We start from the raw sequence: 57,671 nt of genomic DNA on the forward strand, positions 1-57,671 counted from the left end.
ACCTCGACGACGTTGGTGTCGCTGTCGAAATTCATGTCCCACACGTACGATGCGATCTGCGTGCGGCTCAGCACCTCGCCCTGCCGGCGCGCGAGCAGCTGCAGCAGCGAGAATTCGCGCGGCGTGAGGTCGATGCGCGTGGCGCCGCGCTTCACGCGGCGGCGCACCACGTCGATTTCCAGATCGCCGACCGCCAGGTGTTCGGTCTCGCGCGGCGGCCCGCGACGCGCAAGCGTGCGGATGCGGGCAAGCAGCTCGACGAACGCGAACGGCTTCACGAGGTAGTCGTCGGCGCCGAGTTCGAGACCGTGCACGCGGTCCTGCACGTCGTCGCGCGCGGTCAGGAACAGCACCGGCGTCGTATGCGTATCGCGCAGCCGCTTGAGCACGCCCCAGCCGTCGAGCACGGGCAGCATCACGTCGAGCACGATCACGTCGTAACGCTCTTCCTGCGCGAGCGTCAGCCCTTCGCCGCCGTCCTTTGCAAGATCGACGCTGAAGCCCGATTCCTCGAGCCCTTTCTTCAGGTATGCGCCCGTCTTTGGTTCGTCTTCGACTATCAGAATGCGCATGGCTGACTCCGTCGTATTGGTGGGGATATCCGACGATGTTACCGGGAAACAGCGACGAGCAATCGCTCCGCGCGGGCGCGAACGCCGTCGATTACAAAATGGTAATCGAGCGGTCAGCCTGGCATGCGGTCGCGAAGCAGGGCGTGGCTGACCGACTCGTACGCTTTCAAATAGACTTCTTGGTACTTGATACTGCGCCAGACCCGCTCGACGAACACGTTGTCGCGCCAGGCACCTTTACCGTCCATCGACAACCGGACCTGTCGACCCAGCACGGTATCGATGAACGCGCCCGTCGTGAACTGACTGCCCTGATCGGTGTTCACGATGTCCGGCAGCCCGTAGCGGGCAAACGCTTCTTCCAGCGTCTCGACAGCGTGCGAGGCTTCCAGCGTGACGGCTACGCGTCACTGGCTGCCCAGCTCACCGAACGTGGGTTCGAGCGCTTTCAGAAGGATGGCAAGACATCGTCATGGCAATGGAAGCTCAGGATCGACGAGCAGATGGATGTCATCGTCGAGTTTCTGCGTGATGCCGTTGGCCGGACGCACATTGCGGTGTGCGGCCGCCGCGTCGTGTGCGCAGGTCTAGTGCCGGCGCATCCCGCCGAACCCGTGCTCCCCGCCGACAAAGGTCGGACCACGATGAAAGCCGCTGCCCATCGGAACGCCGACGCGGCCACGCATGCCCCCGTCGAAGTGACCGAAGTGACCGAAGTGACCAACGTGACCGAAGTGATCGAAGTGATGACGATGATGGAAACGGTCGATGAAGACGAAACTGACACCCGTGCCGACGAACACCGCCGGCCCCCAGTACCACGGGTCGGCGTACGGATAAGCGGTGTCCGGGTACCACACGATGGTGCCGTCCTGGCTTTGCATCATCTGCCAGGTGCCGTCGCTTTGCCGGCACGCGCGCCCGACGATCTGCTGTTCCGTGCCGTCGATTTCCGCTTGCACGACGACCGCACGACAACGGGCGCCCTCATCCGGCGTGTCGTCGTACGTTTGCGCAAGCACGCACATGGAACAGCCGAGACAAACGACGCCCATCCCGACCCGAAACAAGTTGCACATGATCGGCTCCCGCATGATTGCCCCGACCACTCGATCCTTGGCATCACGAACGACGCGCGGCTTCGTATCGAGTCACCCGATCATTAGACGATGTAGCGTGCCGGATTATTCCAGGGGTCGGGATGCGAATGCGCGACGCAGGGACCATCGGCGATCATGCGCGCGGCGAGCGCCGGACGATGCAGTAGACGCCCGCCGCAACGACACCGAACGCCACATGGGCGACCAGCGTGATCGCGCCGCGCACTGCGGCGAACCACGGGAACACCGCGGTGAACACATGCAGGTTGATGCCGTAGAGAACGCATCCGAATGCGCCGCCCGCAAGCAGCGCGACGCCCGGCGACAGGTTGCGGACCATTCTCGCCAGCACGGCCGCATAGGCAAGCGACAGCGCGGCATGCACCAGCGTCGCCACGCCCATGATCGTCGGATCGAAGCCCGCTGACGCACCGAGCACGGATCGCCCCATCACGAGGGCGGCCGTCAGGCGCGCGTCTCGAAGCAGGTTGTGAAAGGCGTCTTCTCCGGCGATCGGCCAGAGCAGCAGCTCGACGACGGTCGAGCCGAACGCCGCGCCGAACGCTGCCCAGAGAATCGGGACCGCACCGGTCTGCTTCAATTGCCCTCCGCGGCGACGGCGCGCCGTGCGCGCCTTACAACGGGCGTTCGCAATCGGTCCAGTACGCGAACGGATCGCGATGCTTCGGGTAGTGCTCGTCGAGCCATTTCAGCAACGTCGCACGCGCGTTGTCCAGATCGGCCTTCGACGACGACGTCGTCATCTCGTGCACTTCGACGGACTTTTCCCGATCCATCACGTAGCAGTTCCAGTCGGGGCCGTCGAGATCCGGATCGTCGGACGCCTTCGACGACTTGCGCCAGCCGAACCCCTTGCGCGCATCGATGTAATAGCGCGGATGCACTTTCAGATACGACATCTCGCCGCCCTGCAGGCTGCTTTCCGCGCGCAGCACGTCGCGTTCATCGACGATCTGTGTGACTTCCGGAAGCCGGCGCGAGCGCCAGCCGGCCGGCAGCGTCGCCGTCGCCCGCACGGCGTCGTACGGGCCCCACGCGAGGCCCCACGCTTCGGCCATGCGCTTCATGAACGCATCCGCGCCCGGATAGCCGCGCAACTGGATTCTCGTCGACAACGTGACTTCGACGCGGCCGTCGGCGCCGGCGGGGTCGCCTGCCGCTTCGAACGGATTGCCCGGACGCGACGCGCGCTGCTGCGCGTCCGCGGGCGCCATGCCCGAAAACAGCTGGTCGAGCGCCGCACGCGCTTTCGACGACTTGTCTGGTCTATTCATTACTCACTCTCTCCCTCTGCATCCGCACGTCTGCAAAAACTGTCGATTCTCGTTCATCTTCGGATCTCGCGGTTTTCCGCGGTCGCATTGTCGACGATCCCATGGCCGCGGTCGAGCACCGGCGGCGTCGACGCACGTCGTGTCGCCGGTCCCGACGCTCCCGTCGCCTACCCCAGCGCCGCCCGCATCCGCTCCATCAGCGCGAGCACTTCCGGACGATTCTCGCCCTTCGCATGCACGAAGTGATACCTCAGCAGCGACTCGACCTCATGCCGGCTCACGCGCACGAGCGCGCTGCGCTTGAGATACGCATCGGCGAGCGGCATCCGCGCCAGGGCCACGCCGAGCCCGGCTTCGGCCGCCGCGAGCACCAGGTTGTAGTCCTCGAAGCGGCGATCCTGCGCGCGCGGCTTGAACGGAATGCCGAGCGCGTCGAACCAGGTACGCCAGCCCGTCACGTCGGAGTCGTGCAACAGCGGCATCTCGAGCAGCGCGGCGTCGCCGTTTCGACGGCGCCGCGCGGCCAGTTGCGCGGCGAGCCGCGGATGCGCGACCGGATAAAGCGTCTCCGGCATGAACTCGCGCGTCTCGAGCCGACGCCAGTTGCCGCGCCCGTAACGGATCGACAGATCCGCTTCGCCGGCGGCGATATCCACGTTGCGAAGCTCGATGCCGAGCTCGATGCGCAACGCGGGCGCCTCGCTCTCGAGCGCATGCTGGCGCTCGAGCAGCCAGAGCTGCGCGAACGCCGGCACCACGCTCATCCTGACCAGTCGCGGCGTGCGCGGCAAGCGCCACTGATCGGCCGCGCCGTCGATGATCGCGAACGCCTGTTCGATCCGGCCGACGAAGCGCTGACCGTCCGGCGTCAGCCGCACGCCGCGCGCATGACGTTCGAACAATGCCATGCCCAGCCAGTTCTCGACGGCCGCCACGCGCCGGCTGATCGCGCCATGCGTGACACCGGAGGCATCGGCGGCCGCCAGAAACGACCCCTGGCGCGCCACCGTGCAGACGGTCTCCAGACTGGCCAGCGGCGGACGCGGGCCGGGTGCCGACGCGAGGGCCGGCAGCGCGTCCGCCACACGCCGCCGCATGCGCACCGAGCTGTGAGCCATATTCATACCCGCATGTTGATCTGTGCGCTAGCTTAACATCTGACCACGCCGCACCATTGCCGCATGAACACGCTCCCTTCCTCCTCGTCGCGCGGTGCGCGACTGCCGCTCGTCGCGGCCGGCGCGGTGGTGTTCACGATCGTCTCGTGGGCCTCCGCCTTCCCGTTCATCCGCATCGGCCTGCACGGGCTGGCCCCGCTGCAGCTCGCGGCCGCACGCTTCGCGACCGCGGCCGTGCTCGTGATCGCATGGCTCGCGTGGCGGCGGCCTCGACTGCCGGCCACGGGCGACGCGTTGCGCTTCCTCGTCTGCGGCTTGCTCGGCATCGCGCTCTACAACGCGCTGCTCAATACCGGCGAGCAGACCGTGTCGGCCGGCGCCGCGAGCTTCATCGTGAACACGCTGCCGATCTTCACGGCGGTGCTGGCCGCGGTGTTTCTGCGCGAACGCTTCAATCGCTGGGGATGGCTCGGCTCGCTGGTCAGCCTGGCCGGCATCGCCGTGATCGCGCACGGACAGCCGAGCGGTCTCGTCCTCGGCTCCGGGAGCACGCTGATTCTCGGCGCGGCACTGTGTTCGGCCAGCTATTTCGTGTTGCAGCGGCGGCTGATTCCCGTGTACGGCGCGCTGCCCTGCGCCGCCTATACGCTGCTGGCGGGTGCGGTGCTGCTCACGCCATGGCTGCCCGGCGCGCTCGTGTCGCTCGGCGGCGGGGCTTCGCGCGACACGGCGCTTGCCGTCCTGGTGCTTGGCGTCTTTCCCGCCGCGCTGGGCTACGCGACGTGGACCTTCGCGCTCGGCCACTTCGGCGCGGCGCGCGCCGCCAATTTCCTCTATCTGACGCCGGCGGTCGCGACGGCATTGTCGATGGCGCTGACGGGCGAGCGCCCCGGCATCGAGACGGTGTGCGGTGGCCTGCTCGCAATTGCCGGCGTGATACTCGTGGCCTTGCGCGGACGGACATAGGCGCGCGGTTTCGTCGGACGGCAAGACTTGCTCGAAGAACGACGGGGGCGCGGTTCCGCCAAGCCGGGCCCCGTCGGCTGCAAAACTGAATACCCATGCAGTTCGACACCGCGCGCCAATTCATCGACGCGGGTGAACTTGACCGTTAGTTGCATCAATCGGATGGCGGCTTTGCTGCGGCGTGACGATGAAAGTGTGCAGACAAACCGACCGAACAGTTCTCGACTGATTGCGTTGCACTGTCCATGGTCATCGGTGGCGGTCCGGTCGAATAATCGGAGCATTCGACGGTACAAAACAGCCACATCTGCGCGAAAAGCCGCGCAAGCGCATCACATTTGCGCAAGGCCGGGCAATTCGCGCAAGCGGGCGCAAACGGGTTCGGATATATTCATACCAATTGCATGTCGTCAGACGAAATCGCCGGTCTCGACGGCCCGGCGACATGCGAGCCGAGCCCGTCATGGGTCACGGAGACTCGTCCGGCTCGCCGATCGCCTCACGAGGGCGCGCGGCTGACCGGACGGCAATAGAAATATCAATCAACGGAGATGGCAGATGGAACGAAGCATTGTCGGCATGCGCTGCAAACCCCTGATGACCGTCGCACTGGCCGCCGCCGCATTCGCGGCCGCATCGGGCGCGATGGCCGACCAGGTCGTGAAGATCGGCAGCGTCGAACCGACGACGGGCGGCATTTCGCACCTCGGCAAGGACAACGAGAACGGTGCTCGCCTCGCGGTCGAGGAAATCAATGCGAAGGGCCTGACGATCGGCGGCAAGAAGATCACGTTGCAGCTCGACGCGCAGGATGACGCGGCCGACCCGCGCCAGGCCACGCAGGTCGCGCAGAAGCTCGTCGACGACAAGGTCGTCGCCGTCATCGGCCACCTGAACTCGGGCACGTCGATTCCGGCGTCGAAGATCTACAGCGACGCGGGCATCGTGCAGATCTCGCCGTCGGCCACGAACCCCACCTACACGCAGCAGGGCTTCAAGACGACCTATCGCGTGGTCGCGACCGACGCGCAGCAAGGTCCGGCACTCGCGAGCTACGCGCAGTCGAAGGGCGTGAAGAGCGTGGCGGTGATCGACGATTCGACCGCGTACGGCCAGGGCCTCGCGAACGAATTCGAAAAGAAGGCGAAGGCGCTCGGCCTGAAGGTGCTGTCGCACGATGCGACCAACGACAAGGCCGTCGACTTCCGCGCGATTCTGACGAAGGTCAAGGGCGAGAACCCGGACGCGATCATGTACGGCGGCATGGACGCCACCGGCGGCCCGCTCGCGAAGCAGGCGAAGCAGCTCGGCCTGCGCGCGAAGATCCTGTCCGGCGACGGCGTGTGCACCGACTCGCTGGCCGAGCTGGCCGGCCCGGCGGCCGACAACGTGCTGTGCTCGCAGGCCGGCGCGGCGCTCGAGAAGATGCCGGGCGGCGCGGCGTTCCTGGCCAAGTACCAGAAGCGCTTCAACCAGGGCATCAAGTTCGACGCGCCGTTCGCGTACGACGCGGTCTATATCGCGGTCGACGCGATGAAGCGCGCGAACTCGACCGACCCGTCGAAGATCCTCGCGGCGATGCCGTCGACGAAATATGAAGGCGTGATCGGCACGACGACGTTCGACGCGAAGGGCGACCTGACGCACGGGATCATCTCGATCTACGGCTACAAGAGCGGCAAGAAGACCTTCCTCGACCAGGTGAAGATGTAACGCCCCGCGACGCCGGCACGACGGGAACGCCATCCGTCGGCGCCGGCGCCGCGCGGAGCCGATTCAAGTTTTTCGGAGATGAAGCGACATGTGTGCAATGGCGTATGCGGAATTTCAACAGGAGTTGAAGAAAGCGCAGTTGACGGCTCGGGAATTCGCCCGCCTGATCCGTATGAACGAAAGTTCCATCACGAACTATTCGAGCAAGGGCACCGTCCCTTCCCACCTCGCGGTCATCGCGACCCTGATCGGCGCGCTCGCCGCGCACGAGATCGATTTCCGGCACGTCATCGGTAAAACGGGCATCGAGCCGAAACGGCCGCGCGGCGTCGGCGCGTTTCCGGCAGCGCGCAAGCAACGCGCCCGGAAGACCGCGAAAGCCGGCGCCTGAGCCAGGCAGGGCGTCAGTCGCGGCATTGCACGTGCCGCTCGATCCGGCGCGTGCGCTGCCGCATCACGCTCACCACCGCCCGTCACCCCGCCGCACGCACGTGATCGAGCAGCGCCTGCAGCGGATGACGCAGCTGCCGCGCGGACATGCGCTTCACCTGGCTGCGGCACGAATACCCGGTCGCCAGCGCTTCGCCCGCCTCGTCCGGCGCATCGACATGCGCGGCCCACGATTGCGCATAGATCGCCCGCGACGTCTGCAGGTTGCGCGCCTCGTGCCCGTACGTCCCCGACATCCCGCAGCACCCGGCCGCCTGAACCGCCAGGCGCAGCCCGCGACGCGCGAATACCTGCGCCCACTGCTTGCCGCTGTCCGGCGCGTTGGTCTTCTCGGTGCAATGCGGCAGCAGCCGATACGCCGCCGATACGCCGCCCGAACCCGCGCCCGCCGCGACTTCCGGCAGCGCGTGCAGCAGCCACTCCTGCGGCAGCGCGACCTTCGGCACGTCGGCGAGCCCCGTCACCTTCAGGTATTCCTGCCGATATGTGAGCGTCATCGCCGGATCGAGGCCGACGAGCGCGACACCCGAGCGCGCGAGCGCGGCCAGTTGCGTCGCGTTGCGAATCGCCGCCTGCTCGAACGCGCGGAGAAAGCCCTGCACGTGCAGCGCCTTGCCGTTCGGCGTGAGCGGCGCGAGCCACACCTGGAAGCCGATGCGCGCGGCCAGCTCGATCAGCGTCGCCAGTTGCTCGGTGTCGAAATAGCGCGTGAAGGTGTCCTGAACGATCACGACGCTGCGCGCGCGCTGCGCATCGTCCAGCGCGGCGAGCGCCCGCGGATCGGCCGGCCGCACGTTCCACTGCCGGATCACGGCCGCGAGGTCGAAGCGGCTCAGGAGCGGGCTGTCGACCATGCCGACGTGCCGCTCGAGCAGCGTGCGCACCCAGCCGGCACGCATCAGTCCGTTGTACAGCGCGGGCACGCGCGCCATCCACGGCATCGTGAATTCGAGCGAGCCGATCAGGTAGTCGCGCAGCGGCCGCAGGTAGCGCTGGTGATACAGCTCGAGAAAACGCGAGCGGAACTCGGGCACGTTGACCTTGACCGGGCACTGCCCCGCACACGACTTGCACGCAAGGCAGCCGGCCATCGCGTCGTACACCTCGTGCGAGAAGTCGGCTTCGCCGTCGCGCGCGGCGCGGCTGTTGCGCCAGCGCGCAACGAGGCCGCGCAGGAACGGCTGTCGCGCGCGCGCCGCCGCGACGACGTCGATGCCGGCCTGTCCTTGCAGACGCAACCATTCGCGCATCAGCGACGCGCGCCCCTTCGGCGACTGCACGCGTTCGCGCGTCGCCTTCCACGACGGGCACATCGCGTCGTCCGGATCGAAGTTGTAGCACGCGCCGTTGCCATTGCAGTGCATCGCCGTGCCATAGCTCTGCCACACGCTCTCGTCGATCTGCCGGTCGTGGTCGCCGCGCGTCGGCACTTCGTCGATCTTCAGCAGCCGCAGCGTGTTGTCCAGCGGCGTCGCGATCTTGCCCGGGTTGAACTGGTTGTGCGGATCGAACGCGGCCTTCAGTTGCTGCAGCGACGGATACAGCTCGCCGAAGAACGCCGGCGCATATTCGGAGCGCACGCCCTTGCCGTGTTCGCCCCATAACAGGCCACCATGGCGCTGCGTGAGTTCGGCCACCGCGTCCGACACCGGCCGCACCAGCGCGGCTTGCTTCGGGTCCTTCATGTCGAGCGCCGGGCGCACGTGCAGCACGCCCGCGTCGACGTGGCCGAACATCCCGTACTGCAGCCCGTGGCCGTCGAGCAGCGCGCGGAATTCGGCGATGTACGCGGCGAGATTCTCGGGCGGCACCGCGGTGTCCTCGACGAACGGCTGCGGGCGCGCCTCGCCCTGCACGTTGCCGAGCAGGCCGACCGCGCGCTTGCGCATCGCGTACACGCGCTTCACCGCATCGTCGCCGGCCGCGAGCGTGTGGCCCAGCCGCTCGACGCTCGTGTCGGTGCGCAAATGCTCGACGAACGCGCGCACGCGCGCATCGACGTCGTCGGCATCGTCGCCGCTGAATTCGATCAGGTTGATGCCGAGCGTCGGACGCGCGTCGTCCTGCGGAAAATACTCGGCCACGCTGCTCCACACGAAATCCTTCATCGCGAGCATCAGCACCTTCGAGTCGACCGTCTCGATCGACAGCGGCTTGAGCTCGAGCAGCGCACGCGCATCGCGCAACGCGTCCATGAAGCCGGCGTAGCGCACGTTGACGAGCACCGAATACTTCGGGATCGGCAGCACGTTCAGCTTCGCCTCGACGACGAAACCGAGCGAGCCTTCGGCGCCGCACAGCACGCTGTTCAGGTTGAAGCGGCCGTCCGGTTCGCGCAGGTGCGCGAGATCGTAGCCGGTCAGGCAGCGATTGAGCTTCGGAAACTTCGCGTCGATCAGCGCGGCCTTTTCGTCGCTGATGCGGCGCGCGGTGCGATACACCTTGCCGACGCGGTCCTGCCGCGCGCAGCGGCGTTCCAGTTCGTCATCGGCAAGCGCGTCGCTGTGCAGCTGCTCGCCGCCCATCAGCACGAAGTCGAGCGCCAGCACGTGGTCGCGCGTCTTGCCGTACGTGCAACTGCCCTGCCCGCTCGCATCGGTGTTGATCATTCCGCCGACCGTCGCGCGGTTCGACGTCGACAGCTCGGGCGCGAAAAAGAGGCCATGCGGCTTCAGCGCGGCGTTGAGCTGGTCCTTGACGACGCCCGCCTGCACGCGCACCCAGCGCTCGCCGGCGTTGATTTCCAGGATCCGGTTCATGTTGCGCGACAGATCGACGACCACGCCGTCGGTCAGCGACTGCCCGTTGGTGCCCGTGCCGCCACCGCGCGCCGCCACGGCGACGTCGCGGTGCGCGGGTTCGGCGAGCAGGCGCGCGAGCAGCCGCACGTCGTCCGCATGCGCGGGACAGATCACCGCCTGAGGCAGGCGCTGGTAGATCGAGTTGTCGGTCGCCTGTACGGTCCGGTTCGCATGGTCCGCGCGGATTTCACCGGCGAATCCGGCCGCCTGGAGGGCGGCGAGAAAGTCGCGATAACGGCCCTCGGGCGGGCTGACGGGACGGGGCAACGAAGCGATCGACATGGGATGAAAGCGCAGTGTGGATGGAGCGGCGCGTGGCTTCGCTCGGAAACATGAGTTTTGAGCAAGATTCCCCGCAACGCGGAAATCCAGTATCTTGCGAATCATCGCGAGAAACAAACGAATTCTCCCCCGGCAAAACTTGCATAAAACTCATGAATTACCGCCGCCTGACCCCGTCCATGTCGTTGCTGCTCGTGTTCGAGGCCGCCGCGCGCCACGAAAGCTACACGCGCGCGGCCGACGAGCTGTCGCTGAGCCAGAGCGCGATCAGCCGGCAAGTCCAGACGCTCGAGGATCAGCTCGGCGTGCCGCTGTTCCGGCGTGAGGGCCGCTCGGTGAAGCTGACGGAAGTCGGACGGCGCTACTTCGTCGAGCTGAGCGGCGCGCTCGGGCGCATCCGCGGTGCGACGCTGCAGGCGATGTCGCATCAGGCCGGCGCCGGCACGCTGCGGCTCGCGACCTTGCCGACCTTCGGCTCCAAATGGCTGCTGCCGCATCTGCACGATTTCTACGCCGCGCATCCGGGCGTGACCGTGCACCTGCATTCGCGGATCGGCGGCATCGACTTCCACACCGACGACCTCGACGCGGCCATCACCGTCGGCGCGGGCGACTGGCCCGGCTTGCACGCGCACCGGCTGTACAACGAGTTCCTGATCGCGATCGCGAGCCCCGATGCGGCGGCCGGGCGCCGCAAGGCCGGCCCGCGTGCGCCGGCGTGGGCGGTGGGGCAGACGCTGTTGGGCGTGACGAGCAATCAGCACGCGTGGGCCGAATGGTTCTCGCATTTCGGGCTCGATCATCGCGAGATGCGGATCGGCCCCAGTTTCGAGCTGACGTCGCACCTGATCCAGGCCGTGCGGGCCGGGATGGGGATCGGCCTCGTGCCGAAGGTGCTGGTGGAGGACGAGCTGAGCCGCAACGAACTGGTGTCGATCGGCGACGCGATCACCAGCCAGCGCAGCTACTACCTCGTGTATCCGCCGGAAAACGACACGCTGCCGTCGCTGGTGGCGTTTCGGGAATGGCTGCTGAAATCGTGCTGACGCGCGAGCGGACGGACAGCGCGATCACGCGCGCCATTCATTGAGAATCTGTTCGGCGAGGTAATCGCACGGCGGGCGCGCCGACTGCGCGCTGCGCGCCAGCACGACGTCGAGCGCGTCGAGCGGCGGCAGCCCTTCGTTCGGCGACAGTTGAACCAGATGCGCGGGAATGCTGCAGCGCGCGAGCGGCGCGACCGCGAGACCGGCCTCGACCATGCTGAGCAAGCCGAGGAAGCTCGGGCTCTCGTACGACATCCGGAACGGAATCTTCTGCCGGTTCAGCGCCTTGATCGCGTGATCGCGCGCCATGCTGCCGCCGTGCGTGAAGAACGCGACCGGCAGCGGCCGCTCTTCCCACACGTTCCGTTTTGCCGAGCCCGTCCATACGATCGGCTCGCGCCGCACCAGTTCGCCGGTCACGCCCTTGATGCGCGTGAGACAGGCAAGGTCGACGGTGTTGTCCTTCAGCATCGGCACGAGCGCGCTGCTCGGCTGGCCGATCACGCGCACTTCGACGCGCGGATGCATCGCGGCGAACTTGCCGAGCACCTGGGGCAGCAGCGACGAGATGTAATCGTCCGGCACGCCGATCGTCACGCGCCCGCGGATCTCCGGGCGCACGACCGACGCCCACGCCTCGTCGCGCATCGCCAGCATCCGGCGGCCGTATTCCGCGAGCATGCGGCCGTCGTCGGTGGCCGTGACGTTGCGCGTGTCGCGAATGAACAGCGGCTTGCCGAGCGCATCCTCCAGCGCCTTGATCTGCATGCTCACCGCCGACGGCGACCGGTGCACCGCTTGCGCGCCCTGCGCGAACGAGCCGGATTCCGTCACCGCCACCACCATTGCCAGCACATCGAGATCGAGCTTTTTCATGGTATTCAGAAAATCTGATCAATCGATTCAGTTTATCCCGTTTTACTGGCCGCCTCCATCGCCGGACAATGAATGCCATCGACATTCATCGCGGGAAGCAGCAACCATGCATACCTCCGGTTCGCTCTACGGATTCCTGGTCATCGGCGGCATGCTCGCGATCACGCCGGGGCCGAACATGGTCTACGTGATGTCGCGCTCGATCGCGCAGGGGCGCACCGCCGGGCTGATTTCGTTGGCGGGCGTGATGGTGGGCTATCTGTTCTACATGTTCGGCGCCGCGTTCGGGATCACGACGCTGTTCCTGAGCGTGCCGTACGCGGGCACCGTGCTCGGCGTCGTGGGCGCCGCGTATCTGCTCTACCTCGCGTGGCAGGCGGTCCGGCCGGGCGGCCGGTCGCCGTTCGAGGTGAAGACATTGCCGAACGAGCAGCCGCTGCGGCTGCTCGCGATGGGCGCGACGACCAGCGTGCTGAATCCGAAGCTCGCGATGCTGTTCGTGTCGCTGCTGCCGCAGTTCATCGATTACCGGCAAGGCAGCGTGTTCGGCCAGTCGCTCTTTCTCGGTTCGTTGCTGATCGCGGCGTTCGCGTCGGCGAACGGGCTGGTCGCGATCTGCTCGAGCGGCATCGCGAAGTTCCTGCATGGGCGTCCGGCGCTGCTGCTCGCGCAGCGATGGGCGATGGGCGCGGTGCTCGGCGGCCTCGGCGTGCAGATGCTCGTCGAGGCGTCGAGAATGGCGGGTGCGGCGTGACGCGGGCGGCAGGACGCGGATCGGATGAATTCACGCCCGGCCCGCGCCGTTCGTCGTGACGCGGCGATCGTCGACGGCCGGCGGCACGCGGCGCCGGCCGTGACGTTCACGCGATCGCCACGTCCTGCACACCGGCGCGCATCACGCGGCAACCGCCTGCTGCTGCGCTTCGAGCTCGCGCACGAGCGGCAGCACGCGCTTGCCGAAATACTCGACTTCCTCGATGAAATGCAGGAACCCGGCGAGCACGAGATCGACGCCGATCGCCTTCAGCGCGACGATCCGCTCGGCGATCTGTTGCGGCGTGCCGATCAGGTTCGTGCGGAAACCGTCGTTGTACTGCACGAGATCCTCGAACGTGGATTTCGCCCAGTTGCCCTCGCCTTCCGGTGACGCCTTGCCGGCCTCCTTCACCGCATCGCCGAACGCATGCACGGCCTCGACGTGTGCGTGCCGGACGATGTCGTCGAGCACGGCCCGCGCCTCTTCCTCGGTGTCGCGCGCGATCACGAACGCGTTGACGCCGATCCGCACGCGATGGTCGTTCGCGGCGGCCTTCGCGCGGATGTCGTCGATCTGCGCCTTCAGGTTCTCCGGCGTATTGCCGTTCGTGAAGTACCAGTCCGACACGCTCGCCGCGTTGTCGCGCGCCGCGCGCGAACTTCCGCCCTGGAAGATCTCCGGGTGCGGTTTCTGAACAGGCTTCGGGCTCAGCGTGTAATCGTTGAAGCGGTAGAAGTCGCCCTTGAACGTGAAATTGTCCTGCGTCCAGATGCCCTTCAGAGCCTGGATGAATTCCTTCGAGCGCCGATAGCGTTCGTCGTGCTCGAGCCACGGCTCGCCGATCGATGTGAATTCGCCCTTGAACCAGCCGCTGACGACGTTGATCGCGATGCGTCCGTTGGAAATGTGGTCGATCGTCGCGAGCTGCTTCGCGACCACCGCCGGATGCCACGGCCCCGGCAGGATCGCGGCGAGCACCTTCAGTTTCGTCGTCGCATGCAGCAGCGCCTGGCTGAACGAGACCGACTCGTGCTGGTATTCGGCGCCATAGCCGGCCGTGAAGCGGATCTGGCTCAGCGCGTAGTCGAAGCCGGCCGCCTCGGCCGTGCGCGCGAGCTTCTGGTTGTACTCGAGGCTCCAGTCGGTACGCTGCTCGATCGTGCTGACGACGAGGCCGCCGCTGACGTTCGGCACCCAGTATGCGAATTTGACGCCGTCGGCCGTTGGTTCGTGAATGCTCATGAGAGGTCCTGATCGAAGGAAAAAAACGAAAGACGGGCTACGCGGCGGCGACAAGCGCGCGCGAATGCAGGTCGGGTTCGCAAGGAGCGTGCCATTGTCGACGGATGCACGTTCGCGCAGATCATCTGCACCACGAAGTTTCATTCGATCGCCCATCGGGCATGGCTTTAGCGACCAAATAACCAGCCATGGAAAGCGTTTCGCCAGCCGCATCGCATCGATATTCCATAGCGAGATGAACCGATGGAAACAGCGTTGCTGATGCGCTGCTGCTCGATCAGCAGTTTCGCGCCCGCCATTCGGCGGATCGCCGCGACCGGACGCCATTGCATCGAACGCGATGACGTCGAATCCGCTGTCGCGACAGCGCGCTTCCGCGCCGTTGCATCCTGCGCAGCAATCCGGCTTTCGTTATCAGAAATCGATGTTTCCCGTGCGGCGCAAAACACTGAACACTCTGCTGATCAGGCAGCAACCGGACCGCGGCGCCAGTCGACGCTGGTTCGAACCGTTCGATCGACTCACGCCTTCATCGCCATGACTTCCCTGTTTGCCACGCCGCGTCCGGTCAACCTTCGTGTCGTCACCGCGCAGCCGGACGAATCGCGCGGCGCGCCCGTTCTCGAGCGCTCCACGCACCATGCGCGAGCCCGCACCCGCGCGCCCGTGCTCGTCGATCCGCGTTCGCTCGCGCTGCTCGAACGCGTGCGGCTCGTCGCGCCGAGCGACGCGAACGTGCTGATCGTCGGCGAGACCGGCACCGGCAAGGAGTTGATCGCGCGCCACGTGCACGACGTCAGCCATCGCGGCGGCGGCCCGTTCGTCGCCGTGAACTGCGGCGCGCTCTCCGACACGCTCGTCGACAGCGAACTGTTCGGTCACGAGAAAGGCGCATTCACGGGCGCGGTCGGCGCGAAGCCCGGCTGGTTCGAAGCCGCGAACGGCGGCACGCTGTTTCTCGACGAGATCGGCGACCTGCCGCTGTCGATGCAGGTCAAGCTGCTGCGCGTGCTGCAGGAGCGCGAGGTCGTGCGGCTCGGCTCGCGCACGGGCGTTCCGATCGACGTGCGCGTGGTGGCCGCGACCAACGTCGACCTGCAGCAGGCGGTGGCGGACGGACGGTTTCGCGCCGACCTGTTCTACCGGCTCAACGTCGTGCGGCTCGACGTGCCGACGTTGCGCGAACGGCCGGGCGACATCCTGCCGCTCGCGCGCCACTTCCTCGACGAATACCGCAGCCGCGTCGGCCACGGGCCGCGCAGCATCGACCCGCGCGCGGCGCGCCGCCTCGAAGCGCATTCGTGGCCCGGCAATATCCGCGAACTGGAGAACGTGATCCATCACGCGCTACTGGTGAGCCGCCACGATGCGCTGCAGGACACCGACCTGAACCTGTCGACGTCATGCGTGCGGGCCGTGGTTGCCGGCGCGCGGGAAGCGGCGGGCCGCGTGCCCGGTCAGGAAGCGCTCGAACTGGCACTGTGCGCGCTGTTCGACGAGCCGCACGAGAACCTGTTCGAACGCATCGAGGACACCGTGATGCGGGTCGCGTTCGACTTCAGTCACCGCAACCAGGTGCAGGCTGCTCGACTGCTCGGCATCAGCCGCAATGTGCTGCGTGCGCGGCTGATTCGTGCGAAGGCGATCGCGGCGCTCAAGTGAGCGCGATCGCGCGGCAGCACGCGGCGCCGCGCGTCGGCGATGCGGGGGCCCGATGCTTCGGCTTGTGGCAATTCATCGACGGCATGGACCGGCAAAGCCGATGCGCTGCTCGCCGTGCGGTACGCCACTATTTCCCGACGCCGCCCGTCACGCCGCCGAGCAACGACGTAACGGGCGCGAGCGGATTCGCCGAGGAACCGGCTCCGCCCGCCACGCCACCGAGCGTGCCGGTGACCGTCGACACGAGATTCGTCACCGGCGCCAGCGGGCTTGCCGCACCGGCACCGGTCGTGCCGCCGAGCGCACCGGTCAGCGATCCGAGCGGCGTCGAGCCGAGCCCCGACAGCACGCCGCCGAGCGGGCCGGACGCGCTCGAACCGTTCGACGGACCGTTCTGCACGGTGGTGATGGACGCGCCCGCGAGACTCACGATCAGGCCGGGAATCGGCGCGACGCCGTTCGGGCCGTTGTAGTTCACGAGTCCACCCGCGTTCGTGACGGTATTGCCGAGCGCGCCGACGAGCGCGCCCACCGCGCCGACGGCCGGCTGCGACGAAACGGATCCCATCCGCGAGCCCGTCGTCGCCAGCGCGCTGCCGACTTGTCCGAGCAGACCGGCCACCGGCTGCCCGAGGCCCGTGGTCGCGCCAATCTGCTGCGTCGCCTGGCCGGCCGTGATGACGAGCGGCGTGACGGCCGAGCTGAGCGGCTGCGTGACCTGTTGCACGGCGCCCGACGCCAGCGTCGCGCCGACCGTGTTGCCTGCCGTGCCGAGTCCGCCGGCCACGGTGTCGAGCACCGCGCCGACGGGTGTCGTCACCGGCGCGAGCGGCGCCAGCGGCCCCGAGCCGAGCGCGCGGACGGTCTGCGCGAGGCCCGCGACCGGATTCGCCGTCGCGCCGACGACATCGCCAAGGCCCGCGACCGTCGTGCCGACCGGGTTCGAGGTCGAACCGATCTTGCCGAGCCCGTTGCTGAGCGCATCGGTCGCGGCGCGCGAAATCGTGCTGACGCTCGAGATCGTGTCGCCTGCGCTGCGCGTCACGGTATTCCCGAGTACCGGCAACGATATCGCGCTGACGGTCGAGCCGACGCCGATCGCAAGCGCGCCGGCGGTGCTCACGACGCCACGGGTGCCGGGGGCGCCGCTGGTGCCCCAGCCCCCGTCCGAGGTGTTGCTGCCCGGCGTATTGCCGCCGACGGTTGCGCCGCTGGTGCTCGCGTTCGCGCTCGACGGTGCGGCGACGTCGTTGCCGCCACAGGCGGCCAGCATGCCGGCGGCGGCAAGCAACGCCGCGGACGTGACAATGCGGGTTCGATACATGGTGGTCTCCTCGCGGTCCGGGCGATGGAAATGTTCGGTTGAGGACCGGGGGAGAAACAGCATTTTCCATGCCATTGGCGCCAGGCGAACGGGCCTGCCCGCCGCCACGCCAGCCTCCGCGCGCCCGTGCGGGTGCTGCCCGCAATCATGCTCGGTACGTTTCGGGCCCCATGAGCGGCTCTGTTTTCGTTACATTCGTGCTACGAATGCTTCGATGTTACGTAACGCCGGCCGCGCGGCGCGCCACCTTCGGGGTGCGCCGTCTACCATCCAAAGTTCGAAGCCCCACGGCACCGCATGCGTGCGGCCGGGCTTCGTCCCACCGTCAGGAACCCGTTGCCATGAAAAAGCTCGTGAACCACCCGTCCGATGTCGTGCGCGAAATGCTCGAAGGCATCGCGCGGCAGTCGCCGCATGTCGCGATCCTCGGTGACGAGCAGGTGCTCGTGCGCCAGCCGCTGCCCGAGCCGTCGCACCGCCCCGTCGCGATCCTCTCCGGCGGCGGCAGCGGCCACGAGCCCGCGCACGGCGGCTATGTCGGCGAAGGGATGCTGAGCGCGGCCGTCTGCGGCGAGGTGTTCACGTCGCCGCCGACCGACGCCGTGCTCGCCGCGATCCGCGCGTGCGCCGGCCCGAACGGCGCGCTGCTCGTCGTGAAGAACTACACCGGCGACCGCCTCAATTTCGGGCTGGCCGCCGAACTTGCGCGCGCCGAAGGCATTCCCGTGGAGACCGTGATCGTCGCCGACGACGTGTCGCTGCGCGGCCGCGTCGAACGCGGGCAACGACGCGGGATCGCGGGCACCGTGCTGATCCACAAGCTGGCCGGCGCGGCCGCCGCGCGCGGGCTGCCGCTCGCCCGCGTCGCGGCAATCGCGCGCGACGCGGCCGCCGAACTCGGCACGATGGGCGTCGCGCTCGACGGCTGCACGATCCCGGGCGCCGACAAGTCGGGGTTCAGCCTCGCCGATCACGAGATCGAGCTCGGCCTCGGCATCCACGGCGAGAAAGGCGTCGAACGCACCGCGCCGCTGCCGGCCGACGCGCTGGTCGAGACGCTGCTGTCGAGCATCGTCGCCGACCTCGTGCTCGATCGCGGCGAACGCGTCGCACTGTTCGTCAACGGTCTCGGCGCGACGCCGGACATGGAACTGGCGATCGTGCTGCGCGCCGCGTACGACAACCTCAGCCGGCGCGGCATCGCCGTCGCGCGGGCATGGGCCGGCACGTTCCTGTCGGCGCTGAACATGCCCGGTTGCTCGATCTCGCTGCTGCGGCTGAACGACGAACGCGCCGCCCTGCTCGACGCGCCGACGCAGGCGCGCGCCTGGCCCGGCGGCGGCGCGGTCAACGCGCAGATCCGGGTGGCCGCGGCAGCCGCGCCCGACCAGCCGCTGCCGCCGCTCGATGCGGCCGGCCATGCGTGGGCAGCACGGCTGCAGCCGGCGCTGCACGCGGTCGCGCAAGCGTTGATCGACAACGAAGCGACGCTGACGGAGCTCGACACGGCCGCCGGCGACGGCGATCTCGGCGCGAGCATGTATCGCGCCGCGCAGGCGATCCTCGCGTTGCCGGAAGCCGCATACGGCACGCCGGCCGGCATGCTCGCGGCGCTGGGCACCGCGTTGCGTCGAGCGATCGCGGGCAGCTCGGGACCGTTTTATGCGACCGCGCTGCTGCGCGCGTCGCGGCGCCTCGCCGATGCCTCGGATATCGCCGCACCGTCGGCGCGCGACTGGGCTGCGGCATTGCGCAGCGCGGTGGATGCGATCTCCGAACTGGGCGGCGCACGTGCCGGCGACCGGACGATGCTCGATGCGCTGGTGCCGGCCGCCGATGCGTTCGATCGCGCGCTCGATCATGATCGCGACCCCGCCGGCGCATGGGCGCAAGCCGTCGAGGCGGCGGAACACGGCGCGCAGCGAACGGCCGGCATGACGCCGCGCGCGGGGCGTGCGAGCTATCTCGGCGAACGCGCGATCGGCACGCCGGATGGCGGCGCGGTGGCGGTCGCATACTGGCTGCGCGCGTTGCTGCCGCACGTGCGGTAAGCAGCGACCACGGCACGGGAAAACCCCGATCCCCACATCGTCCTATGACATCGGGCATCGCTAATTGGCGGGATTACTTTGATCCTCGTCGGCGCCCGCCCGGGCGCACGCTGATAGCGAGGACCCCTCATGCGATACGTGCCATCGTGGACTTCCGTTTCCGCCGCCACGTCCGTTCCGGACGAGACGGCTTCCCGCGGCGACGAGCCCCACTGCCTGCCGCGGGTCGCGATCGCGGCCGCCGCCCTCGGCAATGCGACCGAATGGTTCGATTACGGCATTTACGCGTACGGACTCGCCTACATCTCCGCCGCGCTGTTTCCCGGCAACACGGCCAGCGCGACGCTGTTCGCACTCGGCACCTTCGCGATCTCGTTCCTGATCCGCCCGCTCGGCGGCCTGTTCTGGGGCCCGCTCGGCGACCGCCTCGGCCGCAAGCGCGTGCTCGCGCTGACCGTCCTCACGATGTCGGGCGCGACCCTGCTCGTCGGCGTGCTGCCGACGTACGCGAGCGCCGGCTGGCTCGCGCCGGCCGCGCTGATCGTGCTGCGCATGGTGCAGGGCTTTTCAACCGGCGGCGAATACGGCGGCGCGGCGACCTTCATCGCCGAATACGCGCCGGATTCGCGACGCGGCCTGTGCGGCAGCTTCCTCGAATTCGCGACGCTCGCCGGGTTCTCGCTCGGCGCGCTGCTGATGCTCGGCTTCGCACTGCTGCTCGGCGACACCGCGATGCATGCGTGGGGCTGGCGCCTGCCGTTCCTCGTCGCGGCGCCGCTCGGGCTGATCGGCTTCTATCTGCGTTCGCGCCTCGAGGAAACGCCGGTGTTCCGCGAACTCGAGGAGCAGGCGCATCGGCGCGAGCAGAACACCGCCGCGACCGCGCTGCCGATCGGCCAGCTGCTGGTCCGTTTTGCGCGGCCACTGCTGCTGCTCGGCGGGCTCGTCGTCGCACTGAACGTCGTCAACTACGTGCTGCTCGCGTACATGCCGACCTACATGCACAAGGAGCTCGGCGTCAGCGAGAACATGTCGTTGCTGATTCCGCTGATCGGCATGCTCGCGATGATGGTGCTGCTGCCGTTCGCCGGCTGGCTGTCGGATCGCGTCGGCCGCAAGGCGATGTGGTGGATCTCGCTGGTCGGGCTGTTCGTCGCGGCCGTGCCGATGTTCACGTTGATGACGCACGGCGTGCTCGGCGCATTCGTCGGCTTCGCTGTGCTGGGCCTGCTGTACGTGCCGCAGCTCGCGACCATCTCCGCGATGTTCCCGGCGATGTTCCCGACCCACGTGCGGTATGCGGGCATGGCGATCGCGTACAACGTGTCGACGTCGTTGTTCGGCGGCACCGCGCCGATCGTCAACGACTGGCTGATCGGCAAGACCGGCAATGCGCTGATTCCCGCGTATTACATGATGGCGGCCTGTGCGATCGGGCTGGTGGCGCTGTCGGGCGTGATCGAGACGCGCGGATGCTCGCTGCGCGGCGAGACGGTGCCCGGGCGACAGCCGGGTTGATACCGGATGCGGCGCGCACGCCGCTCCCATAAACGGCATCCCTTGCATCGCCCGCGGTCCGACGACGGACGGCGGGCGATGTGCATTTCGGCGCCATGAACCCGCCGGCGGATTGTTGTCGCGAGGACAACACGATGTTCGCAGGCGCGGTGCTTCAGGCGTTCGCCGGGCCTCCCTACAATCGCCGACATGCTCGATCGGCATGCGCGCGACACGAAAAGCGCGTCATGCACGATCGCGCGCGAACCGCGCTGCGCGGCGCGGAAGACCCCACTCGATGAAGAGGACGATTGAACATGAACGGATCAATCCACAACGTGCGACCGGTAACGACCCCGCTGGGCAAGGAAGCGGCTGGTGAACTCGTTCCATCCCGCTACGCGGTGCGCATCGGCGATGTCGACGTCGTGCTGATCAGCGACGGCGTTCTGCCGCTGCCGACTTCCACGATGTCCACCAATGTGAGCGAGGCGGACCGCAACGAATGGTTCGACGGACGGTTCCTGCAACGCGACATGTTCGACTGGGCGCTGAATATCGCGCTGGTGCGCAGCGCCGATCGCCTGATCCTGATCGACTCGGGCGTGGGCGACGGCTTCGAATACTTCACGCGCGCGGGACGGTCGGTGATGCGTCTCGAGTCCGCGGGCATCGATCTCGCCGCGATCACCGACATCGTGATCACCCACATGCATATGGATCACGTCGGCGGCCTGAACGTCGACGGCGTCAAGGCCCGGCTGAGCCCCGACGTGCGCATTCACGTGTCGGCCGCGGAATTGGCGTTCTGGAAGAATCCGGACTTCAGCAAGACGGTGATGCCGGAAACCGTCCCGCCCGCGCTACGCAAGGCCGCGGCGCGATTCGTGGAGCTGTATCGCGAGCACATCGTACCGTTCGACCACACCGTGGAAGTTGCGGCCGGCGTATCGGCGCGCGTGACCGGCGGCCATACGCCGGGACACTGCGTGGTCGATATCGCATCGAACGGCGAACGACTGACGTTCGTGGGCGACGCGATCTTCGAAGTGAACTTCGACCATCCTGACTGGCAAAACGGCTTTGAGCACGATCCGCAAGCGGCTACCGACGTCCGGATCGCACTGTTCAACGACGCCGCCGAAACCGGCGCGATGCTGGCCGCGGCGCATGTCGCGTTTCCGTCGATCGGCCACATTGCGAGAGACGGCGACGGCTTCCGTTTCGTCCCTGTCGTGTGGGACTACTGAGTGACTCGGGGCACGCAGCGGGCTGCCGTGCAAACCGGATTGACGATGGTCGAGCGATCGCCGCCGTTCTTGCGGCGATGGTGATGCGTCGTGAAGCAAAAACGCCGCCGCACCTCCGTGCGACGGCGTCACTTCGCGCGCTCGCGCGCGCATTGGACCCGCAGGAAACTCAGGCGACGATCGAAACATTGCGCTCAGCGACCTCGTCCACCGCTTCCTTCACGATACCGACGATCTCGTCGGCTTCGGCGCGCGTCATCACGAGCGGCGGTGCGAAGCCGAGAATGTCGCCGTGCGGCATCGCGCGCGCGATCACGCCACGCTGCAGCGCCGCGGCCGATACCTGCGCGCCGATCTTCAGCGCCGGATCGAACGGCGTACGTGCATCCTTGTCGGCCATGAACTCGAGCGCAGCCAGCATCCCGACGCTGCGGACCTCGCCGACGAGCGGATGCGCGCCGAACGCGTCACGCAGCTTCGCGCCGAAATACGCACCCACTTCGGCAGCGTTGCCGACCAGGTTCTCGCGTTCGAGGATCGCGAGGTTCGCGAGTGCGGTGGCCGCGCACACCGGGTGGCCCGAATACGTCCAGCCGTGCCCCATCGGCCCGTGCGCCTGCGAGCCGCGCGCGATCACGTCCCACACCTTCTCGCCGACGATCACGCCCGACAGCGGCGCATACGCACTCGTCAGCCCCTTCGCGACCGTGATCAGATCGGGCGCGATCCCGAAGTGCTGCGCGCCCATCTTCGAGCCCAGGCGCCCGAACCCGCAGACGACTTCGTCCGAGATCAGCAGGATGTCGTGCTTGCGCAGCACGGCCTGGATCGCGGGCCAGTAGCCGGCCGGCGGCTCGATGATGCCGCCCGTGCCCATCACCGGCTCCGCGATGAACGCGGCGATCGTGTCGGCGCCTTCGCGCGCGATCAGCTTCTCGAGTTCGTCGACGCAGTACGCGACGAACTGCGCTTCGCTCATGCCGGCCGGCGCCTTGCGATACCAGTGCGGACACACCGTATGCTTCACGCGGTCGATCGGCAGGTCGAAATGCTGGTGGAAACTCGGCAGGCCCGTGAGGCTGCCCGTCACGATGCCGGAGCCGTGATAGCCGCGCTCGCGCGAGATGATCTTCTTCTTGTTCGGGCGGCCGAGCACGTTGTTGTAGTACCAGACGATCTTGACCTGCGTCTCGTTCGCGTCGGAACCCGACATCCCGTAGTAAACCTTCTTCATCCCGGCCGGCGCCCAATCGATGATGCGCGACGACAGCTCGATGATCGCATCCGACGAGTGGCCGACATACGTGTGGTAGTACGCGAGCTGCTTCGCCTGCGCGTACATCGCGTCGGCGACTTCGGTGCGGCCGTAGCCGATGTTCACGCAGTAGAGGCCGGCGAACGCGTCGATATAGCGCTTGCCCTGGTGATCCTCGATGTGAATGCCTTGCGCGCCGCGCACGATCTTGCCGGGCAGCGCGCCGGTCTCGTGGTCGTATGCGTGCGTCGACGGGTGCATGAAATGGGCGCGGTCCTCGCGCAGCAGTGCGTCGATCGATTGTTTCATGATGGGCTCCTTTGAATGGGTCAGGCCGTCGCCGCGACGGGCAGGCCGAGATTGCCGAGGCAGAAATACTTGGTTTCGGTGAACGGTTCGAACCCTTCGGCGCCGCCTTCGCGCCCGAGGCCCGACGCCTTCATCCCGCCGAACGGGATCGGCGCGCCGGTGAATTTCACGCCGTTGACCGACACCATCGCGAAGTCGAGCCGCCGCACGAGCTGGAAGATCGTGTCGATGCGCGTCGCGCACACGTAGGCGGCGAGGCCGTATTCGGTGTCGTTGGCCTTGTCGACCACTTCGTCGAGCGTGTCGAACGCACACACCGCCGAGATCGGCGCGAAGTTCTCCTCGTCGTACACGCGCATGCCGGGTGCGGCATCCGCGATCACGGTCGGTTCGTAGAACCAGCCGCCGAGCGCGTGCGGCCGCCCGCCCGTGACGATGCGCGCGCCGCGTGCACGTGCGTCGTCGACGCGTGCCGCCGTCGCGTCGAATGCTGTCTGGTGCATCAGCGGACCGACGTCGACGTCCGGCTCGAACGCCGGGCCGGTTTTCAGTTCGCGCACCGCGTTCGCGTAGCGGTTGACGAATGCTTCATAGAGCGGGCGCGCGACGAAGATCCGGTTCGCCGCGCAACAGTCCTGGCCGGAGGTCTGGAACTTTGCGCCGACGGCAATCCGCACCGCCTGCTCGAGGTCCGCGTCCTCGGTCACGATGAACGGCGCGTTGCCGCCCAGTTCGAGCGCGACCTTGCGAATGCCGGCCTTGGCGGCAGTCTCGGTGACGAGCCGCCCGACGCGCGTCGATCCGGTGAAGCTCACCGCGCGCACGCGCGCATCGCCGACGAGCGTTTCCATCGCCATCTGCGGCTCCCCGAGCACGACGTTGAACACCCCGGCCGGGAAACCGGCCTCGTCGGCGAGCTGCGCGAGCGCGAGCGCCGAAAACGGCGTTTCATGCGCGGGCTTCACCACCACCGCGCAGCCGGCCGCGATCGCGGCGGCGGCCTTGCGCGTGATCATCGCGGCGGGGAAATTCCACGGCGTGATCAGCGCCGCGACGCCGACGGGCTCCATCAGCGTGCCGAGATGCGCGCCGTCGATGTGCGTCGGGATCGTGCGGCCCGCAACGCGCTTCGCCTCGTTTGCGAACCACTCGACGAAGCTCGCCGCATAACGGATCTCGCCGCGCGATTCGGCGAGCGGCTTCCCCTGTTCGAGCGACAGCAACGCGGCGAGATCGTCGAGATGCCGCAGGATCAGCGCATGCCAGCGCAGCAGCGCCACGCTGCGCACGGCTTGCGGCGTCCAGCGCCACGTGTCGAACGCACGCTGCGCGGCGTCGACGGCCGCGACGATCTGTGCGCGCTCGAGCATCGGCACATGGCCGATCACGGCCTGATCGGCAGGGTTCACGACGGCGACCGTCGCGGCACTGTCGCTGTGGATCCAGCGACCGTCGACATAGCACGTCGACTTGAACAGAACGGGGTGTCCGGGCAGCATGCTGCGTCTCCTCGTTTGGGTGGGCACGAGCTTCATTCTGTCGTGCCGCCGGCTGCGGAAATTTCGGTTTCGGCGCTCACGCCTTGCGGTTTTTTCCGTATTGGCCCGCGTTCGCGCGAAGTTTCAGTGCCAGTCCGGCGCGCCGCCCGATTCGCACTTCACGACCTTCGTCACGACGTACGTGAAGTAGCGCTCGATGCCGAGGTCGTCCATCAGCAGACCATCGATGAAGCGCTGGTAGTGGTCGATGTCGCGCGCGACCACGTGCAGCACGTAGTCGACGCCGCCGCCCGTCGCATAGCACTGCGCGACTTCGGGCGCCGCGCTCACCCGGTCCTCGAAGCGCCGCATGTCGGGCGCGGTATGACGCGACAGCGTCACCTCGACGACGATGCGGCTGCCGGAGAACGTGCCGATCCAGTCGACGTCCGCGCGATAGCCGCGGATCACGCCGCTTTCCTCGAGCTTGCGCACGCGCTCCCACGCGGGCGAGATCGACAGGTTCACGGCCTCCGCGAGCTTCGACTTCGTGATGCGCCCGTCGCGCTCGAGGATGCGCAGGATCGCCAGGTCGTATCGGTCGAGCTTGATCACGTCGTGCGCATCCTCATGCGGCCACCGGAATGTTGCGCTCGACGATGTCGGCGACCACCGCGATCGTGTCGCCGGCCTGCACGATGCCCGGGAAGTGCCGGGCCGCGAGCAGGCCGCGCCGCCGCGCGACGTATTCGACCGGCGCGACGCCCGTGCGGTCGATGTCGTGCACGCGCGCGAGCACGTCGCCCGCGTCGACCTCGCTGCCGAGATCGCGGCACATCTCGAGCAGCCCGCGATGCTCGCTGGTCGTGAAGCACGAGCCGTCCGGCATGTCGAGCAGCGTGGTCGTGCGCGGCGCGGCGCGCGTGCGGCCGCGCTCGCCGTCGACGTTCGCGAGCACGCCCGCATGCGCGAGAAAGCCGCGCACGCCGCGCTCGGCGATCGCGACGCTCGCGGCCGTCGACGATCCGCCGCCGCCGAGCTCGGTCGACACGAACACCTTGCCGGCCGCCTCGGCCGCGGTGTCGAAAAGCCCGACGCTGTCGAGCTCCAGCATGCGCATCGAGTACGGCGCGCCGAACGCGCGCATCGCGCGTTCGCAGCGTGCTTCCTGGTCGCGGTCATCCAGCACGTGGATCGCCGCGAACGGCACGAAATCGAGCGTGCGGCCGCCTGCATGGATATCGAGCACGTGCGTCGCGAGCGGCAGCAGATGCCGCTGGAAGTAGTCGGCGATCTTCTCGGTGACGGTGCCGTCCGGACGCCCCGGAAAACTGCGGTTGAGGTTGCCCGCATCGATCGGCGACGTGCGGCAGCCGGCGCGAAACGCCGGGTAGTTCATGAACGGCACGACGATTACGCGGCCGGTCAAGTCGGCCGCCTTCAGCGAGCCGGCGAGTTTCGACAGCGCAACCGGCCCTTCGTATTCGTCGCCGTGATTGCCGCCGGTCAGCAACACCGTCGGCCCGTCGCCGCGCTTCACGACCGTCACCGGAATCATGATCGCGCCCCACGCGGAATCGTCGCGCGAGTAAGGCAGCTTCAGAAAGCCATGCTGTTCGCCGTCCGCGTCGAAATCGACGGTCGGCGTGATCGGAGAAGCACGCATCGCCCTACTCCTTCACGAACAGCTTGCGCGGCACGTTGCAGAACGTCTCCACGCCGGTCTCGGTGATCAGGATGCTTTCGGTGATCTCCAGCCCCCAGTCGTCGAGCCACAGTCCCGGCATGAAATGGAACGTCATGCCGGGTTCGAGCACCGTGCGATCGCCCGGGCGCAGGCTCATCGTGCGCTCGCCCCAGTCCGGCGGATAGCTCGCGCCGATCGGGTAGCCGCAGCGGCTGTCCTTCCCGATGCCGGCACGGCGCAGGACCGCGAAGAACGCATTCGCGATGTCTTCGCATACGTTGCCGGGCTTCGCGGCGGCGAGCCCCGCCTCGATCCCCTCGACCACCGCGCGCTCGCCTTCGACGAAGTGCGCGGGCGGCTTGCCGAGATAGACGGTGCGCGACAGCGGGCAGTGATAGCGGCGGTAGCAGCCCGCGATCTCGAAGAACGTGCCCGCGCCGCGCGCGAATGTCGTGTCGTCCCAGGTGAGATGCGGCGCGGCCGCGTCGGCGCCGGTCGGCAGCAACGGCACGATCGCGGGATAGTCGCCGCCGAAGCCGTCCGCGCCGCCGATCCCGGTCGCATAGATCTGCGCGACGAGATCGCTCTTCTTCATGCCGGGCTCGATCGTGTCGACGATATGCGCATGCATGCGCTCGACGATCCGCGCGGCGACACGCATGTACTCGATCTCGCGCGGCGACTTCACCGCGCGCTGCCAGTTCACGAGCGCCGTCGCATCGACCCAGCGCGCGGCCGGCAGATGCTTCTGCAGCGACGCGTACGCCGCCGCGCTGAAGTAGTAGTTGTCGAGTTCGACGCCGATGCGCAACGTGCTCCAGCCGCGCGCGGCAATCACCTCGGTCGACAGGTAGTCCATCGGGTGACGGGCCGTCGACTGCACGTAATGATCAGGATAGCCGACGATGTTGTCGTGCGCCATGAACACGGTGCGCTTCGCGCCGTTCGCGTCCTGGCCGCGGCCGTACCAGACGGGCTCGCCGTCCATCGGCAGCAGCACGCACTGGTGCACGTAGAACGACCAGCCGTCATAGCCGGTGAGCCAGGCCATGTTGGTCGGGTCGGTGACGATCAGCAGGTCGATGCCGGCCCGCTGCATCGCCGCACGCGTCTTCGCGATGCGCGCGGCATACTCGCTGCGCTCGAACGCAAGGCGCGGCGCGGCTTCGTGGGTTTCGATGACTGCGGACATCTGTCTCCTCTCAAGTCGTGAGGTCGTTGTGAAAAATCGTGCCCACCTCGGCCGCGCGGGCGCGCTGCAGCGCGAGCACGGCAATGGCGGTGTCCTGCGCGCCGGTGCCGGTCAGGTCGCAGATCGTGATGTCGTCGCGATGAGTGCGGCCCTCGCGCTGCCCGGCAATCACTTCGCCGAGTTCGGGAAACACCGCGTCGGCCGCGACCGCACCGGCGGCGATCGCGTGCGCGAGTTCGCCGGCCACGCGGGTCTGCTGCAACCGGTCGCAGAAGTAGCGCGCCGCGCCGAACACCGACGGCGCGAGTTCGGTCTTGTAGTCGGCGTCCGAGCCCATCGCCGTCACGTGCAACCCCGGATGCAGATCCTCGGCGTGCACGAGCGGCTCGCGGCTGGGGGTGGTCGTCACCGCGACGTCCGCGTCGGCGAGCGCTGCATGCACCGAGCGCGCGACAACCGCGTCGATCCCGTGCGCGGCACGCACGTCGGCCGCGAAGCGCGTGGCACGCTCGGCGTCGCGCGCCCAGACCGTCACGTGCGCGATGTCGCGCACGAGCATCAGTGCGTCGAGCTGCAGCCGCGCCTGTTCGCCCGCACCGATGATCGCCGCGCGCCGTGCATCGGCGCGCGCGAGCCGGCGCGCGGCCACCGCGCCGGCCGCCGCGGTGCGCACGGCGGTCAGGTAGCCGTTGTCGAGCAGCACAGCCTCGGTCAGGCCGGTGCGCGCGGACAGCACGAGCATCAGCCCGTTCAGGCTCGGCAGCCCGAGCGACGGGTTGTTGAAGAAGCCGGGACTGACCTTGATCGCGAAGCTGTCGAAGCGCGGCAGGTACGCGGTCTTCACATCGACCTCACCGTGCCGCGCCGGCAGCGCGAGATTGAGGATCGGCGGCATCGCGACCGCATCGGTCGCGAGCGACGCGAATGCGGCCTCGACCTGGTCGATCGCGGCGAGATCGAGCGGGACCAGTGCGCGCAGTTGCGCCTGTCCGAGCAGCGTGACGGGATGGGCCATGTCAGTTCTCCGAAACGAGCCGGCGATGCACGGCCATGTCGATGTTCGCGCCGCTGACGATCACGACGATCGGGCCGCTGCGATCTCTGTGCGCGATCCGTTCGTCCAGCACGGCGGCGATGCCGACCGCACCCGCGCCTTCCACGACCAGACGCTCTTCGCGATACGCATGCGCGACGCCGCGGGCAATCGCCGGCTCGTCGAGCAGCACGACGTCGTCGGCCAGCGCGCGCGTCATGTCGAACGTGTAGCGGTTGTCCAGGCCGATGCCGCCGCCGAGCGAATCGGCAAGCGTCGGCTGTTCATCGATGTCGACTGGTCGTCCGGCCGCGAGGCTCGCGTGCATCGCTGCGCCGCGCGCCATCGACACGCCGATCACCTCGATCGCGGGGCGGATCGCCTTCGCGGCAAACGCGACGCCGCTGAACAATCCGCCACCGGACAGCGGCACGACGAGCGTGCACGTATCGGGCAGCGCTTCGAGAATCTCGACGCCGATCGTCGCCTGCCCGGCGATGATGCGCGGATCGTCGAACGGCGGCACGTACGTGTAGCCTTCGTCGCGCACGAGGCGCCGCGCCGCGGCCTGCGCATCGTCCTGGCTGTCGCCGGCGATCACGACCCGCGCGCCGAGCGCGGCGACCGCGTCGACCTTGTTCGCCGGCACGAGCGACGACATGCAGACGGCGGCCTCGATGCCGAACGTGCGCGCCGCATGCGCGACCGCACGGCCGTGATTGCCGGTCGACGCGGTGACGACGCGCGTCACGCGCCGTGCCGCGAGTTCGGCGAGCGCGTTGGTCGCGCCGCGCAGCTTGAAGCTGCCGGTCGGCTGCAGCGTTTCGAGTTTGAGGTGGACGGATGCGCCGACCCGCGCGGACAACGCGGCGGACGCGACGAGCGGCGTGACGCACGCATGCCCGGCGATGCGTCGGCGCGCGCGGTAGACGTCGGACAGCGACAGGAAGGACATGGATCGCACGCCTCATCATTGATGTAGTGCGATCCAGTCTAATGTTCCAAATGGCGCTTTCGAATGTCCTGATACATTGTGCGTCGCTGGCACGACGCCCGCTTCGCTTCAGTGAAAATCGTGCACGTGCGGATACTGCTCGAACACGCCCGCGATCGTCGCGAGCGCGGCGTTGCATGCGGCATCCGTCGTCTCCGCACCGATGCACACGCGCACCGCGTTCGGCCGCTCGGTGCCGCCGACGAGGAACGGATCGGGCGACGTCACGGCGATCTTGCGGGTGCGCAATTCGCGCACGAGCCGGTCGGCCTGCCAGTAGTCGGGCACGCGCAACCACGCGGACAGCGCATTCGGATGCGCACCCAGCACATAGGGGCCGAGCGTGGCCTTCACCATGTCCTGGCGCACCGCGAGCCGCTGCCGCTGCAGTTCTACGAGCCGTCGCGCAGTGCCGTCCGCGATCCAGCGCGTCGCGATCTCCGCGATCGGTGACGTCGCCATCCAGCTGCTCACGCGCAGCACGCTCTCGACGCGCAGCGCGAGACGCCTCGGCATCGCGAGATAGCCGGTGCGCAGCCCGGTCAGCACCGATTTCGTCATGCTCGTGCAGTAGAAGCCGAGGTCCGGAATCAGGCTCGCGATCGGCGTGGCCGTCTTCGCGGGCAGCGGGCCGTAGACGTCGTCCTCGATTACGTACACGCCGTAGCGCGACGCGATGCGCGCGATCGACTTGCGGCGCGAATCGGACATCATCGATACCGTCGGGTTATTGAGGGTCGGCGTGCAGACGAGCGCACTGATTCGCTCGCCGTCGCACATTTCCTCGAAATGTTCGGGACGGATCCCGTGTTCATCCATCTCGAGCCCCTTCAGCGTAAACCCGAGCACGTTCGCGGAGCCGATCACGCCGTGGTCGGTCAGGCTCTCGCACAGCACGGTGTCGCCCGGCCCAACGATCGACGCGAGCGCGAGAAAGATGCCGTGCGCGGCGCCGTTCGTGATCAGCAGCGATTCGGGATGAATCGGCAGATTCAGCGACGCGAGCCATGCGGCACCGGCCTCGCGATGCGCATCGAGGCCCGCGATCGGCCGGAACGAGCGGATCCACGGCTGGTCGTCGGCATCGGCCAGCGCCGCACAGACGGCCCGCCACGCGGCGTCGTGCTCCGGCGTGTGCACGATGCGCGCGATCGAGAAGTCGACCAGTTCGCGCTCGGCCGTATCGAGGATGTAGTTCGACATCGATTCGGTCACGCGCGCGGCCACGAAGCTGCCGCGCCCGACTTCGCAGCGGATCAGGCCCTGTCTTTCGAGTTCCTTGTAGGCATTGGTGACGGTCTGCACGCTGACGCCGAGACTCGACGCCACGTCGCGCTGCGGCGCGAGCCGCGCGCCCGGTGCAAGGGCGCCGCTTTCGATGTCGGCGGCGATCGCCTTCACGAGCCGCTTGTATTTCGACTCGATGCCGTGCACCGCGCCGATCGCGTCGTGCCAGCGCGCCGATACCTCGGTCCGTCCCATCTCGATGTCTCCGTCGTTGCTTCCGCATGGTCGCTCAGAAAGACACCCGGAGATTATTGTCCTAGTGCAATCGCGTGCGGAGCCAGGACAGTACGATGCGCATCGCGCGATCCCGGTCGGTCGGCACGGCCGGTACGCGATCATCCGAGTCACATCTTTCTTACAACGCCCCTACAACCCACGCTTGACCGCCGAGCCGCCGCGTGCGATCGCCGCGTTCGATCCGGATTGCACGCGGCACGTAAGGATCCGCCGCTCGCTTGCGATTTGACAGCTTGACCGGCGTCGGATCGACCGCCTAAATTGCTCGTTACAGGTCGACGTCCCGGGCGTGCGGCATGACATGCGGGTGACAAAAACGATAGTTTGCTATCGAATGTTTTTGCCCCTATCATCTCGCCCATGACCAATCTGCACGACCTCCGCCTCGCCGTCAGCAGCCTGCTGGTGCTCACCGCGCGCAAATGGCGCCGCACGAGCGACACCGTGCTGACCGCGTACAACGTGTCCGAAGCCTGCGCGACGCCGTTGCTGATTGCCGGTCGCCTCGGCGAAGGCGTGCGCCAAGGCACGCTCGCCGAACACGTCGGCATCGAGGGGCCGTCGCTCGTGCGCCTGCTCGACCAGCTGTGCGCGACCGGCCTCGCTCGCCGCGACGAGGATCCGCACGACCGCCGCGCGAAGACGATCTCGCTGACGGCTGCCGGCCGCGCGGTCACTGCCAAGATGGAGGAAGATCTGCGCGTGCTGCGCGCCCAGGTGCTCAAGGGCGTCACCCGTGCCGATCTCGAAGCGACGCTGCGCGTGCTGAACGCGTTCAACGCGGCTGACGTGCCGCATCCGGCGACGCGTCCGTCTCACCCCGCCGATTCCGCGCCATGACCTATCCGAGCCTTCGCGACTGGCTGTTCTCGGGCAAGACGTTCGCCGCGTCGATGCTGGCGTTGTATCTCGGCCTGTATTTCCAGCTGCCGCGCCCTTACTGGGCAATGGCGAGCGTCTACATCGTGTCGAACCCGTTCGTCGGCGCGACGCGCTCGAAGGCGCTGTATCGCGCGCTCGGCACCGCGCTCGGCGCGGCCGCCGCGATCCTGTTCGTGCCGCCGTTCGTCGAGACGCCGTTCCTGTTCAGCATCATCGTCGCGACGTGGTGCGGCACACTGCTCTACCTCGCGATCTCCGACCGCACCGCGCGCAGCTACGTGTTCATGCTCGCCGGCTACACGATGCCGCTGGTCGCGCTGCCGACGGTGACCGATCCGTCGACGATCTTCGACGTCGCGATCGCGCGGACCGAGGAAATCGTGCTCGGCATCGTGTGCGCGAGCGTGGTCGGCAGCGCCGTGTTCCCGAACCGGCTCGCGCCGACGCTGATCGAGCGCACCGACGCATGGTTCAAGGACGCGGCGTTCTACGGTCGCGAGACGCTGTCGGGGCACATCGCGGGCAAGGCGCTGTCGGCGTGCCGACAACGCCTCGCCGCGACCATTACCGGCCTGGAATTCCTGCTGAGCCAGTTGAGCTACGACCATGCGCACCCGCGCGTGCTCGCCCGTGCGCAGGCGCTCGCGGGCCGCATGCAGCTGTTCCTGCCGCTGATGTCGTCGCTCGCCGATCCGCTGATCGCGCTGATGCGCGACCTGCACGTGCGGCCACCGGCACTCGACGCGCTGCTCGCCGACGCGGCAAAGTGGTTCGATGCACCGCTGCCGGCCGTGAAGACCGGCACCGACGGCGACGTGGCCCACGATCCGGTCGCGGACAATCTGCGCGAGCGCATTGCGTCGCTGCAGCCGTCCGACAGTGCCCTCGCGAGCTGGGACGGCGCGTTGCTGTCGAACGCGCTGTGGCGGCTGCATCAGGTCATCGACATCTGGCAGGACTGCCGCTCGCTGCGCGCATTGATCGCGAACGAGTCGGGCGTCTGGCAGCCGCGTTTCCGGCACTGGCGGCTCGGCGGCACCGAACGCTTCTTCGATCGCGGGATGATGCTGTTCTCGACGCTCACCGTCGTGCTCGCGATCGTGGTCGCATGCTCGCTGTGGATCTCGTCAGGCTGGCACGACGGTGCCGCGGCCGTCACGCTCGTGGCCGTGTCGTGCAGCTTCTTCGCCGCGCTCGACGAACCGGCACCGCTGGTGTTCAAGTTCTTCCTGTCGACGGCCGCGAGCGTCGTGTTCGCCGGCCTGTACCTGTTCGTCGTGCTGCCGCACGTGCACGACTTCCCGATGCTCGTCCTGATGTTCGCGGGGCCGTTCATCCTGATCGGCACGCTGTTGCCGCGCCCGCAGTTCAACATGGTGACGATGCTCGTCGCGGTGAACACCGCCACCTTCATCAGCATCCAGAGCGCGTACGACGCCGATTTCTTCGTGTTCCTGAACAGCAACCTCGCGGGCGTCGCCGGGCTGCTGTTCGCGTACGTCTGGACGCGCGCGACGCGTCCGTTCGGCGCGGAACTCGCGGTGCGGCGCCTGCTGCGTTCGGGCTGGGAGGACGTCGCACGCTCCGCATCGACGCAGCCGCTCGACGACCAGCGCAACCACGCATCGCGCATGCTCGATCGCGTCACGCAACTGCTGCCGCGCCTCGGCGCGTCGGACGACCACCGCCATCCGTCGATCGAGAGCTTCCGCGACCTGCGCATCGCGCTGAACGCGCTCGACCTGCGCCGCTCGCGCCGCAAGCTGACGGGCGACGTGCCCGACGCGATCGACCGCGTGCTGGCCGGCGTCACCGATCACTACACGCGCTGCGCGGCCGCGAATGCGCGACAGCCTGCACCGCCCGCGCTGCTCGCATCGATCGACGACGCGCTGCAGCGCGTGGCCGGCCGCAACCTGCCCGGCACGGCCGCCGCATCGGCGGGCGACGGCACGACGCACGCCGCTCCCGCAGCGCCGGCCACGCCCGCGACACACCGCCGGCTGCGCGACACGCTGCACGCGCTCGTCGGCCTGCGCCTGTCGCTGTACCCGGCCGCGTCCGCGCAGCCGCCGCATGCCGCACCGGACGGAGCGCGCGCATGATCCCGCTTTCCAACCTGTCTTTCCGACCGCGACCATGATCGGCGAAATCGACATCTTCGGCGTATTCGTGCCGGCTCCGCTCGTGCTGATGCTGATCGCCTACCTGATCAACATCGTCGTGCGCGCGCTGCTCGAACGCGTCGGCTTTTACCGCCTCGTCTGGCACCGTTCGATCTTCGACCTCGGCATCTACGTGTTCGTGCTTGCCGCGGTCGTCATCGTGTCTCACCATCTCGTGGCTAGCTAACCGTGAAAAAAACCTGGCTCTCGGCAGGGCAGATCCTGCTCACCCTGATCGTCGTCGTCGTGGCCGCCCTCGTACTGTGGCGGATCATCAACTACTACATGTTCTCGCCGTGGACACGCGACGGCCATGTGCGCGCCGACGTGATCCAGGTCGCGCCTGACGTGTCGGGGCTCATCACCGCGGTGCACGTCGCCGACAACCAGGAGGTGAAGCGCGGCCAAGTGCTGTTCGTGATCGACCAGGCCCGCTACACGCTCGCGGAGCGGCTGGCCGAAGCGACGCTCGCGCAGCGTCGCGCGACGCTTGCTCAGGCGAAGCGCGAATATGCGCGCAACCTGCAGCTCGGCAACCTGGTCGCCAGCGAGCAGGTCGAGGAAAGCCGCACGCGCGTCGAACAGGGCGAAGCTGCCGCCGCGGATGCGCAGGTGTCGCTCGACACCGCGAAGCTCAATCTGCAGCGCACGACGATCGTGAGCCCCGTCGACGGCTACCTGAACGATCGCGCGCCGCGCGTCGGCGAATACGTGCCTGCCGGCCGCGCGGTGCTATCGGTGGTTGACCGCAATTCGTTCCGCGTCGACGGCTACTTCGAGGAAACCAAGCTGCGCGGCATCGGTATCGGCCAGCCGGTCGACATCGTCGTGATGGGCGAGCCGCATCCGCTGCGCGGCCACGTACAGAGCATCGTCGCCGCGATCGAGGATCGCGACCGCACGCAGGGCGCGAACCTGCTGCCGAACGTGAACCCCGCATTCAGCTGGGTGCGGCTCGCGCAGCGCGTGCCGGTGCGCGTCGTGCTCGACGAGGTGCCCGACGACTTCCGAATGATCGCCGGCCGCACCGCGACCGTCGCGGTGCGAACCGACACGCGCCGCGACGACAATGCGAAGCCGGCCGCCGGCGCGTCCGCGGCATCCGCGCCCGCGGCCGTCAGCGCGGCGGGAGCATCGCAATGAAGCGGCACGGCCTGCGCCTCGCGGCGGCACTCGCGCCGCTCGCGCTCGCACTCGGCGCGTGCAAATCCGTCGGCCCCGACTACAAGCTGCCGCAGCAGGCATACGTGAATGCGCCGCTCGCGAACCACGCGCTCGACGACGCGAACGACACGCTCGTGTCGCGCGACGCAGTGCCCGGCAACTGGTGGCAGCTGTACGACGATCCCGTGCTCGACGAACTCGTGCGCAGTGCGCTGAAATCGAACACCGACCTGCGCGTCGCCGCGGCCAACCTCGCGCGTTCGCGCGCGGCGCTGGAAGTCGCGAACGAACAAGGCGGCTTCTCCGGCAGCGCGGAAGCAGCCGTGCAGCGCGCGCAGGAATCGGCCGAACAATATCTGCTCGAAAACAAGTTGCCCGTCGTGAACGAAGGCGCGGTCGGCATCAGCGTGTCATACGAACTCGATCTGTTCGGCAAGCTGCGTCGCGGCGTCGAAGCCGCGCGCGCGGACAGCGAAGCCGTGCAAGCGGCCGCCGACCTCGCGCGCATCACCGTCGTCGCGGACGTCGTGCGTGCCTACGTCGAATCGTGCTCCGCCGGCGACGAACTCGCGATCGCGAAGCAGTCGCTCGCGCTGCAGCAGCAGCGCGTGAAGCTGTCGCAGCGCCTGCGCGATGCGGGACGCGGCAATCAGACCGACGTCACGCGCGGCGTCACGCAGGTACGCACGCTCGCGGCCGACATCCCGCGCTTCGAAGGCCGCCGCAAGATCGCGCAATACCAGCTCGCCGCGCTGCTCGCGCGTTCGCCCGCCGATCTGCCGAAGGCGGTCGCCGAATGCGAGCGCCTGCCGAAGCTGCGCCAGCCGATTCCGATCGGCGACGGCGCAGCGCTGCTGCGCCGCCGTCCCGACGTTCGCGAAGCCGAGCGTCAGCTCGCCGCCTCGACCGCACGGATCGGCGTCGCGACCGCCGCGCTGTATCCGTCGATCAGCATCGGCGCGTCCGCCGGTTCGGTCGGCGTCGCCGCCGATCTGTTCTCGTCCACCACGAATCGCTGGTCGTTCGGACCGCTGATCAGTTGGTCGTTCCCGGTCAACGGCCAGCGCGCGCGCGTGCGCGAAGCCGAGGCGGCGACCGGCGGCGCGCTCGCGCACTTCGACGGCGTCGTACTGAACGCGCTGCGCGAGACGCAGTCGAGCCTTGCGACCTATGCAGCCGACGTGCAGCGCACCGACGCGCTGCGCACGGCCTACGAATCGGCGCGCAGTTCCGCTGACGAAACGCATCGGCTGTATACGGCCGGCCGCGAGTCGTTCATTTCGGACCTCGATGCGACGCGCACGCTGACGAGCGTGCGTGCGCAGGTCGCCACGGCCGAAGGTCAGGTGGCCGCAGACCAGGTGAAGTTGTTCCTCGCGCTCGGCGGCGGCTGGAAAGGCGATGTAACGGCCGCTGCGGCGCAGCAGACGTCGACGGCGGGCACGCCAGCTGCTGCGTCGGCGGCTGCGAAGTAAGCGCGCGCGGGGCGGCGTGCACGACATGCCTGCCGCCGCGCAGCATCGTGCGCCGTTTCGCATGTCCGGTATGTCGATGCCCACGTCGCGCTTGACTTGCATTGCCGGTAAACTCGTCCGCGATTTCCGCCGTTCGCTCGCCGCCCGCCGGGCGGCCCCTTTCCTGGAGAGTCATCATGCGCACCAGCGCCCGTAATCAATTCGCCGGCCAGATCAGCGCCGTCAAGCCCGGTGCCGTCAACGACGAAATCACGCTGCGTACCCAGGACGGCCTCGACATCGTCGCCGTGATCACGCACGGCAGCGTCGCATCGCTCGGTCTCGCGGCCGGCGCGAAGGCCTTCGCGCTCGTCAAGGCATCGTCGGTGATCGTGATGGTCGACGTCGACGGCAGCAAGGTGTCGGCGCGCAACTGTGTCGCGGGCACCGTGTCGTCGATCGCGACGGGCGCGGTCAATTCGGAAGTCGTGATCAAGGCCGCAGGCGGCACCGAGATCGTCGCGATCGTCACCAACGACAGCGTCGATCGTCTTGGCCTTGCGAGCGGCAAAGCCGCGTCCGCGCTGTTCAAGGCGTCGAGCGTGATCGTCGGGGTCGAGTGATCCTCCGGTGATTGCAATGACGTCCGCGCTCGAGCATGCGCATCGACGCATATTGCAAGCGCTGCTGTCCGGCGCGGCCGATACCTATTCTCCGGATGCACGTTTGTTCGGTGAACTCATTGCGGCACGCGCATGCCGCAACGAGGTCGCGCTGCTCGGCCTGTCTCCCGCCCGGTTGAACGGCCTGCTTGCCCGCCAGTTTCCACGCCTGAGTTCCGCCGATGCGGCGGCGCTCGCGCCGGCAGCCACCGTCGCACCGCTGCCGGCCGCGCACGCGCAATTCGTCGAGACGCTACATGCGCTGTTGATGCGGGATGCGCATCCCGTCGCGCACGACGATGCCGACTGCGTCGCTGCAATCATCGCGCATGCGTGCCTGCGCCCCGATCACCTGTGGCGCGATCTTGGCCTTGATGGACGCGACGCGGTAACCGCGATGCTCGATCGCTATTTCCCCGCGCTTGCCGCACGCAATGTCGCGCAGCTGCGCTGGAAGAAATTCCTCGCGCAGGAAGTGGCCGCATCGCTCGGCCGGCCGCCCGGGTCCGCGCCAGGATGCCCGGGCTGCGAGGATTTCGGATTCTGCTTCCCCCCGGGACGATAATCGCGACGGCGGCCTGCGCAGCTTGTCGGTGCGCATCGTTTGACCGATGATGCGCGACATCCCGTCCGCGCATTTTCCCGCGCGATCGTTCGACCGCAACGCTCACTGGAGAACCAGCCTTGACCGACTTTGCGAGTCCCAATCTGCCGTCGCGCGATTTCGAAGCCACGTCGCTGTTCTACGCGAAGCTCGGGTTCGTCGAAACCTGGCGCGACGACGGCTGGATGATCCTGAGACGCGGCGACCTGCTGCTCGAATTCTTTCCGCATCCCGGTCTCGACCCGGCCACGAGCTGGTTCAGCTGCTGTTTCCGGCTCGGCGACGTCGGTGTGTTTTTCGACGATGTGCTCGCCGCCGGCATTCCGGAACGGACGAGCGGCTGGCCACGCGCGCATCGGCCGAAGCGCGAGGCATGGGGCGGCACCGTCGGCGCGCTGATCGACCCGGACGGGTCGTTGATCCGGTTGATTCAGACGGAAGACTGAGTCGCAATCGAACGACGTCGACGCGACCCCGCGGGCGCCCGATAACGTCCCCATAAACAGCTACTTTTCGATGCGCATTGCACGCGCGCGTCGTTGTCCGTTGCCGCGCAATCAGTGCCGATGGCGGTGGTGAATGTCCGGGAAATGCGCGTGACTGTGCGTGATCGGCAAGTGCACGTGCGGATGCGTGTGCGGTTCATCACCGTCATACGGAAAATCGTGCGTGTGCTGATGATGTTCGTCGTGCCGATGCCGGTGCGTATGCTCGAGTCGTTCATGCGCGTGCTCGTGTTCGTGCCGTTCGCGCACGTGCAGCCAGATGCCGAACGCCATCAACGCGGCCGCGATCCAGAACGTGACGGACGGCAGCGCCGGCCAGATCAGCAACGACAGCACGACACCGAACAGCGGCGCCACCGAAAAATACGCGCCCGTGCGCGCACTGCCGAGATGGCGCAGCGCCACGACGAACAACACGAGACTGATCCCGTAGCCGCCGAGGCCTGTCAGCATCGCGGCGGCCGCGGCCGGAATGGCGGGCAGTGCCGCGCCGGTCGCGAGCGCGATACCGATGTTCACGGGCCCGGCGACCAGGCCCTTCGCACACGCGATGACCATCGCATCGTTCGCGGCAACCTTGCGGGTCAGATTGTTGTCGATCGCCCAGCACAGGCATGCGCCGGCAATGAGCAACGCGCCGATCGGCATGCCCGCGCGCCCCGGGCTCCACGACAGCAGCGTGCCGCCGGCGACGATCGCGACCATGCCGAGAAACACCTGAAGATCCACGTTCTCGCGAAACACGACCCACGCGATGATCGCCGTCAGCACGCCTTCGAGATTGAGCAGCAGCGCACTCGTCGCAGCCGGTGTGCTCGACAGTCCGAGCATCAGCAGCGCCGGCCCCGCGACGCCGCCGGCCGCGATCGCGCCGGCGAGCCACGGCAGGTCCGAGCGTTGCAGCGGCGCGGCGTTCTCGGCCGGCGCGCGGCGGCGGCGCAACCTGCGCAACAGGATTCCGACGCCGAGGCCGATTCCGCTGCCGAGATAGAACAGGCCGGCGACCATGAACGGCGACATCGCGCCGATCAGTGCCTTGGCGAGCGGCGTCGCGGCGCCGAACAGCGCGGCAGCCGTGAGCGCGACGAGAATCGCGGAATGTCTCGGGTTCATGATGCGGTCTTTGTGTAGCGCGTTGTGCGTATGAAATCGGCAAGCTTCGTGTGACGCGGTGACGCGTACGCCTTGCCGGTGCCTTTCAATTTTGGGGAATGTCGGGCGAATTGCGCCGGCTTTCAGGTAGCTGTCGCGTCATGCGCGACCGACAACGCGCCGGCCCGACGATTCGTGCCGGGGAGATTATCGCGTTTGTGTGACTGGTCGCCAACTGACGGGTGGGCGGCCGTGCGGTGCGTCCGGACATCGCCCTGCGGCCTTTCGAATATGGCCGTACTTCGCGTTTGTGCTGCGGCCCACGTACGACAAGTTCGTGTGGGAGCGCATCCGGGATTTCATCTTCAATCCGATTACATTAGGAAAACGAATTATCGTGACGAAACGTGAGCGAGTGGACGTGGGTCACGATTGGCAGTTCGATGAGGATTGGGTGAGGCTGACTGGCTGTGCCGCCAGCGGGAGCAGTCCCGACCTGCCCCGGAGGACAGGTCGGTCTGTCATGTGTGCGCTGCATGCGTGGTGCAGGCAGGCCGTCACCGCGCGGTCGCGCGGCGACACATCGCGTGTTACTCGCTCGCGGCCGTTTGCTGCTCGGGCTGCGGTGCTGCGTCGGCCGGTGCTTCCGCGGTCGCCGGCTGCGGCGCGGCGGCGGCCTGCGCTTCCACCTTCGGCTGCTGCGGTGCGCCCTTCGCTGCTTGCGCGCCGCCCTTGTTGCCCGGACGGCGCGACTTCAGCCGGCGCGCACGCGCCGCGTCGTCGTGCGTCACGCGCCCCGCTTCGTTACCTTGCAGATCGACCCGCACCGCGTCTTCGACGAGACACGACCAGTAACGATTGCCGCGGCACCACGTGGACATCGCCTCGCGCAGCTCGGCCTCGCTCAGGCCGACGGCTTGCGCCTCGCGAGCGAGGTCGTCCCAGATACCGACCTTCAGCGGCACCTTCGGAGCCGGATTCTTCGGGAACGCGCGCGGGAAGCGGCGCTGCAGTTTGCCGATCGCGACGATGACCGGATCGACCGGCGTCGACGGCTTCGCCGAAGCGGGCTTCGCGCCGGACGACGCTTTGGCCCCGGCACCCGATTTGGCCCCACGAGCGGGCCGGTCGCCGGACTTCGGCTTCGCGCCTGCGTCCGGTTGCGTAGCCGGTCGCTTCGCGTTGCGCTCCTGCTTGGCCTTTGCTGCGAGCTGCGCCCGCAATTCGGCAAGTTGTTCAAAACCCATAAATTCAATCCACCAGGAATATAAGGTGTGGTTCGTGCAGCCATTCCGCACATCGGCGTTCGCCGCATCGCCTGCGGCTCGTCTGCCACCGACGCGGATCATTGCGGGGCCGCATCGCCACCACCACTGTTTCAGGCACCCGGCCACGATGCCGGACAAAGGCAGGAGTGGAAGTATACCGGTACGCGCGGCAGTCGGTTGACTCAACGGTTCGCATTTGATGGATCCGATGGCAAGGCAATGCGTCCGCGCGGTCGTGTTGCGCATTATGGCGGCGTTTTCGCGGTGGATCGACACTCGCGTTACGTAGTGTCGTTACGGGTCTTTCTGCTTCAGTGCGCCAGTCATGCGATGCACCGGTTATTCCACAGTACGAAATGGCGAGCAATGGTACGGATAGCGAATACGTCGGATTCCGCCGATTCGCATCGTCCGAAAGACCGGGCTTTCGCATACGATGAGCGTGGCGTGGCGAGTGTGCATCGATCTCTGCCGTCAGGCTATTAGTTGCGGTCGCATCGATCGTCGAGCGCATGCCGGCATCGGAAAGTGCGTACTATTGGCCGGATCGACAGCGTCGGCGGTTCGCCGTGGCCGGCTTCACGACGCGCTGTTCAGCCGACGACATCGCGGTCGAATGCAAAATGACCCCGGCCGTACGACACGGAGCGAATACATGAATCCCCGACACGCCCTCCCGCACGACGGCATCACGCGCGAAGAGATTCACCATCGGCGGATCGACATGCGCGGCTATCGGCGCAGCGACGGCCTGTTCGAAGTCACGGCCTGTCTCGCGGACCGCAAGACGAGCGATTTCACGCCGCCCGGCGGCACGCGCACCATCGCGGCGCTGGCGCCGATTCACGATCTCGGCGTAACGCTGGTCTTCGACACCGACATGATCGTGCGCGCGGTATCCACGTTCATCAGGTCGCATCCTTATGCGCAGTGTCCGGGCGGCGGCGACACGCTGCAGGCGCTCGTCGGACTGCGCATCGGTGCCGGGTGGAACAGCGAGGTCCGCAAGCGTCTGCCGTCGTGTGACACGTGCACGCATCTGAAGGAAATTCTCGGTCCTGTCGCGACCGCGGCCTATCAGACGACGGTCGGCGTGCGCCCGTCGTCGCTGAATCAGCGAGGCGACGACGGGAAGCCGCTCAAGATCGACAGCTGCCATGCGTATGGCGCCTCACGCGATCTCGTGAAAAGCCTGTGGCCCGAATACCATCGGCCGCCAGTGTCGACAAAGGCCGACTAAGGCATCGACATTCCACGGGTGCAGCTGTCGCAAACGGCAATGCGATTCGCACGAGCGATGTCTCGCGCAAAATGCGCGTCTCGGGAATTCGCTGCAATCGGCGCCATACGGCAGGCATCGCGCTCCGGTCGTTGCGCACTGCCACGGCTCCGCTTCGGCCGGCTTGATCGCCGGCAATCAGAACACGCCGAGTGCAAGACCCGCAGCGAGCCCCGCGCCGATCTCCGCGCAGCGCGCGAGATCCTCGCTGCCAATCGTCTTCGGCGCGAGGATCCGCTCCGGCGTTTGTGCATGGGTGCAGATGATCAGGCCTGGCGACACATTCCTGAGCCGCCATCCGGTTGCGATCCGGTCGATCTGACGCAGCGCGTTCTGTCCGTCACTGCCTGCGCAGATCATCGCCGCATACGGGCGACCGTTCACGCGATCAAGCGCGGCGTAGTAACAGCGATCGAAGAAATCCTTCATCAGCCCGGACATCGCGGCGAGATTTTCCGGCGTCGCGAACAGGTAGGCGTCGGCGGCGAGCACGTCGTCCGCGCTGGTCGCATCCGCACGCTGCAACCTGACGTCGACGCCGGGTTGCGCGCGCGCGGCAACCGCGGCCGCTTCGGCCATTTGCTGCGTGCCTCCGGTCATCGTGTGATAGACGATCAACAGCGTCTTCATCGGTTTTCGCTCGCGTTCGGTTTCATTTGCGCTTGCCGCATGCGTCGGTGCGGCTCAATCTGGCTACGTAGACGTGTGTACCGGTGCCTGAGTTCGCCGGTTGTCGAATGGCGCTTTCCTCGAGGCGGAGGATGAGGCTCGCGTTGCGGATATCGACGCGACTATTCCGCATCGTGCTTCGCGCGACGTGCGGTCAGTCTTGCACTGTACGTGACACATCGGCGTGATCCGCGCGCGCGTAGTACGCAAGAAACATGTCAGCAGCCGTTTCCGCGACCTTCTGTTGTTCCTGCACGCCGAGCGGGGGCTGGCCCATCGTCACTTGCGGCCAGAACGCGAACGCTTTCACGATCCCGTGCAGTTGATGCGCGGCAAATACGGGATCGGTCACCGACAACCGGCCAGCCGCCGCGGCCGCACGAATCCAGACCGTCACGTCTTCTTCGCGCTCGCCCATGCGTTCGACCATGTCGCGCGCGCGCTCCGGCGAATGGATAGCCGCACCGATCGCGACGCGGGCGAGTGCAAGAAACGCTTCGTCGTTCAGCAACCGCAACTTGCGGCCCAGCAGCGCGAGCAGCTGATCGCGCAGCGGGACGTCGGCGCAGTAGGCCGGCGCGCCGGCGGTCAGCGTTGCGTCCCACAGCTGACGCAGGATCGCCGCGAACAATGCTTCTTTGCCTGGGAAATGGTTGTAGACGGTGCGCTTCGACACGTCCGCGCGAGCGGCGATGCGATCCATGCTGGTCGCGTCATAGCCGGCCGCGAGGAATTCGTCGATCGCCGCGGCGAGTATTGCCGCACGCTTTCGGTCGGTCAGCCGTTGAGGAGAAGTGCTCGTATTCATTCGAAAAATTCTACACCCTCGAGTTTACTTTTTCCGGAGATAAACTACACTGCTCGGTGTACTTTATTTTCCGGACGAATCGACATGGCTTCGCCTCTCGTATTTCTTCATCGCATGCTAGGTTTCGCCGCTGCCAGGCGTGGCCGCACCCTGTCCGGCGAGTCGCCGCAGCACAACGGCGAACGCTTCAGCAACGTTGCACCGCGACCGGCTGAAGGCTTCGGTAAAACGCTGGGCATTGCATGGAATATGCTGGTCAACAAACCACGCAACACGGTTCCGACAGGCGCATTGCCCATCGATTCACTGACTCGCGAACAACTCGACGCAGCCCCCGACCGCAGCCTGTATCGGCTAGGACACTCGACGCTGCTGTTGAAACTGCGCGGTGAATTCTGGCTGACCGATCCCGTATTTGCCGAACGCGCATCGCCGTTCCGACGCATCGGCCCGAAGCGCTTCCATGCGCCGCCGATCGCGCTCGAGGACCTCCCGCCGTTGCGTGGCGTGCTCCTGTCGCACGATCACTACGATCACCTTGACCGTGCGACTGTGCTCGCGCTTGCGGCGACCACTGGCGTATTCGTCACGACGTTGGGCGTCGGCGACCGCCTGATCGAATGGGGTATCGACGGGAAAAAAGTACGCCAGCTCGACTGGTGGCAAAGTGTCGACGTCGATGGCCTGACGCTGACCGCGACACCGGCACAGCACTTCTCCGGGCGCAGCTTGTTTGACGGCAACAGCACGCTATGGGCGTCGTGGGTCATCGTCGACGACGACCTGCGGGTGTTCTTCAGCGGCGATACCGGCTACTTCGACGGTTTCCGGACGATAGGCGAACGGCTTGGGCCCTTCGACGTGACGCTGATCGAGACCGGGGCATACGATCCGCAGTGGCCCTACGTGCACATGCAGCCGGAAGAAACCGTGCAAGCGCACATCGACCTGCGCGGGCGCACGCTGATGCCGATTCACAACGGCACGTTCGATCTCGCGATGCACCGTTGGCAGGAACCGTTCGAGCGCGTCACCGCGTTGGCAATGGTGCGCGGCGTCGAGCTATCGACACCCAAGATGGGCGAGCGACTCAATCTCGATGCGCCGCATCGCGGCGAACGTTGGTGGCGAACGGTCGATGAGCCAGCAAAGGCTTCTGCGGCGAAGGCACGTCGGTGGCAGCAGCTGTGCGCATCGCAGGCGACGAAGTAGGTTCGTTGGCCGCGGCGGTGAATTTTCGCGGTGATATGCGGCTTGGTAGCGGACTCTTTGGGCGATCGTCGGTGACGATGATTAGCCGCCCCCGATAGCAGACATCCGGAGAAGTGGAAGATATACACGGCGGTGGCGATGCGCTTCACCCTGTTGACACGAAGTCTGCAGATTCCCCTTCAGCCGCATTGTGATGGACACTGGCAAGACACATAGGAAACAGTCTTCCGAGGCCGTCTACAGAATCCGCCTTCGCTCAACGCTGCCTGGGTGCGCGTCGCAAATGCAATATCGACCAGGCGACCGCTTCGATTTCCCCGATGCCGACCGGCTTGCGATCCGGCACCGTCGCTGCAGCGCGTTGTCACGTGACAACTAGCGATATAGAACTCGCTACACCTATCAAGTCCCTGCTGGTCGATCCACGCGATGTCTCGGGTCGCCAATAGGCAGATCGAACTGCGCGTCGACCCAAGAGATTTGTATCATATACCACAAAACACGTTTTATTTAACACAGTATTGTGTGATTCATCATCACCTAGACACGATAACACGCGTCAAATTCATGCGCCCCTATTTCACCCGTCGCGCGCGCTCGTTTTGCGTGAAACAACGTGAAGAAAGTGGCGCAACCCATTGCTAGACAAGGGTTTCCGAATGCCCACCTTTTTTCGGAATTGTTTCACGCCCTGCTAGTTTGCGCCATCTCTCCTCGCCGACGCCCAGGAATTTGCGCCCCAAAGCCCATCGAGAACGTGTGAGGCAATGCCGATGCCCTCGACCGTCGAAGCCGCGGCCAACACAACAAGATGCGATATCTGTCCCGCCCCTACCCTATGTCATCGTCGTTTCCTCTGGATGCGGACCGCCTTTTTTTATTGGGGACATATCACATCGCCAGAATTAGTGCGCCTCCGCAGGTCAGAGACACGCGCAGCTCGGGCGGGTCTACCCAAGACATCAAGCGGCTCGACCAGCATCGATCGCTGACACATACCCGACTGGTCCAGCACCTCCCCATACGGTACCGCTGAAAATGCTGCGCCGGTATCAAGCTGCTGATTTCGGCATCCATCCGTGGCGGTTGTCACGTGACAACAACCCGATGCCTTGCGAATAAGCGACTTGGGCCTAATCGAACATGACCAACTCATGTATCGCACCGACTTCTTTGCACCCGTGCCGTCTACGGTGGTTGCGCCAAGACGGGAGATATGTGTCCAGAATCATCCCTTAGGCGCGTTGTCACGTAACAACCCGCATCAGTCGCAGTGCCAATCGTCATAAATGCAGGGCGCCGTAACGAGGATCGAGGAAGAAGAAATCGTCGGCATTACCATCGCGCGTCGTGTCTGCATGCTTCCCGGCTAGCAGCATTTGACGTCTTAACCCATCGAATCGGCTCGTCACGTGACAACTTTAGATCCCGACGCAGCTCAGGGCGAGTCACGAGCTGATTGCCAATTCGCGCCGGAATTACCAACGATAGCGAGATCACATCTGGCATCAGCATGTGACCCATGCTACCGGCACTGAAGTTGCCAGCACTTCATTAGCACCTTCATCTCGAACGAAATGCCATGTGTTTTTATTTTTCATTCGAATTACAAATAATCTTCTAGCCATTCGACCAGATTGTCACGTGACAACAACATCTATCAGAAAATCCTTCTTTTCCTCCGATGCTTTTCTGGACTTTTTGGCAATAACTGCATATATTACGCAAAACTCCTTGGAGGAATTTAATGGCTTTCAAGATCGCCGTCAGTAATCAAAAAGGTGGTACTGGAAAGACCACCATCTCCGTCAATATCGCTGCAGCCTTCGAGGCGGGTGGCAACAAGGTCGCCTTGATCGATGCCGACCCTCAAGGCACATCGGTCAGATGGGTGACGAGCGGCGAAAATACGCTCCCGATGACAGTTCTGTCGTTGGCCCCCGCCGGCCGTGGCATTGGTGGCGAGATCAAGAAGCAGGATGCAAATTTCGATGTGATCGTCGTCGATTGCCCCGGCAACCTCGAAGACCCGCGCATCGCATCCGTACTCGAAGTCGCCGACTTCTGCCTCGTGCCGCTGTCGCCATCGCCGGCCGACCTGTACAGCACAGTCGCGATGATTCGTATGATCGAATCGATGCGTGCCGTTCGTAACCCGAATTTGTCTTCCGCACTGATGCTGAATAGCGTCAATGGAAAAACTAAAATGCGAGAAGAAATTTTAAAAATTCTAAGGGCTGAAGAAATAGGGGAGCATCTGCTCGACAGTCAGATCGCGCAGCGCGAGGTCTACCGGCAGACATTTGCCCTCGGCACCACGATCCATCATCACAATCGATACCTGAAGGGACTGAAGGAAGCCCGCGCGGAAATCGAGAGACTGGTCACCGAAATGGCCCAATACATCGCGTCGACGCGCGCTACCGGAGCCGCTCATGGCTAAGGACACATCGAAAGACAAGAAGCCGACCGGCAACCTGCATCTCGCAGCAGGCTTGCTGCGCGGGCTCGCACAGGAAAACGCAGCGCTGGAAACGCGCCTGCCCGAGCCGACGCCCGCGTCGAATCCTCCCGTCGAAGCCGCAACCCCCGTCATCTCGACCGCTGTCCCCGCATCCGACGCGCTCGATCTCGGTGCGCCGCAGAAGGTCGCGGTCAAGGACTGCATCCCGAACCCGTTCAACCCGCGCGTGTTCTATTCCGAGTCGAGCCTGCACGAACTCGCACTGACGCTGAAGCGGGAAGGGCAGATCGAGCCGATCAAGGTCACGCGTCTCCCGGAATTTCCCGGCAAGCTCGTCGTGATCGATGGGCAACGCCGCTTGCGCGCGACGAGCATCAACGGCGACGAAACGATCAATGCGACATTCCGCACGGACCACACGCCCGAGCAGCTCTACACGATCGCGTATCGCGCCAACCACGACCACGAACGCCAGACCATTTTCGACGATGCAGTCGCATGGAAGCGTCTCCTCGACGAAAAGGTATTCCCCGACCAGAACACACTCGCGGAGAAGATCGGCAAGGACAAGGCATCGATCAGCAAGACACTGTCGCTGAACGCACTGCCGAACACATTGCTCGAACGGATGGCCAGCGCGAACGATGTGGTCGGGCTGCAGGCCGCGTACTTCCTGAAACTGATTTTCGAGCGCCTGGGCGAACCGGCTGCCGACCGTCTGCTCACGGCGGTGATCGACCGGAAAAAGTCGGTGCGCGACCTCGAGAATTTCCTGCGCGCGCAGAGCGACGGCAACAAGAAGACGGGGCGCACGCGTTACAGCGTTCGCCACGATTTCGCGCTCGAATCACGCGCGATCGGCCAGCTGAAGACCTATCCGGACGGGCGTCTGGATCTGCAACTGAAGGGAGTCGATGCGTCCCACCAGGAAGCGCTCGCCGACCGGCTCAAGACCGTGATCGACGCATACGTCGCTGATCTGGCGGTAGCCGCGCAAAAATAAAAGAAGGCGTCCAAAGCAAAGGCCTCGCACCGGCATGGCACCGCGCTGCCGGATGAAGTCCGGTCCACGGCGCATGCCAGGCTGCGAGGCCTTGATCAGTTGGTCGCGAGGCTGCTTTTCAGCAGGAATTCCAGCAAGTCGTCCGAGGTCGGTTCGCCCCAGGTATCGAGCGCCAACCATCGGAAGAAGCTGGTTTGCGCCAGCTTGCTCGCCTTCTTCTTCGGCGACAGCGTGAGATCCTTCGAACCGGCCACCGTTTCGTTGTAGCGCTCGATCAGCTTGGTCTGGTCGTCGATCTCCAGCTCGCGGAAATACGCGCCGGCTTCCTCGACCTTCGCCGCCAGGTATTTGTCGCGAATCTGTTCCTGCTTGCTCTGCCCGGATTCCTTTGCCGGCGCGGCCGTTTCGGTCCCCTGCCCGTCGGCCAACGTATAGCCGTGCGTCAGCGCCTTGCGGAAATATGCGGCCACGTTGTCGACCGGCGCTGCGTTCTTCTTCGTAGTCCGATTGAGCGTATAGGCGATCGCCGCCTTGATGCGCTGCACGCCGTATTGCGTGATCAACCGGCGCGCTTCCGAACGCGGGATGCCGAACTTGGCGACCTCGTCGACGAGTGCTTCGTTCTTGACATCGCCTTCCTCGACCGTATCCGCGCTCTGCTTGCGCGTCACCTTGAACTGGACGGCCTCCACGCTGCGACCTGACTTGTGTTCGATCAGCTCGAGCGTATGGTCGGAAACTTCGTTCACCTCCTGAATGCACGGCACCAGGACCTTGCTCTTGAAGAGCTTGTACTCCTTGTACGACTGCGACGCCTTGTCCTGACCGAGAATGAGGTCGCGGAATTTCGGCAGCGGGATCTTTGCCGTGATGCCGATCCCCTCGTAGCGCACCGTGTTTTCCCAAAGGGCAAGCGAGTGCGAACGCCGAAACTCGCGCGCGATCCGCATATCGATGAGCGCATAGATTTCCGGATTGAGCAGCTCGCTGCGAATCTGGTCGGAGAAGCTGTACTTCAGCACCGATTGCTCGAGCTCGGCGCCGGCGAGCAGGCCCGACGCCTTCCACACCGTCGAGCGGTCCGCAGCAAGGTAGTCCCAGTTGACGACGGTACTGATCAGCGAGTTGACCGTATCCTTCACATACTTCGTGTTGTTGCTGTTCAACCCGCTCTCGTGCGACAGCGCGGCGATCGAGATCGAGAAGCTGGTCCGGCCGGGTTCGAACGCTTCCTGACGAAGGGCGTTCTTGATCAGCGAGCTGAACATCTTGCGCTGCTGCAGACCGATCTTTCCGGACTTCGGAGCGATATGAATTGCCTGGACCGCCTTGCGCAGCAGATCGGGGGGCTCGGGCGTCTGAAATAGCGAAACCTGCTTGTCGGAGCCTTTGATTGCGGGCTTGCGCGGCATCGTGATGTCCGGAGAAGGTGACCGTATTGATGGCGGACTTTATACCTTTTCGAGTTACCGGGCAATGCCTTCTTCTCCAGTATCACTTCCAATATCGCCGCTAAGGCCTCGTCTTAAAAGGAAAAATTCCATTTTTACGATTTGTGCGGAACCCCATATCCATCTACCTTTGCGCCAGAATCAGCTCCCAAAACCTGCTACCTGTGTGATCTGTAGCCAGAATCCGGCACGGGACTTGCCTAACTGAAGGTAGCCATTCATGGGAAATAATCCGGAGGAACGGGATCGGTGAACCCGATTCGTGGTGCCCTGCAACACGGTCTGCATTCCCCCATAACACGCTACCTTTAGCACATCCCATGAATGGTTACCTATCCAGATCCTCCAGCGCGGCGTTTTGCCTTCATCTGCGCTCGGCAGCCGAAAATACCTCCCATGAATGACTACCTTGGGATTTCCCCACAGAAGGTTACCTTTCCGCCGGCCTGATACTGTTTATGGGACCCCAGCTCCGAGGGGACAAGCAGGACTAGATCGTTCTGTCCGCGACGGCACCCATAAATGACTACCTGGAATCCATCCCATAACCGGCAACCCCACATGAAATGCTGTGCCCGCCACCATAGACGAATCAGCAAGGACGCACCATAAATGGGTACCAATAGATTCCCCCCATAAAAGGTTACCTGAGGCGTTTTTGGGCCAAAATCCCATAGCAGGCTACGCGTGCCCCATATCCACAACCCCCATTTCCCACAGCGCGGTACCCGATTCCCCAAATCCACAGACCTGAAACCCCATATCCTTCCGCCTGTGCCCCCATAAATGGGTACCGAACACCTGTCAAACCCTTGCCAGACAAGGCTGTGAGCCGCCTAAAAGTAGTTAAAGAAGTAAACGTGGTTTACCAAAGATGTAAACACACGCGTGCCTGTGCAGAAAAAGCAACCCCATAAACCGCTACCAAAGCGACCCCGTGAGGCTCGACGAGCACAGCAATTCTGGGCCTAAGGCCTGTGGAACCCTCGATCTCGGCCTTATTTTGCAAGCGTCCCAGGCCTAGCAAGGCTCCCCATGAAGGTGAGTACCTACTAACAAATACTCAAACGTAGAAACTTATGGGAGGAAATCTCCGCTTTCGGTCCCTAGGTTCCCATCTATGGGAACAAAAAAGGCACCCAGCGGTATGTTTCCCATCCGGGATTACCCGCAGGCTACGGCCACCGTGGTCAACAGCGGAGTGCCGCCGGTTCTCGTCATGGCAGTGAGAAATCATCGGAATTCATTCTCACGCGGTTTTTTTAGCGTCCGAGTCGGTGCTTCCGTGGAAAAGTCTTCGACTGTCACGTGTTGGTCTGTCTGGGGCTTTCTGCTCGATGACCCGTGCACAGACGAAATGGGCTGGCTCTTGATCCGCTCACTCTGCATCGCGGTTTTCTACCTTTGAACCGGCATCTGAATTGCCACCGTGTCCCGACCGGTGCGACGAAAACCCATCCCTGTGCCAAGCGAGACGCCGACCGGGCCCCTCGAACACAACAATCTCGGCAACTGCCTCGAACGTGAAGTTGGCGCCATCAATATGGCTCACCCTCATCGAACCCGTACTCGAATCCCGAAAATTCTCACCGCTGGAAGTTACCGTGTCCTGTAAAAGCTCACCTACAAGGCGTCCATCGGATGAACAAACCGTGCGCGCGACGCCCCCGCACCAGATGCGATCACCCGATGGAAAAGCTGTGAGGCACGCACGCAGCGCCTGATGTGTCGCCGTCCTTGCTGCATAGACTCGAGACTTTTCGCGACGTCAGCACGATGACAAGCGTCACGCATTCGCTCATGCGACCGTTAGCGTGGTGCCTGTGCCAGTCGTGAGCAAATGCCTGACGAAACGTTCACCTGGAGCGGCGGAGGTCGTCTCAACCTGCAAACGTCATCTCCCACATCTGGCGACGAATAGAACCGAACAGGTAGCCACGCGTGCGACGATCGGTTACCCGATCGTTCGTATCGTGTCGACGTGCGGGAAATGCGGCAGGCTCGGTACAGAATGAAGCGTGGTCGTTTATGGGAGGAACCGTCGTTCGCGCGACAGCGAATCACAACATGGCGCACAGGTTCGCGATTCCATCGCATATCCCGCTCGTGAGGCGACGATCGCGTTGCGCGAGCAGCAGATTCCACGGGTGAAACAGTCGACGTCGAGCGAGTGCGTAAAGTACCGAAATCGATCTCATCTTCATCGGCAATCTGCCCCGTATCGGTGGAACGATTCGCTTCGCCACGCGGTTGCCGCGGTCGTGCACGTTGCGTGGTTCCCGAGCACGATGCATCACCTGGCCCCTGCGAAACGCGGAGCGGACGGGCGTGGGACACATGACGATACGACGCCCCATACGTGTATTCCCAACAATGTATGCATGATGGCGCCACATTTTTTTCAACGCGGTTATGATGCAAAGGCCCTGACCGAGACATGAAGACCGATCAGGGGCAGGGGCGGTATCTCGATGTGCTTTCACTCCGTGACCAATCAGAAAAGAGAGTTCAGCGATGCGAATCCAGATCAAAAAACTGACGCTGGCTGCGACGGCAGCCGCGTTCCTCTTCGGCTCCGCCGCTCCGGTGTTCGCGCAGACCGACGCCAGTGCACCGGCTGCATCCGCCGCATCGGATGCGAAAGCCGCGAAACGTGAAGCACGCAAGGCAGCACGGGCAAAACGCAAAGCCGAACACAAGGCAGCGCGTGCGAAGAACAACGCCGAACTGAAGAAGCTCGAAGACGCTGGTTACAAGCCGGCGGCCAACGATCCGAACTATCCGCAGAATCTGCAGAACGCTGAGAAGAAGGCGGGCGAAGCCGCTGGCGCAAGCCAATAAGCGTTCCCCCCACGAGACAAACCCCGGCTCGCGCCGGGGTTTGTCGTTTCTGCTGCTGAAACGCGATGCGCGACCGGTCACCATGGAAGTGTGATATCCGAGTCAATTGATTCGATATCCTTTGTTTCTCGGTGAGATGAATGCCAACTCGATCCGTTTAGTCATCCTTCGCTACTTGAACGACATGCGCCATTCTGCTTGTTCAGTCTAAGAGGAATCCTACGGATTACAACAGATCTCAGGATGAGTCACGAGGCGAAAACCGATCATGCGCGAACAATATGGCTCCGCGCAATGGAACACGAAACCCCGCATCAATCGAGCTGGTGCGCATTGCGCAACGACTGGTCGCCGACATACCGACTTGATCAGCGCCGCGCGTCCGCCGTTGCGTTCCCCGTTGCTTTCAGCCAATCCTTGAATGCCCGCACGGCTTCGTCTTCCGCGCGCGCAGCCGCCACGTAAGTGAAATAGCGCCACGGCGGTAGTGCCGGTTCGCTGAACGGCTGCACCAGCCGGCCTTCGGCGATGTCGTCCGCGACGAGGGCGATCGGCCCCATTGCGACGCCGAGGCCGTCGAGCGCGCCTTGCAGCGTCAGATAGAAATGCTCGAGCGTGAGCGAATGCCGCGGCGCCAGATTCGCGTGCCCGGCCGCCGCGAGCCACTCGGGCCACATACCGGGGTACGTCGCCGCATGCAGCAGCGTGAAGCCGGCGAGATCGGCCGGCGTACGCAACGGCCGACTCTCGAGCAACTTCGGCGCGCATACAGGCAGCCGGATTTCGGATAGAAACTCCTCGGCAACATATCCGTCGATCGCCTGCGGGCCGCCGCGGACGATCAGGTCGACCTTGTCGCGCAACTTCTCGATGGGCTCGTTCGACGTCGACAGCCGCACCTCGATGGCCGGATGCGCAACCTGGAACGACGACAGCTTCGGCACGAGCCAGCGCAGTGAAAACGTCGCGGGCGCGCTGACGCGCAGCACGCGCTGCTGCCCCTGGCCGAAATGCTGCGCGGTGGCGAGCGCGATCCGGTCGAACGAGGCACCGACCTCGGCAAGGTACATGCGACCGGCGTCGGTCAGTTCGACGCGCCGGTTGTGGCGCTCGAACAGCGGTCGGCCAAGCCATGCCTCCAGTTGCTGAACGTGCCGGCTGATCGCGCCATGCGTCACGCACAGCTCGTTGGCGGCGAGCGTGAAACTGCCGAGGCGGGCCGCGGCTTCGAACGCGCGCAGCGAATTCAGTGGAGGGAGTCGTCGGGCCATGTATCGTTTCGCGTGAAATTTACTCACACGAATGCTCAGATTTAATCGTTTGATCGGGTGATCCTGCTCCGCCAATATGGCACACAAACGGCCGATGTGGCCGGAATGTGTGTCTGGATTTCTCACATGGAGTATGGAGCATGCCGAACGTGGTGGTGGTGGGCGCCCAATGGGGTGACGAAGGCAAGGGACGCGTCGTGGACTGGCTGGCGGTGCAGGCCGATCTCGTCGCACGCTACAACGGCGGCCACAACGCGGGGCATACGCTGGTCGTCGGCGACAAGACGTACAAGCTCGCGCTGCTGCCGAGCGGCATCGTGCGCGGCAAGCGCGGCGTGATCGGCAACGGCGTGGCGCTCGATCCGGAAGCGCTGCTGGCCGAGATCGGACGGATGGCCCAGCTCGGGCTGTCGGTGACGCCGGACAATCTGTCGATCGCGGAGAATGCCACGCTGGTCCTGCCGATTCACCGTGCGATCGACCAGGCGCAGGAGCGTCTGCGTCGAGAACCCATCGGCACCACGCTGCGTGGGATCGGGCCCGCTTACGAGGACAAGGTCGGGCGCCGCGGTCTGCGGGTCGCGGATCTGGCGGAGCCGGGCCAGCTTGCCGACAAGCTCGACGTGCTGGTCGATCACCACAATGCATGGTTCCGCGGCCTGGGGCTCGAGCCGTGCTCGCGCGACGCGATGCTGGCAACGCTGATCGACATCGCGCCGAAGATCCTGCCGTTCGTGCGTCCCGTGTGGACCGACCTCAACGACGCGAACGACCGCGGCGCGCGCATCTTGTTCGAGGGCTCGCAGGCCGTGATGCTCGACATCGACTGGGGCACGTATCCGTTCGTGACGTCGTCGGGCACCGTTGCATCGGCCGCGGCGGCCGGCACGGGCCTCGGCGCGTCCAAACTCGGTCACGTGCTGGGTGTGACCAAGGCGTACGCGACACGCGTCGGCGGCGGACCGTTCCTCACCGAACTGACCGACGCCACCGGCGAAGCGCTGCGCGCGCGTGGCCAGGAGTTCGGCGTCAACACGGGCCGGCCGCGCCGCTGCGGATGGCTCGACGCCGCGCAGTTGCGGCAGGCGGTGCGGATTTCGGGCATCGATTCACTCGCGCTCACCAAGCTCGACGTGCTCGACGGCGTCAAGTCAATCCAGCTGTGCGTCGGCTACGAACTTGACGGCGCACGTGTCGACCATCTGCCCGCGAGCGTCGATGCGCAGGCGCGCGCAACGCCCGTCTACGAAACGTTCCCCGGGTGGGACGGCACCGTGAAGGGTGTACGTGAGCGCGCGGCGTTGCCGCGTGCCGCACGGGATTTCATCGCGCGCGTCGAGGCGATCGCGGGCGTGCCGGTGTCGATGATCACGACCGGCGCCGAGCGCGACGACACGATCGTGCTGCGCAATCCCTTCGACCCGATCTGAGCGCGACGCTACACGCGCGATGTGTGCCCCGGCAGGCCGCGATGCGGCCTGCAACGATCCAGTGCCGGTCGTCCTTCGACATGCGGCGCTGCATGAGCGATCGCCCGCCGATGCGGCGCACGGCAAACTGGACACGTCTGCACCGCTGCGGTACTGTTCCGCACAATTCGCGCCAGACCGGAACGTGCCGGGGCGGGCGCCGCTGCAAGGCGATTTCAATCCCGGGGACATGTCGATGGACACGTTACAGATGATGCGCATTTTCGTCCGGGTGGCGGAGGAGGGCAGCTTCACGAGCGCGGCCCAGCGCCTGGATATCACCACTGCCTACGCATCGCGTTCGGTCGCGCAACTCGAAACGCACCTGCGCACCCGTCTGCTCAACCGGAGCACGCGCCGCATCGCATTGACGGATGCCGGACAGCGCTATCTCGACCGCTGCCAGCGCATCCTCGGCTATATCGACGAAGCGGAAGCCGAGGCGGCCGACGCGCAGGTGAAGCCGTCGGGCCGCTTGCATGTGCATGCGACGACCAGTTTCGGTCAGGCCTACCTGGTGCCCGCGGTGGTGCGATACCGGCAGCGTTATCCGTCGGTGGCCGTCGAGCTCACGCTGTCGCAGCACGTGCCCGACATCATCGACGAAGGCTACGACGTGTCGCTCCAATTGAGCGCGACGGAGCTGCCCGACTCGGGGCTGGTGTCGCAGCGGCTCGGCGATGTGCACAGCGTGCTGTGTGCGTCGCCGGCATACCTGAAGGAACGGGGCACGCCGCGCACCGTGCGCGATCTCGAATCGCATGCGTGCCTGCAGATCGTCACGCCGATTTTTCCGCGCGACCGGTGGCATCTCGACGGCCCCGATGGTCGCGAGACGTTCGAACTGCCGCTGCCGGATTTCCAGGTCAATATCGCCGATGCGCTCGGCGCCGCATTGCGCGCCGGTCTCGGGATCGGCTCATTGCCGATGTCGACCGCGGTGCCTGCTCTGGCGAGCGGTGCGCTGGTTCGCGTGTTGCCCGAGTACCGGCTGCAGAAGCTGACGGTCTACACGCTGTATGCGTCGCGCCAGTACCTCGACGCAAAGATCCGCACGTTCGTCGATTTCCTGCGCGAATGCGTGCCCGAAATGTTGTCCGCCGACGAGGCGGCGCTGCGCGGTTCCTGCGAGTCCTGAGCGAAGGCGGACAACGAGTGCCGGGTTAAATGACCCGGCATTCGCAAACGCGGTCCGTGAATCGACGTTTGGCCGTGCAGGATATTTTGCACACCGAACTTGATGACGAGGGCGCAGCCGAGCTTTCGAAACTGAGGTGTATTGCGGAGCCGGCCGTGGCACTCGCATTCCGTCGTGCGCGCTTCGGTGTCGAACCCGTGACGCGCGAGATGATCGCATAACGAATTCGCTCCATAAAACGACAACGCCACGATTGCAAGGTCGTGGCGTTCGCTTCATGTGCATCGCAGCCCAGCAGCGGTGGAGATCCGCTGCGACATTACTGCTGCTTGTCCCAGAGCGTGCGCCCGAAGAACGTGAGTGTGCGATCCCACGCGATCTGCGACCACACTGGATCGAACTGCGTGCCGCCGATGCGGCCCGGGCCGACAGCCGTTTCGTTCGCGAACGCGTGATGCGCGAGATAGCGGTGGAATTCGACGTCGACCTTTGCGCCGGTCAGCTTCTTCTCCAGCGCATCGACCTGTTCGATCGCGAAGAACGCATCCTGCGTGCCCCAGTGGCCCATCAGCGGCACCTTGATCTTCGACGGATCGAGGTAGTCGAGCGGGGGGAAGCCGTACCAGGTGACACCGGCGTCCGCATCGGCGAACTGCAGCGACAGCAGCGTGAGAGCGCCGCCCATGCAGAAGCCGGTGATCGCCACGCGCGACGCGCGCGTCTTCAGGTATTGCACCGCGCCGGGAATGTCCTGCGATGCAGCATCGCCGAAATCGAGGCCCGTCATCAGGTGAT

49 protein-coding genes and 1 pseudogene (2 of these 50 cut by a window edge) are annotated in these 57,671 nt (G+C 65.8%); 24 read left to right on the top strand and 26 right to left on the bottom strand.

Translation table 11 applies throughout. The annotated features are described in order from the left end of the window. The 6 genes and pseudogenes from WS49_RS16900 to WS49_RS16925 form a co-directional block, all read right to left on the bottom strand. On the bottom strand, window positions 1–572 hold the 5' portion of the coding sequence (locus tag WS49_RS16900) for a heavy metal response regulator transcription factor (protein WP_027786146.1). The gene continues 106 nt to the left of window position 1, outside the view; only the first 572 of its 678 coding nucleotides appear in the window; its start codon is at window positions 570–572; the stop codon falls past the left edge of the window. A 140-nt stretch (window positions 573–712) separates the two neighbouring features. Beyond that, a pseudogene (locus tag WS49_RS32825) lies at window positions 713–979 on the bottom strand (IS3 family transposase); the annotation flags it as partial. 180 nt (window positions 980–1,159) lie between these two features. Next, window positions 1,160–1,651: a hypothetical protein gene (locus WS49_RS36080; RefSeq protein WP_059530894.1), complete on the bottom strand. Its 492-nt coding sequence runs from the start codon at window positions 1,649–1,651 to the stop codon at window positions 1,160–1,162. Window positions 1,652–1,805: 154 nt separating this feature from the next. Then, a complete protein-coding gene (locus tag WS49_RS16915; RefSeq protein ID WP_059530718.1) occupies window positions 1,806–2,273 on the bottom strand; it encodes a hypothetical protein in 468 nt (155 codons plus the stop codon). 34 nt (window positions 2,274–2,307) lie between these two features. Then, on the bottom strand, window positions 2,308–2,967 hold the full coding sequence (locus tag WS49_RS16920) for a hypothetical protein (RefSeq protein ID WP_059530720.1): 660 nt from the start codon (window positions 2,965–2,967) through the stop codon (window positions 2,308–2,310). A 167-nt stretch (window positions 2,968–3,134) separates the two neighbouring features. Continuing rightward, window positions 3,135–4,091, bottom strand: a complete 957-nt coding sequence (locus WS49_RS16925; RefSeq protein ID WP_059530723.1) for a LysR substrate-binding domain-containing protein — start codon at window positions 4,089–4,091, stop codon at window positions 3,135–3,137. Between the two features lie 57 nt (window positions 4,092–4,148). On the opposite strand from WS49_RS16925, the gene WS49_RS16930 reads away from it, so the two are divergent. From WS49_RS16930 to WS49_RS16940, 3 genes are all read left to right on the top strand, one after another. After that, entirely contained in the window at window positions 4,149–5,051 is a 903-nt protein-coding gene (locus WS49_RS16930) for a DMT family transporter (protein WP_059530726.1), read from the top strand. 558 nt (window positions 5,052–5,609) lie between these two features. Then, entirely contained in the window at window positions 5,610–6,764 is a 1,155-nt protein-coding gene (locus tag WS49_RS16935) for a branched-chain amino acid ABC transporter substrate-binding protein (RefSeq protein WP_059530729.1), read from the top strand. An 88-nt stretch (window positions 6,765–6,852) separates the two neighbouring features. Continuing rightward, window positions 6,853–7,155, top strand: coding sequence for a hypothetical protein (locus tag WS49_RS16940; protein ID WP_059530732.1), 303 nt, complete (start codon window positions 6,853–6,855; stop codon window positions 7,153–7,155). An 82-nt stretch (window positions 7,156–7,237) separates the two neighbouring features. Here WS49_RS16940 and ydiJ read toward each other — a convergent pair whose 3' ends face one another. Further along, on the bottom strand, window positions 7,238–10,297 hold the full coding sequence (ydiJ, locus tag WS49_RS16945; protein ID WP_059530735.1) for a D-2-hydroxyglutarate dehydrogenase YdiJ: 3,060 nt from the start codon (window positions 10,295–10,297) through the stop codon (window positions 7,238–7,240). A 152-nt stretch (window positions 10,298–10,449) separates the two neighbouring features. Here ydiJ and WS49_RS16950 point away from each other — a divergent pair, with 152 nt between their 5' ends. After that, window positions 10,450–11,343, top strand: coding sequence for a LysR substrate-binding domain-containing protein (locus WS49_RS16950; protein ID WP_059530738.1), 894 nt, complete (start codon window positions 10,450–10,452; stop codon window positions 11,341–11,343). A 24-nt stretch (window positions 11,344–11,367) separates the two neighbouring features. Here the strand turns inward: WS49_RS16950 and WS49_RS16955 are convergent, their stop codons facing one another. After that, window positions 11,368–12,219, bottom strand: coding sequence for a LysR substrate-binding domain-containing protein (locus WS49_RS16955; protein ID WP_059530741.1), 852 nt, complete (start codon window positions 12,217–12,219; stop codon window positions 11,368–11,370). 106 nt (window positions 12,220–12,325) lie between these two features. Between WS49_RS16955 and WS49_RS16960 the strand changes: the two genes are divergently transcribed. Next, complete coding sequence (locus WS49_RS16960) at window positions 12,326–12,973, top strand: LysE family translocator (RefSeq protein ID WP_059530744.1); 648 nt, start codon at window positions 12,326–12,328, stop codon at window positions 12,971–12,973. A 141-nt stretch (window positions 12,974–13,114) separates the two neighbouring features. On the opposite strand, the gene sfnG is transcribed toward WS49_RS16960, so the two are convergent. Together sfnG and WS49_RS35060 are read right to left on the bottom strand one after the other, a co-directional pair. Next, on the bottom strand, window positions 13,115–14,218 hold the full coding sequence (sfnG, locus tag WS49_RS16965) for a dimethylsulfone monooxygenase SfnG (protein ID WP_059530747.1): 1,104 nt from the start codon (window positions 14,216–14,218) through the stop codon (window positions 13,115–13,117). Window positions 14,219–14,385: 167 nt separating this feature from the next. Further along, the gene (locus WS49_RS35060) at window positions 14,386–14,667 is read right to left on the bottom strand and encodes a hypothetical protein (protein ID WP_156441405.1); all 282 of its coding nucleotides are present in this window, start codon (window positions 14,665–14,667) and stop codon (window positions 14,386–14,388) included. Window positions 14,668–14,755: 88 nt separating this feature from the next. On the opposite strand from WS49_RS35060, the gene WS49_RS16975 reads away from it, so the two are divergent. Next, window positions 14,756–15,880: a sigma-54 interaction domain-containing protein gene (locus tag WS49_RS16975; protein WP_059530753.1), complete on the top strand. Its 1,125-nt coding sequence runs from the start codon at window positions 14,756–14,758 to the stop codon at window positions 15,878–15,880. A gap of 127 nt (window positions 15,881–16,007) precedes the next feature. On the opposite strand, the gene WS49_RS16980 is transcribed toward WS49_RS16975, so the two are convergent. Further along, entirely contained in the window at window positions 16,008–17,204 is a 1,197-nt protein-coding gene (locus WS49_RS16980; RefSeq protein ID WP_059530756.1) for a collagen-like triple helix repeat-containing protein, read from the bottom strand. Between the two features lie 341 nt (window positions 17,205–17,545). Here WS49_RS16980 and WS49_RS16985 point away from each other — a divergent pair, with 341 nt between their 5' ends. The 3 genes from WS49_RS16985 to WS49_RS16995 all read left to right on the top strand — a co-directional run bounded on the left by WS49_RS16985 (window position 17,546) and on the right by WS49_RS16995 (window position 22,002). Continuing rightward, complete coding sequence (locus WS49_RS16985) at window positions 17,546–19,255, top strand: dihydroxyacetone kinase family protein (protein WP_059530759.1); 1,710 nt, start codon at window positions 17,546–17,548, stop codon at window positions 19,253–19,255. A 129-nt stretch (window positions 19,256–19,384) separates the two neighbouring features. Further along, window positions 19,385–20,773, top strand: coding sequence for an MFS transporter (locus WS49_RS16990; protein WP_059530762.1), 1,389 nt, complete (start codon window positions 19,385–19,387; stop codon window positions 20,771–20,773). Between the two features lie 296 nt (window positions 20,774–21,069). Then, window positions 21,070–22,002, top strand: coding sequence for an MBL fold metallo-hydrolase (locus WS49_RS16995; RefSeq protein WP_059530765.1), 933 nt, complete (start codon window positions 21,070–21,072; stop codon window positions 22,000–22,002). 169 nt (window positions 22,003–22,171) lie between these two features. On the opposite strand, the gene WS49_RS17000 is transcribed toward WS49_RS16995, so the two are convergent. From WS49_RS17000 to ehuR, 8 genes are all read right to left on the bottom strand, one after another. Then, window positions 22,172–23,566, bottom strand: coding sequence for an aspartate aminotransferase family protein (locus WS49_RS17000; RefSeq protein WP_059530768.1), 1,395 nt, complete (start codon window positions 23,564–23,566; stop codon window positions 22,172–22,174). Between the two features lie 20 nt (window positions 23,567–23,586). After that, window positions 23,587–25,065: an NAD-dependent succinate-semialdehyde dehydrogenase gene (locus tag WS49_RS17005; RefSeq protein ID WP_059530771.1), complete on the bottom strand. Its 1,479-nt coding sequence runs from the start codon at window positions 25,063–25,065 to the stop codon at window positions 23,587–23,589. A gap of 123 nt (window positions 25,066–25,188) precedes the next feature. Then, window positions 25,189–25,659, bottom strand: coding sequence for an Lrp/AsnC family transcriptional regulator (locus WS49_RS17010; RefSeq protein ID WP_059530774.1), 471 nt, complete (start codon window positions 25,657–25,659; stop codon window positions 25,189–25,191). A gap of 13 nt (window positions 25,660–25,672) precedes the next feature. Further along, a complete protein-coding gene (doeB, locus tag WS49_RS17015; RefSeq protein WP_059530777.1) occupies window positions 25,673–26,710 on the bottom strand; it encodes a N(2)-acetyl-L-2,4-diaminobutanoate deacetylase DoeB in 1,038 nt (345 codons plus the stop codon). Between the two features lie 4 nt (window positions 26,711–26,714). Continuing rightward, window positions 26,715–27,923: an ectoine hydrolase DoeA gene (gene doeA / locus WS49_RS17020; protein WP_059530779.1), complete on the bottom strand. Its 1,209-nt coding sequence runs from the start codon at window positions 27,921–27,923 to the stop codon at window positions 26,715–26,717. Between the two features lie 10 nt (window positions 27,924–27,933). Further along, window positions 27,934–28,938 carry a cyclodeaminase gene (locus WS49_RS17025; protein ID WP_059530782.1) on the bottom strand — a complete coding sequence of 335 codons (1,005 nt, stop codon included), beginning with the start codon at window positions 28,936–28,938 and terminating at the stop codon, window positions 27,934–27,936. A 1-nt stretch (window position 28,939) separates the two neighbouring features. Beyond that, on the bottom strand, window positions 28,940–29,911 hold the full coding sequence (eutB, locus tag WS49_RS17030) for a hydroxyectoine utilization dehydratase EutB (protein ID WP_059530785.1): 972 nt from the start codon (window positions 29,909–29,911) through the stop codon (window positions 28,940–28,942). A 108-nt stretch (window positions 29,912–30,019) separates the two neighbouring features. Continuing rightward, window positions 30,020–31,432, bottom strand: coding sequence for a MocR-like ectoine utilization transcription factor EhuR (ehuR, locus tag WS49_RS17035; protein WP_059530787.1), 1,413 nt, complete (start codon window positions 31,430–31,432; stop codon window positions 30,020–30,022). A 402-nt stretch (window positions 31,433–31,834) separates the two neighbouring features. Between ehuR and WS49_RS17040 the strand changes: the two genes are divergently transcribed. From WS49_RS17040 to WS49_RS17075, 8 genes are all read left to right on the top strand, one after another. Further along, window positions 31,835–32,314 carry a MarR family winged helix-turn-helix transcriptional regulator gene (locus WS49_RS17040; RefSeq protein WP_059530791.1) on the top strand — a complete coding sequence of 160 codons (480 nt, stop codon included), beginning with the start codon at window positions 31,835–31,837 and terminating at the stop codon, window positions 32,312–32,314. Continuing rightward, window positions 32,311–34,461 carry an FUSC family protein gene (locus WS49_RS17045; RefSeq protein WP_059530794.1) on the top strand — a complete coding sequence of 717 codons (2,151 nt, stop codon included), beginning with the start codon at window positions 32,311–32,313 and terminating at the stop codon, window positions 34,459–34,461. The genes WS49_RS17040 and WS49_RS17045 overlap by 4 nt, the downstream gene beginning before the upstream one ends. A gap of 34 nt (window positions 34,462–34,495) precedes the next feature. After that, a complete protein-coding gene (locus WS49_RS17050; RefSeq protein WP_044849171.1) occupies window positions 34,496–34,708 on the top strand; it encodes a DUF1656 domain-containing protein in 213 nt (70 codons plus the stop codon). A 2-nt stretch (window positions 34,709–34,710) separates the two neighbouring features. Then, complete coding sequence (locus tag WS49_RS17055; protein ID WP_059530797.1) at window positions 34,711–35,664, top strand: efflux RND transporter periplasmic adaptor subunit; 954 nt, start codon at window positions 34,711–34,713, stop codon at window positions 35,662–35,664. After that, window positions 35,661–37,160 (top strand): efflux transporter outer membrane subunit, encoded by a 1,500-nt coding sequence (locus WS49_RS17060; protein WP_059530800.1) that lies wholly within the window; start codon window positions 35,661–35,663, stop codon window positions 37,158–37,160. The genes WS49_RS17055 and WS49_RS17060 overlap by 4 nt, the downstream gene beginning before the upstream one ends. Window positions 37,161–37,336: 176 nt before the next feature. Beyond that, window positions 37,337–37,762, top strand: a complete 426-nt coding sequence (locus tag WS49_RS17065) for a TOBE domain-containing protein (RefSeq protein ID WP_059530802.1) — start codon at window positions 37,337–37,339, stop codon at window positions 37,760–37,762. Window positions 37,763–37,778: 16 nt separating this feature from the next. Then, entirely contained in the window at window positions 37,779–38,366 is a 588-nt protein-coding gene (locus tag WS49_RS17070; protein WP_059530805.1) for a nitrogen fixation protein NifQ, read from the top strand. 119 nt (window positions 38,367–38,485) lie between these two features. Continuing rightward, a complete protein-coding gene (locus WS49_RS17075) occupies window positions 38,486–38,851 on the top strand; it encodes a bleomycin resistance protein (RefSeq protein ID WP_059530808.1) in 366 nt (121 codons plus the stop codon). 111 nt (window positions 38,852–38,962) lie between these two features. Here the strand turns inward: WS49_RS17075 and WS49_RS17080 are convergent, their stop codons facing one another. Both WS49_RS17080 and WS49_RS17085 read right to left on the bottom strand, forming a co-directional pair. Continuing rightward, complete coding sequence (locus WS49_RS17080; protein ID WP_059530811.1) at window positions 38,963–40,024, bottom strand: DMT family transporter; 1,062 nt, start codon at window positions 40,022–40,024, stop codon at window positions 38,963–38,965. 569 nt (window positions 40,025–40,593) lie between these two features. Next, window positions 40,594–41,250, bottom strand: coding sequence for a ProQ/FinO family protein (locus WS49_RS17085; protein WP_059530813.1), 657 nt, complete (start codon window positions 41,248–41,250; stop codon window positions 40,594–40,596). Window positions 41,251–41,926: 676 nt separating this feature from the next. Between WS49_RS17085 and WS49_RS17090 the strand changes: the two genes are divergently transcribed. Continuing rightward, window positions 41,927–42,511 (top strand): DUF2889 domain-containing protein, encoded by a 585-nt coding sequence (locus WS49_RS17090; RefSeq protein WP_059530897.1) that lies wholly within the window; start codon window positions 41,927–41,929, stop codon window positions 42,509–42,511. A gap of 177 nt (window positions 42,512–42,688) precedes the next feature. On the opposite strand, the gene WS49_RS17095 is transcribed toward WS49_RS17090, so the two are convergent. Beyond that, window positions 42,689–43,180: a flavodoxin family protein gene (locus WS49_RS17095; RefSeq protein WP_059530818.1), complete on the bottom strand. Its 492-nt coding sequence runs from the start codon at window positions 43,178–43,180 to the stop codon at window positions 42,689–42,691. Between the two features lie 193 nt (window positions 43,181–43,373). Beyond that, window positions 43,374–44,027 carry a TetR/AcrR family transcriptional regulator gene (locus WS49_RS17100; protein WP_059530820.1) on the bottom strand — a complete coding sequence of 218 codons (654 nt, stop codon included), beginning with the start codon at window positions 44,025–44,027 and terminating at the stop codon, window positions 43,374–43,376. A gap of 84 nt (window positions 44,028–44,111) precedes the next feature. On the opposite strand from WS49_RS17100, the gene WS49_RS17105 reads away from it, so the two are divergent. The 3 genes from WS49_RS17105 (at window position 44,112) to WS49_RS17115 (ending at window position 48,706) form a co-directional block, all read left to right on the top strand. Continuing rightward, window positions 44,112–45,239 carry an MBL fold metallo-hydrolase gene (locus WS49_RS17105; RefSeq protein ID WP_059530823.1) on the top strand — a complete coding sequence of 376 codons (1,128 nt, stop codon included), beginning with the start codon at window positions 44,112–44,114 and terminating at the stop codon, window positions 45,237–45,239. 1,747 nt (window positions 45,240–46,986) lie between these two features. Beyond that, window positions 46,987–47,682, top strand: coding sequence for a ParA family protein (locus tag WS49_RS17110; protein WP_006759638.1), 696 nt, complete (start codon window positions 46,987–46,989; stop codon window positions 47,680–47,682). Next, complete coding sequence (locus tag WS49_RS17115; protein WP_059530826.1) at window positions 47,675–48,706, top strand: ParB/RepB/Spo0J family partition protein; 1,032 nt, start codon at window positions 47,675–47,677, stop codon at window positions 48,704–48,706. The genes WS49_RS17110 and WS49_RS17115 overlap by 8 nt, the downstream gene beginning before the upstream one ends. Before the next feature lie 95 nt (window positions 48,707–48,801). On the opposite strand, the gene WS49_RS17120 is transcribed toward WS49_RS17115, so the two are convergent. After that, window positions 48,802–50,118: a replication initiation protein gene (locus WS49_RS17120; RefSeq protein WP_059530829.1), complete on the bottom strand. Its 1,317-nt coding sequence runs from the start codon at window positions 50,116–50,118 to the stop codon at window positions 48,802–48,804. Between the two features lie 2,553 nt (window positions 50,119–52,671). Between WS49_RS17120 and WS49_RS17125 the strand changes: the two genes are divergently transcribed. Continuing rightward, window positions 52,672–52,998, top strand: coding sequence for a hypothetical protein (locus WS49_RS17125; RefSeq protein ID WP_044848822.1), 327 nt, complete (start codon window positions 52,672–52,674; stop codon window positions 52,996–52,998). Between the two features lie 368 nt (window positions 52,999–53,366). Here the strand turns inward: WS49_RS17125 and gcvA are convergent, their stop codons facing one another. After that, window positions 53,367–54,269: a transcriptional regulator GcvA gene (gene gcvA, locus WS49_RS17130; protein ID WP_059530831.1), complete on the bottom strand. Its 903-nt coding sequence runs from the start codon at window positions 54,267–54,269 to the stop codon at window positions 53,367–53,369. Window positions 54,270–54,409: 140 nt separating this feature from the next. Between gcvA and WS49_RS17135 the strand changes: the two genes are divergently transcribed. Continuing rightward, window positions 54,410–55,699: an adenylosuccinate synthase gene (locus tag WS49_RS17135; protein WP_059530835.1), complete on the top strand. Its 1,290-nt coding sequence runs from the start codon at window positions 54,410–54,412 to the stop codon at window positions 55,697–55,699. Between the two features lie 235 nt (window positions 55,700–55,934). Beyond that, entirely contained in the window at window positions 55,935–56,876 is a 942-nt protein-coding gene (locus WS49_RS17140) for a LysR family transcriptional regulator (protein ID WP_059530900.1), read from the top strand. 319 nt (window positions 56,877–57,195) lie between these two features. Here the strand turns inward: WS49_RS17140 and WS49_RS17145 are convergent, their stop codons facing one another. After that, window positions 57,196–57,671: the 3' portion of a dienelactone hydrolase family protein gene (locus WS49_RS17145; protein ID WP_059530839.1), read on the bottom strand. The gene runs 238 nt beyond the window's last position; the window shows 476 of its 714 coding nt (coding positions 239–714); its start codon lies off the right edge, out of view; its stop codon occupies window positions 57,196–57,198.

Source organism: Burkholderia sp. RF7-non_BP4, from assembly GCF_001521935.1.
In the GTDB taxonomy this organism is placed as follows: domain Bacteria; phylum Pseudomonadota; class Gammaproteobacteria; order Burkholderiales; family Burkholderiaceae; genus Burkholderia; species Burkholderia diffusa.

Bases quoted from the DNA above. Each gene is read 5' to 3' on its own strand.
- WS49_RS36080 (WP_059530894.1), bottom strand. From the start codon at position 1,651: ATGTGCAACTTGTTTCGGGTCGGGATGGGCGTCGTTTGTCTCGGCTGT.
- WS49_RS16920 (WP_059530720.1), bottom strand. From the start codon at position 2,967: ATGAATAGACCAGACAAGTCGTCGAAAGCGCGTGCGGCGCTCGACCAG.
- WS49_RS16925 (WP_059530723.1), bottom strand. From the start codon at position 4,091: ATGAATATGGCTCACAGCTCGGTGCGCATGCGGCGGCGTGTGGCGGAC.
- WS49_RS16930 (WP_059530726.1), top strand. From the start codon at position 4,149: ATGAACACGCTCCCTTCCTCCTCGTCGCGCGGTGCGCGACTGCCGCTC.
- WS49_RS16935 (WP_059530729.1), top strand. From the start codon at position 5,610: ATGGAACGAAGCATTGTCGGCATGCGCTGCAAACCCCTGATGACCGTC.
- WS49_RS16940 (WP_059530732.1), top strand. From the start codon at position 6,853: ATGTGTGCAATGGCGTATGCGGAATTTCAACAGGAGTTGAAGAAAGCG.
- ydiJ (WP_059530735.1), bottom strand. From the start codon at position 10,297: ATGTCGATCGCTTCGTTGCCCCGTCCCGTCAGCCCGCCCGAGGGCCGT.
- WS49_RS16950 (WP_059530738.1), top strand. From the start codon at position 10,450: ATGAATTACCGCCGCCTGACCCCGTCCATGTCGTTGCTGCTCGTGTTC.
- WS49_RS16955 (WP_059530741.1), bottom strand. From the start codon at position 12,219: ATGAAAAAGCTCGATCTCGATGTGCTGGCAATGGTGGTGGCGGTGACG.
- WS49_RS16960 (WP_059530744.1), top strand. From the start codon at position 12,326: ATGCATACCTCCGGTTCGCTCTACGGATTCCTGGTCATCGGCGGCATG.
- sfnG (WP_059530747.1), bottom strand. From the start codon at position 14,218: ATGAGCATTCACGAACCAACGGCCGACGGCGTCAAATTCGCATACTGG.
- WS49_RS16975 (WP_059530753.1), top strand. From the start codon at position 14,756: ATGACTTCCCTGTTTGCCACGCCGCGTCCGGTCAACCTTCGTGTCGTC.
- WS49_RS16980 (WP_059530756.1), bottom strand. From the start codon at position 17,204: ATGTATCGAACCCGCATTGTCACGTCCGCGGCGTTGCTTGCCGCCGCC.
- WS49_RS16985 (WP_059530759.1), top strand. From the start codon at position 17,546: ATGAAAAAGCTCGTGAACCACCCGTCCGATGTCGTGCGCGAAATGCTC.
- WS49_RS16990 (WP_059530762.1), top strand. From the start codon at position 19,385: ATGCGATACGTGCCATCGTGGACTTCCGTTTCCGCCGCCACGTCCGTT.
- WS49_RS16995 (WP_059530765.1), top strand. From the start codon at position 21,070: ATGAACGGATCAATCCACAACGTGCGACCGGTAACGACCCCGCTGGGC.
- WS49_RS17000 (WP_059530768.1), bottom strand. From the start codon at position 23,566: ATGAAACAATCGATCGACGCACTGCTGCGCGAGGACCGCGCCCATTTC.
- WS49_RS17005 (WP_059530771.1), bottom strand. From the start codon at position 25,065: ATGCTGCCCGGACACCCCGTTCTGTTCAAGTCGACGTGCTATGTCGAC.
- doeB (WP_059530777.1), bottom strand. From the start codon at position 26,710: ATGCGTGCTTCTCCGATCACGCCGACCGTCGATTTCGACGCGGACGGC.
- doeA (WP_059530779.1), bottom strand. From the start codon at position 27,923: ATGTCCGCAGTCATCGAAACCCACGAAGCCGCGCCGCGCCTTGCGTTC.
- WS49_RS17025 (WP_059530782.1), bottom strand. From the start codon at position 28,938: ATGGCCCATCCCGTCACGCTGCTCGGACAGGCGCAACTGCGCGCACTG.
- eutB (WP_059530785.1), bottom strand. From the start codon at position 29,911: ATGTCCTTCCTGTCGCTGTCCGACGTCTACCGCGCGCGCCGACGCATC.
- ehuR (WP_059530787.1), bottom strand. From the start codon at position 31,432: ATGGGACGGACCGAGGTATCGGCGCGCTGGCACGACGCGATCGGCGCG.
- WS49_RS17040 (WP_059530791.1), top strand. From the start codon at position 31,835: ATGACCAATCTGCACGACCTCCGCCTCGCCGTCAGCAGCCTGCTGGTG.
- WS49_RS17045 (WP_059530794.1), top strand. From the start codon at position 32,311: ATGACCTATCCGAGCCTTCGCGACTGGCTGTTCTCGGGCAAGACGTTC.
- WS49_RS17050 (WP_044849171.1), top strand. From the start codon at position 34,496: ATGATCGGCGAAATCGACATCTTCGGCGTATTCGTGCCGGCTCCGCTC.
- WS49_RS17060 (WP_059530800.1), top strand. From the start codon at position 35,661: ATGAAGCGGCACGGCCTGCGCCTCGCGGCGGCACTCGCGCCGCTCGCG.
- WS49_RS17065 (WP_059530802.1), top strand. From the start codon at position 37,337: ATGCGCACCAGCGCCCGTAATCAATTCGCCGGCCAGATCAGCGCCGTC.
- WS49_RS17070 (WP_059530805.1), top strand. From the start codon at position 37,779: ATGACGTCCGCGCTCGAGCATGCGCATCGACGCATATTGCAAGCGCTG.
- WS49_RS17080 (WP_059530811.1), bottom strand. From the start codon at position 40,024: ATGAACCCGAGACATTCCGCGATTCTCGTCGCGCTCACGGCTGCCGCG.
- WS49_RS17085 (WP_059530813.1), bottom strand. From the start codon at position 41,250: ATGGGTTTTGAACAACTTGCCGAATTGCGGGCGCAGCTCGCAGCAAAG.
- WS49_RS17090 (WP_059530897.1), top strand. From the start codon at position 41,927: ATGAATCCCCGACACGCCCTCCCGCACGACGGCATCACGCGCGAAGAG.
- WS49_RS17095 (WP_059530818.1), bottom strand. From the start codon at position 43,180: ATGAAGACGCTGTTGATCGTCTATCACACGATGACCGGAGGCACGCAG.
- WS49_RS17100 (WP_059530820.1), bottom strand. From the start codon at position 44,027: ATGAATACGAGCACTTCTCCTCAACGGCTGACCGACCGAAAGCGTGCG.
- WS49_RS17105 (WP_059530823.1), top strand. From the start codon at position 44,112: ATGGCTTCGCCTCTCGTATTTCTTCATCGCATGCTAGGTTTCGCCGCT.
- WS49_RS17110 (WP_006759638.1), top strand. From the start codon at position 46,987: ATGGCTTTCAAGATCGCCGTCAGTAATCAAAAAGGTGGTACTGGAAAG.
- WS49_RS17115 (WP_059530826.1), top strand. From the start codon at position 47,675: ATGGCTAAGGACACATCGAAAGACAAGAAGCCGACCGGCAACCTGCAT.
- WS49_RS17120 (WP_059530829.1), bottom strand. From the start codon at position 50,118: ATGCCGCGCAAGCCCGCAATCAAAGGCTCCGACAAGCAGGTTTCGCTA.
- WS49_RS17125 (WP_044848822.1), top strand. From the start codon at position 52,672: ATGCGAATCCAGATCAAAAAACTGACGCTGGCTGCGACGGCAGCCGCG.
- gcvA (WP_059530831.1), bottom strand. From the start codon at position 54,269: ATGGCCCGACGACTCCCTCCACTGAATTCGCTGCGCGCGTTCGAAGCC.
- WS49_RS17135 (WP_059530835.1), top strand. From the start codon at position 54,410: ATGCCGAACGTGGTGGTGGTGGGCGCCCAATGGGGTGACGAAGGCAAG.
- WS49_RS17140 (WP_059530900.1), top strand. From the start codon at position 55,935: ATGGACACGTTACAGATGATGCGCATTTTCGTCCGGGTGGCGGAGGAG.